Source organism: Inquilinus sp. OTU3971 (assembly GCF_038440215.1).
The window spans coordinates 1-43,424 of record NZ_JASATH010000049.1; the positions used below are offsets into that span (position 1 = coordinate 1).

Sequence of the window (43,424 nt, forward strand, 5' to 3'; positions counted from 1 at the left end):
GGGGGCTGGGGGCGGGGTCTGCGCGCGTCCGCGCGCGAATGGGCAGAGGACTGAACTCCCCCCGCGCTGGTCTGCAGCAGTCCAGACAGGGTCGAGCCGAAAGAGCCCCCTCCCCCTACCCCCTCCCGCAAGGGGAGGGGGAGAGTGGAAAGCACAGGTCGGTTCAGATGATCGACTCGCAGGGAGGAGAGGCCGCACGACCTAAGCCGCCTAGCGGGCCTTACGCCACCACCCCCGCATGATGCTCCACCGCCGCCAGCACCGTCTCCATCTGCACCTGGTGGCCCAGGGCGAAGCGGTCGCCGTAGATGGTCTCGTCCGGGTATTCGGTGATCAGGGTCAGCGGCGGCACATGGCGCTCGTCGGGGCCGATCAGGCAGGGGATGCCGTTGATCACGGTGAAGGGCCCGGCCCCGGCATGGGCGCCATAGGCGGCAAGCTGTGTCCGATTCAGCTCCAGCAGCGGCTCGATCCGGGCCAGGCGGCGGGAGATCGCCTCGATCAGCGCCCTCCCCGGCTCCTCCCAACCCGGATGGTGGCGCAGGATCAGGAAGAAGCCCTTCGGGATGGTCCACATCTCGAAGCCGCGCGGCAGGTAGCCGGTGAAGGGCCGGGTCCATTCATGCGCCGGATAGCCGTGCAGGTTGACATGCAGCTGCGCCCCGGTGCGCGCGATCGCCTCGCTGCGCGCCGCGCGCTCGTAGAGCCCGTCGCCGGTCCGGTACTCCAGGTCGTCGCCCAGCGCGGTGTAGCGCGCGGCATGGTGCATGTGCCGCGGATTGTCCCGGCACAGCCGCTGGTGCAGGGCGTAGCCGTCCGGGTTCTCCAGCGGGATCAGCGCAAGGTGCGTCTCCGGATCCTGCAGCAGCACCCGCGCGGCGCGCAGGGCGCCGACCACGCCGGTGGTCTCGTTGGCGTGCTGGCCGCCGGTGACCACCACGGCCGGGCGCGCCCCCGGCCGGATCAGCCCCGGTACCGCCCTGCCCTGCCGCGACCGCGCCAGGATCGGCTGGCCGCCGAGTTCCGCCAGCGCGCGATGCACCTGGCCGATCGACAGCGGCGCCTCGGCCGTCTCCAGCGGCTGCTCCGGCCAGTCGCCGGCCTCGTCGGCGAGGTCGACGCCAAGATCGCTGAACGGCACGGTCTCGACCCGCACCCGGGGCGCGCCGGCCCGGATCTCCGGCACGATCTGGCCCGGCTGCAGCCTGCGGTCGCCGAGCGGGCGGGCGGAATGGCGCTGGAACAGCTCGAGCAGCGTGAAGTAGAGGTCCTCGTGCAGCGCCTCGTGCAGGCTGACGGCCTCCTCGTGGAACGGCAGCACCCGCTCGATCGCCGGCGCCTCGACCGCGATCGACAGACGCTCGAAATAGGGCTCGTCGCTGCCCCAGGGATGGGCCTGGACGGTCTCGACCGCGGCGCGGAACAGGCCTTCGACCTCGGTCTCCAGCCGCTCGTCCCGGTCCGGCTGGCCGTCGGGCCGGCCGGTGATACGCAGCCAGCCGGTTGGCGACAGGCTGGCGGCGCCGAGATGATCGAGGCCGAGATGGTTCGGGGCGAACACCTCCGTCATCGCGGTGCGGCCGTCGCGCCAGGTCAGGGCCACGCGGTAGCGCAACGTCTCGTCGCCCGGCTCGAAGCGCAGCTCGACCCCGTCCAGCAGCGCCTTCAGCGGATAGGCTTCGAGCAGGAAGCGGTCGGGCACCGCGGCGGGATGGACCGGGTAGCGGATGACGGCCGAGGCCAGACCCTCGATCTCGATCTCCTCCAGGACGGCGTGCAGCAGCGGCTTGTAGGCGCTGCGCAGCCGGGCCGAGACGCCGGCCGTGGCCAGCGCCGTCTCGGCCTCGCGGCGCGCCGCCTCGTCCTCGAACAGCCAGGCCTCCACCGCCGCGCCCTGGTGGCCGTCGGACAGGTCGCGCAGCAGGGCGTCGAGGGTCCGCGGCGCCTCGCGGTCCAGGAGAAGGGTCATGATCAGAGCTTTCCGGTCGGGTCGAGGACGTCGCGCAGCCAGTCGCCCAGGAGGTTCAGGCCGAGCACGGTGAGCATGATGGCGAGGCCGGGGAAGACGCTGATCCACCAGGCGGTCTGCACATAGGTGCGGCCGTCGGCCAGCATGCCGCCCCAGCTGGGGATCAGCGGGTCGACGCCGAGGCCGAGGAAGGTCAGGCTGCTCTCCAGCAGGATGTTGTTGGCCACGTTCAGCGTCATCAGGATGACGATCGGCCCCAGCACGTTGGGCAGCAGGTGGTCGAGGATGATGCGGTGGTCGCGCACGCCGATCGCCGCGGCGGCCTGCACGAATTCCCGCTCGCGCAGCGACAGCACCGAGCCGCGCACGAGGCGGGCGTACTGCACCCATTGCGAGATCACCATGAAGAAGATCAGCCGGTCGAGACCGCCGCCGAGGATGGCGATGAAGGTCAGCGCGATCAGGATGAAGGGCAGCGCCTGCTGCACGTCGGCGCAGCGCATCAGCACCAGGTCCCAGATCCCGCGATAGTAGCCGGCGATCAGGCCGGCCAGCGTGCCCAGCACCACGGCCCCGGCCACCGAGGCGAAGCCGACGGTCAGCGAGATGCCGCCGCCGGTCACCACCCGGGCCAGCACGTCGCGGCCGACCGGGTCGGTGCCGAGCGGATGCGCCCAGGAGTGGAACGGCGGCAGCAGCCGGGCGGTCAGGTCGAACCCCTCCCCGCCGTCCGGGAACAGCAGGCCGGCGCATAGCACCGCCAGCACCATGATGCCGGTCAGCACAGCGCCGAGGATGAACTCGAGGTTGCGCAGGCGGCGCGACCAGGGCCGGCGGTCTTCGATCACGGCCATCGGCTACTCGGTGCGGATGCGCGGATCGACCAGCCCATAGGCGATGTCGACCGCGAGGTTGATGACGACGATCAGGATCGCCAGCACCGTGATCACCGCCTGCAGCACCGGATAGTCGCGCGCGGCGATGGCGTCGAAGGCCAGCGATCCCATGCCGGGCCAGGCGAAGACCTGCTCGACCACCACGATGCCGCCGACCAGCCCGCCGAACTGCAGCCCGATATAGGTGATCAGCGGGATGGCGCAGTTGCGCAGCGCGTGCTTGTACAGCACCACCCGCTCGCGCAGGCCCTTGCTGCGGGCGACCATGACGTATTGCGCCGACAGCGTCTCCAGCATCGCGGTGCGCACCAGCCGGACATTGGTCGCGGTCAGGATGATCGCCATGGTGGCGGCCGGCATCACCAGGCTGGCGGAGCCCTCCATCCCGCTCGGCGGCAGCCAGCCCAGCGCGATGGAGAACACCAGCACCATCATCATGGCGAGCCAGAAGTTCGGGAAGGACAGCCCGACCAGCGACAGGATGCGGATCCCCTGGTCGACCGCCCGGCCCTTGTGCACGGCGGCATGGATGCCGAGCGGGATCGACAGGGCGATCGAGGCGAAGAGCGAGACGAAGGCCAGCAGCAGCGTCGCCGGCAGCGCCCGGCCGACCAGCAGGGTGACGGGGGTGTTGCCGAGGAAGCTGCGGCCGAGATCCCCGGTCAACAGGCCCTGCAGGAATCCGAGATACTGGACCAGGAACGGCCGGTCGAGGCCGAGGGCGATGCGGATCCGCTGCAAATCCTCCTCGGTCACGCTGCCGGCGCCCTGGGCCAGCATGACCGCCGGATCGCCGGTCAGCCGGATCGCCCAGGAGACCAGCAGCGTCACCACCAGCACCACGAACACCGCGAGCGCCACCCGCCTGGCGACGAAGCCGATCATGGGTGGGCCCGCCGCAGCAGAACTGAGTCCCCCCTCCCCTCGCGGGAGGGGGCTAGGGGGAGGGGGTTGTCGATCGAAGGGAACCGGGGTGCGGTCGTCCAGGCCGGATTGCGCAAGCAACTCGCGGCGACGGCTCTGGCGGAATGAACCCCCTCCCCCTGCCCCCCTCCCGCAGTGGGAGGGGGGACTAAGAGAGAGAGCCGCTCCGTAGAAGCTCCGCCGATCATTCGACGGTCGCGTCGACGAAGCGCATCCGCTCGTCGGAGGGCAACTGCGCGTTCTGCACGCGCTTGCTGACGCCGTAGATGGTGTTCTGGTTGTACAGCGGCAGCTCCATCGCCTTGTCGGCGACGTAGCCGGCGACCTGCTGCAGCGTCTTCTCGCGCTCGGCCGGGTCGTAGGTCTTGCGCTGCGCCTCCAGCATCGCGTCGAGCTCGGGGATGCTGTCGTACGGGTTCCACTTCTCGCCGGTGTGGTACATCAGATAGGCGGTGTTGTCGTAGTCGAAGGTCCAGCCGCCCCAGCCCTCCTGGAACAGCGCGCCGGTCTTGCCGTTCGGCACGATGTCGTTGAGGAAGACATTGCTCTCATAGGGCTTCAGCGTCGCCTTGAAGCCGACCATCTGGAGGTAGCCGGCGACCGCCTGCAGCACCTCGCGCAGGGTGGCATTGTCGCCGCGGAAGTCGAGCTGCAGCGGCGTGCCCGGCCGCACCCCGGCCTGCGCCAGCAGCGCCTTGGCGCCGGCCGGGTCGAAGGGCAGCGGCTTCAGCTCGGGCGGATAGCCGAAGGACAGGCGGCTCTGGAAGCTGACGATCGGCTCGGCCTGGCCGGCCAGCACGGTCTTGACGATGGTGTCGCGGTCGACCGCCATGATGATCGCCTTGCGCACCGCCTCCTTTGCGGTCAGCGGGTCCTTGGTGTTGAAGCGCATGGCGTAGACGGTCGGGCCTGGCAGGCTGACGATCTGCAGCTTCGAATCCTGCTCGATCACCGGCACCTGGGCGACCTCGACCTGGGTCGCGACGTCGACGCGGCCGGCCTGCAGCTCGGCCACCCGGGTCGAGGATTCGGCGATGAAGCGGTAGACCAGCTTGTCGATCTTCGGCGCCCCGCCCCAGTAGTTGGGATTGGCCTCGAGCGTCAGGCTGACCTTCGGCTCGTAGGACACGACCTTGAACGGGCCGGTGCCGATCGGCGCGCTGTTGAAGGCGTCGTCGCCCTTCTCGGCGATGGTTTTCGGCGGCACGATCATGGCGCCGTAGCCGGCCAGCTTGGTCAGCAGCACCGGGTCGGGCCGCTTCATCACGAAATCGACCGTGTGGTCGTCGACCACCGCGACATGGTCGATCGAGTTGTAGTTCGATTGCTGCGGCCCCTTGGCGCCCTCGGCGCCGAGCAGCCGGTCGAAGGTGAACTTCACCGCGGCGGCGTCGAAGGCCTCGCCGTTCTGGAAGGTCACGCCCTCGCGCAGATGGAAGCGGATGCGGTTGGCGTCGTCCAGGAACTCCCAGCTCGTCGCCAGGCCGGGCACCAGCTTGAGATCGGGCCCGCGCATCACCAGCCCGTCGAAGATCTGGCTGCCGACCGAGCCCCAGGCGACCAGGAAGGTGTCGATCGGGTCCCAACTGCCGGGGTCCTGCCGCAGCGCGACGGTCAGCGTCCCCGCCGCCTGGGCCTGGGACGCCGCGGCCGGCAGCAGCGCCGCCGCCAGGGCCAGTCCGAGAGCGTGCTTGCCGATGGTTCCTTTGAGCATCATCGCCTTCCCTGTTCTGTTGTGATGGCGGCTCATGCCTCGACCGCCGCGAAATGGTTGGGCCCGACCGGACGCAGCCGGTGGATCGCCGGCTCGTCGCCGACCGCGCGCACCGGGCTGGGGATCTCGCCCTCCAGCGCCGGGCGGTTGCCCGCGCGCTCCGGATCGGCCACCGGCACCGCCGCCAGCAGCCGCTTCGTGTATGGATGGCGCGGCGTCTCGAACACCGCCCGGCGTGGCCCGATCTCGACGATCTGGCCGAGATACATCACCGCGACCCGATGGCTGATCTTCTCCACCACCGCCATGTCGTGGGTGATGAACAGATAGGACAAGCGCTGCCGCGCCTGCAGCTCCATCAAGAGGTCGACGATCTGGGCCTGGATCGAGACGTCGAGGGCGGAGACGGATTCGTCAGCGATGATCAGCTTCGGGTCGCTGGCCAGGGCCCGGGCGATGCAGATGCGCTGACGCTGGCCGCCGCTGAACTCATGCGGGTAGCGGCCGGCCCGGGCCGCCGGCAGGCCGACGCGCTCCAGCAGCTCATGCACCCGCCGGGTCACTGCCGTGCGGCCTTCCGCCAGCCGGTGGGTGACGATCGGCTCGGCGATCGAGAAACCGACCTTCTTGCGCGGATCGAGCGCGGCGAAGGGGTCCTGGAACACGTACTGGATCTTCTGGCGCAGCCGCCGCCGCTCCACCGCGCCCATCGCCAGCACGTCCTGCCCCTCGAAGCGGATCGAACCGGAGGTCGGCGCCACCAGCTGCTGCAGGGTCTTGCCGATGGTCGACTTGCCGCTGCCGGATTCCCCGACCAGCGCCAGAGTCTCGCCGGGATAGACCTCGAAGCTGACCTCCTCCACCGCATGGACCCGGTGGGTGACGCGGCCGAGCATGGTCTTCTTCACGTCGAAGCGGGTGGTCAGCCGGTCGACCGACAGCAGCGGCGCCGAAGGGTCGGCGGTGTCCTGCACCCGGGTCTCGCCGACGCTGCGCGGCGTGTCGCCGTCCAGCACGATCAGCGGAATCCGCTTTGGCAAATCCTCGCCGGCCAGGCTGCCGAGCCGCGGCACCGCCGACAGCAGCGCCCTTGTGTAGGGGTGCTGCGGCGCCCGGAAGATCTCGCGCACCGGCGCCTGCTCGACCCTGCGGCCGCGCCACATCACCAGCACCTCGTCCGCCATCTCCGCCACCACGCCCATGTCGTGGGTGATGAACAGCACGGCCATGCCGAGGTCGCGCTGCAGCTCGCGGATCAGGGTCAGGATCTGGGCCTGGATGGTGACGTCCAGCGCCGTCGTCGGCTCGTCCGCGATCAGCAGGCGCGGCCGGCAGCACAGCGCCATGGCGATCATCACCCGCTGGCGCATGCCGCCCGACAGCTGGTGCGGGTAGCGGCCCAGCATCGTCCCGGCATCCGGCAGCCGCACCCGGCGCAGCAGCGCCTCCGCCTCCCGCCGTGCCTCACGCAGGCTCAGCCGCTGGTGCAGCACCAGCGCCTCGACGATCTGGTTGCCGATGGTGAAGACCGGGTTCAGCGACGTCATCGGCTCCTGGAAGATCATCGCGATGTCGTTGCCGCGGATCGCGCGCAGCCGGTCCTCCGGCGCCTGCACCAGGTCGATCGGCGCCCCGCTTTCCGGCCGGAACCGGATCGAGCCGCCGGTGATGGCGCCGCCGACATGCCGGACCAGCCGCATCACCGACAGCGCCGTGACCGATTTTCCCGAGCCGGATTCGCCGACGATGGCCAGCGTCCGGCCCGGGGCGAGATCGAAGCCGAGCGACTGCACCGCGGCGAAGGGACCCGTGGGTGTGTCGAAGGTGACCGTGAGGCCGCGGACCGACAGCAGGGCGCCGTCTGCCACCGCGTCGGAATGCGGCGCGTCGAGCGTCTCGACGGCGCCGGTCACAGCGTCGTCGCCGCGCGGGCGGCCTGCTCGTAGGAGCCGGACAAGGCGCGCAGCTGGGCGCCGATCTGCGACAGCACCTCCTCCGCCGGGCCGGTCGAGGTGGTGGCCCGGACCAGGAGGCGCTCGCGGATCTCGGCGTAGCGGTCGCAGGCGGCGCGGCCGGCGTCGGTGATGCGGATCAGCTTCTCCTTGCCGGCCCGGCCGGTGGCGACCAGCCCGGCGGTCGCCAGCTTGCGGATGGCATAGGTGGCGACATGGGTGTCCTGGATGTCGAGGACGAGGCAGAGATCGGCCAGGGTCTTGGCCCGGTCGCGGTGCCGCACCGAATGCAGGATCAGCACCTCCATCGCCGACAGGCCCGGCACCCCGGCCGCGGCCATGCAGCGGACCATCCAGCGCGAGAAGGCGTGGGAGGCGAGGATCAGGCCGAATTCGAGTTCGGACAGGGCCGGCGAGGCGCCGGCGGCGAGATGGGCCGAGGACACGATGGCGCCGACGCCGCGCGGCCTGCGGCCGCCGACGCCGCGCGGCCTGCGGCCATTGCCGGCGGGGGTGCCCCCCGTCGTTCCGTCTCGCACCATGCCACCCTGTCCGGAGCTGATTTGAAGACAAATTGTCGACATATCGTCGACGTCCTGTCAATCGCGGATCGTCGCGAAAACGGGCGGTGTCCGGAGGGTGCGGGAGCCCAGCTTCAGGCAGCCGGGCGCGGCGCTATCAGCACATCCCAGCCGGTCATGGCGCTGTCGACCACGGACTGCAGCGCCGGGCAGCCGGCGCCGTTGCGCGCCTGGATGGTCAGCCCGTTGAGCACGGTGGCGAAATAGGCGGCGATGGCCTGGGTGTCGGCGCCTGCCGGCACATCGCCCTCGGCCACGCCGCGGTCCAGCCGCGCCTTGATCTGCGCCACCGACCGGCGCCCGGCCGCCTGCAGATAGTCGCGCACCTCCGGGCTGGCCGGGATGCCGACGGCCGAGGCCAGCACGATCATGCAGCCGGGCGGCCGGTCCGGCGCGGTGTAGGCCACCGCGTTCTCGCGCAGCATCGCCTCGATCCCCGCCCGCGCCGTCGACCCCTCCTGCAGCGATCGGGAGGCCGAGCCGCCCTCGCCCGACTCGTAGAGCTCGAGCGCCTCGCGGAACAGCGCCTCCTTGCAGCCGAAGGCGGCATAGAGGCTGGGCGAGTTGATGCCCATCGCGGCGGTGAGGTCGGCCATCGACGCGCCGTCATAGCCGCGCGCCCAGAACACCTCCATCGCCCGGTGCAGGGCGGCGGCCCGATCGAAGCTGCGGGGACGGCCCCGTTCGGCCATTGCGGATCCTTTCTGTGTCAAGCAATACATAAATCACTGGACAGCGGCCGGCAAGCTGGATATAGATTTTTGTATCGATCAACACATAAATGGAGATCCCCATGTCCGGACTGTCCGGAAAGGTCGCGCTGGTCACCGGCGGCAGCCGCGGCATCGGCGCCGCGATCGCGGAGCGGCTGGCGCAGGACGGCGCCGATGTGGCGCTGACCTATTCCGCCTCGCCCGACAAGGCGCAGGCCGTGGTCCGGCGGATCGAGGCCATCGGCCGGCGCGGCCTGGCGATCGCCGCCGACGCCACGGACGGCAAGGCGGTGCAGGCGGCGGTGGAGCGGGCGGTGGCCGAGCTCGGGCGGATCGACATCCTGGTCAACAATGCCGGGGTCTTCCCCTACGGCCCGTTCGAGGAGGTCGGCGAGGACGAGCTGGACCGCACCCTGGCGATCCATGTCCGCTCCAGCTTCCTGGCGGCGCAGGCGGCAGCCAAGCATCTGGGCCAGGGCGGGCGGATCATCTCGATCGGGTCCTGCCTCGCCGACTATGCCGGCGCACCGAACATGACGCTCTACGTCATGACCAAGGCGGCGCTGACCGGGCTGACCCGCGGCCTGGCCCGGGATCTCGGCCCGCGCGGCATCACCGCCAACATCATCCATCCCGGCCCGACCGACACCGACATGAACCCGGCGGACGGGCCCGGCGCGGACGGGCAGCGCCAAGGCATCGCCCTCGGCCACTACGGCGAGGCCGCGGATATCGCTGCGATGGTTGCCCATCTGGCCGGCGAAGGCGGTCGCTGGGTGACCGGCGCATCGATCGCCGTGGATGGAGGCGTGAACGCGTAGGTCGGAATCGAAAAGACCCGCTGCCTTGCGGCAGCGGGTCTCAGGGTGACCAGCCCCCACGCATCAGGCGCGGGCTCGCAGGGTGTGATGCCAATCCCACAGCGTACAGGCCGACATGGCCACTGCCAGCGCGCCGAAAACGACACGCGTCCACGCGGCAGCCATCCAGGGAGAGACCAGCACGGAGACCGCCAGGACCAGATCGACCCAGTCCCGCGGCCTCGTGCCTTTCATCGTCGCAGCAGCCACGACCAACCTCCTGTTGTGAAGATCAACCAAGCCACAAAGCTTCGCGCCATTGCGCGGAGTCAGTAATAATTAATGCGTATTCGGCTCAAATTGCAATTAATCCATAAGTTGAGCGACGCCGACTATTCGGCCGGAACCTGGACCGCGGCGGGCGGATCGTCTCGATCGGACCTGCCTCGCCGACTGACCGAGACGGCGCTGATCGGGCTGACCCGCGGCCTGGCGCGGGATCTACGCCCGCGGGGTCGACCATGACCCTCTCCGTCATGGTCGACCATCTGGCCGGCAAGGGCGGGCGCCGGGTGACAGGGGCGTCGATCGCCGTCGACGGCGGCCCCAACGCCTGACGAAAAAGGCCCGCTGTCTCACGGCAGCGGGCCTCACAGGCTATGGCCTCATGCCTCAGGCATGAGCATGCGGGGTGTGACGCCAGTCCCACAGCGCCCAGGCCGACAGGGCCACCGCCAGCACGCCAAGGACCACATGGGTCCACATGGCGTTGATGCTGGCGGCGAAGCCGAGCGCCCAGGGGGCGACGATCAGCCAGACGCCGAGAACCAGGTTCACCCACTCCTCCCATTCGGCGAAGGCCGAGAGCGTCGCGATCGCAACCAGGCCGATCAGCACGGCCACGATCCAGGCGTTCCAGGTGGGCACGGTCTCGCCCACGAAGCCAACCACCCAGGGAGAGATGAACAAGACGACCGCCAAGACCAGATTGGCCCAGTCCTGCGGCTTCCTGTCTTCCGTCGTTGCAGCAGCCATGACCAACCTCCACATGTGAAGATCAACCGAGCCACAACGCTTCGCGCGACTGCGCGGAGTCCCTCATGATCTGGTTTCGTTCGCTCCGGATTTCAAGGAGTCGGCAAGTCACGGATGCCGCCGGCTATTCCGCCGGCACCTCGGCCGGCCGGCGGCGGCCCAGCGTCGCCTGGGCCAGCACGAAGGCGATGGCGGCGCATGCGGTGATGCCCGCCACCATCGGCAGCGAGGTGCCGTCGAAGAACGGTCCGACCACCGCGATCACCACGGCGCCGGTGACGAATTGCAGCGTGCCCATCAGGGCGGAGGCGGTGCCGGCGACGGCGCCGTGCTCCTCCAGCGCCAGCACCGAGGTGGTCGGGATGACGAGGCCGAGGAAGCCGTAGCCGACGAACAGCAGCGCCGCCAGCACCTCCAGCCGGTCGACCCCGGCCAAAGTGACGGCCAGCAGCAGCACCATGGCGGCGGCGTAGCCGGTGACCGCAACCCGGACGATCCGGCCGAAGCCGAAGCGCGCGGCCAGCCAGGCGGTGCATTGCGACACGCCGATGAAGGACACGGCGTTGATCGAGAAGAACACGCTGTAGAGCCGCGGCGACAGGCCGTAATGCTCGATCAGCACGAAGGAGGAATTGGCGAGATAGGCGAAGAAGCTGGCGATGCCGAAGGCGCCGATGAAGGTGAGGCCCAGGAACTTCCGGTCGGTCAGCAGCGACCGGTAGGCCGACAGCGCGCCGGCGATGCTGCTCTCCACCCGGTGGTGCCGCGGCCGGGTCTCGGAGAGGCACAGCGCCAGCAGCAGGATGCCGAGCGCGGCGAGGACCGTCACCACCCAGAACACGCCACGCCAGCCCGCCGCCTCGATCACGAAGCTGCCGGCCAAGGGCGCCAGGATCGGCGAGACGCTGAACACCAGCATCAGGAGCGACATCAGCCGCGCCGCCTCGGTCCCGGTGTGTAGGTCGCGCACCACGGCGCGCGGGATCACCATGCCGGCGCAGGCGCCGAGCCCCTGGACGAAGCGGAAGGCGATTAGCGTCTCGATGTCCGGCGCGAACACGCAGCCGATGCTGCCGGCGAGGAACACGGCCAGGCCGACATAGAGCGGCAGCTTGCGCCCGAACATGTCGGAGAGCGGCCCGAACACCAGCTGGCCGACGCCGAGCGAGATGAAGAACGCCATCAGGCTGGCCTGCACCGCCTCGGTGCCGGCCCCGAGGCTGCGGCCGATCTCCGGCAGCGCCGGCAGGTACATGTCGATCGCGAACGGCCCCATGGCGGTGAGCAGGCCGAGCACGATCGCGTAGCGCAGCAGCGACGAGGACATGAGCGGTCTTCCGGAATCGGAGGCCGGCGGACGGAGGTGGTCCGGGCGGATGATGAAAGCGAGCCGCGCATCGCCTCTGCGGGCGATCGCTGCGACTCCCTGTCCAAAACTTTGGACAGTATTGTCCAAATCGTCAAGCCCCTTTATGGTGAGGGCATGCAGGAGTCGGAACAGATCGGGCGGCCGGTGCCGCCCCGGCGCGGCCAGGTTGCCAAGCACGCCTCGGTGCTGGACGCGGCGGCGGCGGTGTTCTGCCGCGACGGATTCGCCGGCGCCAGCATCGACCTGATCGCGGCCGAGGCCGGCGTGTCGCGCCAGACCATCTACAACCATCACGGCGACAAGGAGGCGCTGTTCGTCGCCGTGGTGCGGGAGATGACGGAGCGCTGCAATGCCGGCCTGTTCTCGACCCTGACCACCTTCCCCGACCGGCCCCTGGACCTGGAGGCGGAGATGACCGCCTTCGCGGGGCGGCTGGTGCGCAACTGCCTGTACAACCGCGACGGCGGGGCGCTGCGCAAGCTGATCCAGTCGGAGGGCGAGCGCTACCCGGCGCTGTTCGCCGCCTGGCGCGAGCACGGGCCGGGCACCGCCTGGGCCGCGATCGCCGCCCGCTTCGCCAGGCTGGCCCATGCCGGATATCTGCGGATCGAGGATCCGGACCTGGCCGCGCGCCAGTTCCTGGCCCTGATCCACGCCGATTTCCACATCTCCCACATGCTCGGCACCAGGCCGGCGGAGGCCGAGATCGATGTCGGGGTCGCGAATGCCGTGCGCACCTTCCTGCGCGCCTTCGGCCCGGCCGCCCCGCCGCCGCCCGCCCTGGCGCAGCGGGCCCGCCCGAACTGACCGCGATCCCGTCGGATCTGCCCTGCGCCGATGGCTGGTGCGGATCGAAAGATCTGACATAACATCTCGTCCGACGCCGTCGAACTTCGCGCCCCGCAACCGATCGAGCGATCCCCCATGTCCGCTCTCTTCTCCCCGCTTGCCCTCGGCCCGGTCTCGCTGCCCAACCGGATCGTGGTGGCCCCGATGTGCCAGTATTCGGCCGATGACGGCAGCGCCACCGACTGGCACCTGCAGCACTGGATGACCCTCGCCATGTCCGGCGCCGCGCTGGTGGTGGTGGAGGCGACCGGCGTCGAGCGCCGCGGCCGCATCACCCATGGCTGCCTGGGCCTCTATTCCGACGCCAATGGGCGGTCGATCGCCCGCGCCTTGGCCGCGGCCCGCGCCGTCGCCCTGCCCGGCACCCGCTTCGGCATCCAGCTGGCCCATGCCGGCCGCAAGGCCTCGGCCCAGCGCCCCTGGGAGGGCGGCCGCGCCCTGGCCCCCGACCAGGATCCCTGGCCGACCGTCGGCCCCTCCGCCCTGCCCTTCGATTCCGGCTGGCACACGCCCGAGGCGCTGGACGAGGCCGGGCTGGAGCGGGTGAAGGCCGCCTTCGTCGCCGCGGCCGAGCGCGCGGTGCGGCTGGGCTTCGACGCCATCGAGCTGCACATGGCCCATGGCTATCTGCTGCACAGCTTCCTGTCGCCGCTGTCGAACCGGCGCGACGACCGCTGGGGCGGCGACGCCGAACGGCGGCGCGCCTTCCCGCTGGCGGTGGCTCGCGCGGTTCGCGACGCGGTGCCGGCCGGCATCGCTCTGGGTGTCCGCGTCAGCGCCTCGGAATGGGTCGACGGCGGCTTCGGCGTCGAGGAGGCCACGGTCCTCGCGACCGAGCTGAAGGCGATCGGCTTCGACTTCATCTGTGCCAGCTCCGGCGGCAACGCCGCGCATGCGCGCATCCCGACCGGCCCCGGCTACCAGGTGCCGCTGGCCCGCGAGATCCGGCAGCAGAGCGGGCTGACCACCCGCGCCGTCGGCCTGATCGTCGACCCGCACCAGGCGGAGGACATCGTCGCCCGCGGCGATGCCGACCAGGTGGCGCTGGCCCGCGCCGTGCTGGACGATCCGCGTTGGGGCTGGCATGCCGCCGAGGTGTTGGGCGCCGAGCTGACCCTGCCGCCGCAATATGCCCGGGCCGGCGTCAAGACCTGGCCGGGCCGCAAGCTGCTGCAGGCCGCGGAATAAGCGAGAGGTCCGGAATGACCGACACCATCGCCGTTCCGGGCCTGACCGCCCCGGCCGAAATCCTGGTCGACCGCTGGGGCATCCCGCATCTGACCGCGGCCAGCCTGGACGACCTTTTCTTCCTGCAGGGCTTCAACGCCGCCCGCGACCGGCTGTGGCAGATCGACCTGTGGCGCAAGCGCGGCCTGGGCCTGCTGGCCGCCGATTTCGGCCCAGGCTACCTGGCCCAGGACATCGCCAGCCGGCACTTCCTCTACCGCGGCGACATGGCGGCGGAATGGACCGCCTATGCCGAGGATGCGGAGGCGATCTGCACCCGCTTCGCCGCCGGCATCAACGCCTATGTCGGGCTGACCGAGCGCGAGCCGGAGCGGCTGCCGCAGGAGTTCCGGCTGTTCGGCACCCGGCCGGCACGCTGGCAGCCGGAGGATGTCGTCCGCATCCGCAGCCACGGCCTGACCCGCAACGCGCTGTCGGAGCTGGCGCGCGCCCATGTGCTGGCCGGGGCCGACGCCGCCACCGACCGGCTGCGCAAGTCGGTCGAGCCGCCGGTCGAGGTCGGGCCGGTGCCGGGCTTCGACCCCGAGGCGGTGCCGCCGGACGCGCTGCTTCTGTTCCGCCTGGCGATGGCGCCGGTGACCTTCCCGCCGGACCGGCTGAAAGCGACGCTGGACGAGGCGCATCTGTGGCGGGTGGCCACCGATCTCGGCGAGGTGCTGCGGGCCGAGGCACATGAGGGATCCAACAACTGGGCGGTGCATGGCAGCCGCACCGAGACCGGCCGGCCGATCCTGGCCACCGACCCGCACCGCACCCATACCGTGCCGTCGCTGCGCTACCTGGTGCACCTGACCGCGCCCGGCTTCGACGCGATCGGCGCCGGCGAGCCGAGCGTCCCCGGCATCATGATGGGCCACAACGGCACCGTCGCCTTCAGCCTGACCATCTTCGGCGCCGACCAGGAGGACGTGTACCTCTACGAGACCAGGCCAAGCGACCCCGACTCCTATCGCTACGGCGAGGGCTGGGAGCGGATGCGGAAAGTCGAGGAACGCTTCGCGGTCAAGGGCGCGCCGGAGCAGACGCGGACCCTGCGCTTCACCCGGCACGGGCCCGTGGTCCATGCCGACCCGGCCCGGTGCAGCGCCGTGGCGGTGCGGTCGGTGTGGTTCGAGCCGGGCTCGGCCGCCTATCTCGCCAGCCTGTCCGGCATGCGCAGCCGCACTCTGGCCGAGTTCCGGGCGGCGATGCGGCGCTGGGGCACGCCCTCGGTGAACCAGGTCTATGCCGACACCTCGGGCATCATCGCCTGGCTGCCGGCTGGCCATGTGCCGCGGCGGCCGAACTGGCGCGGCCTGGCGCCGGTGCCGGGCGACGGCAGCCATGAATGGGACGGCATGATGGATCCGGCGCTGATGCCGGCGCTGGTGAATCCTCCCGGAGGCTTCGTCGCCACCGCCAACGAGTTGAACCTGCCGCCGGACTGGCCGCATGACGAGCGGCCGGTGGGGTTCGAATGGCTGGAGGACAGCCGGGCCGTGCGCATCCGCGAGGTGCTGGCCGGCCAGGACCGCCACAGCCTCGCCGACTCCCGGGCGCTGCAGGCCGACACGGCGTCGGTGCCGGCACGGCGGATGCAGCGGCTGCTGGCGCCGCTCGAGGCACAGGAGGCAGCGCGCGGGCTGGAGTTGCTGCACGGCTGGGACGCCCGGCTCGACGCCGGTTCCCCCGCCGCGGCGCTGTTCGAGCTGTGGTGGACGAAGCACCTGAAGCCGGCGCTGTTCACCAGGCTGGTGCCCGACCCGGCGATCCGCCGGCTGCTGGCGCCGGGCGACGTCGCCGGCATCCTGGCGGCGCTGGAGATGCCGGATGCCCGCTTCGGCGCCGACCCCACCGCCGCGCGCGACGCGCTGCTGATCGAGACTTTGGGCGAAGCCGTGCGCGACGCAACACGCCGCCTGGACGGTGACCCGTCGGTCTGGCGCTGGGGCGATTTGCACCATGGCTATTTCGAGCATCCGGCCAGCGCGGTGGCGCCCGACCGCCGGGCCGAGCTCGATATCGGCCCGCTGCCCAAGGGCGGCAGCGGCTCCACCGTGATGCACGCTGCCTACCGTCCGGACGATTTCCGGGTCACCCACGGCGCCTCGGTCCGCATCGTCATGGATGTCGGCGACTGGGACCGCAGCACCTGCATCAACGCGCCCGGCCAGTCCGGCGACCCGCGCTCTTCGCACTACCGCGATCTGGCCCCGTTGTGGGCCCGCGGCGAGCAGGTGCCGCTGCTCTACAGCCGCGCGGCGGTGGAAGACGCGGCGGAGCAGCGGATCAAGCTGGTGCCGCAGCCGTAGGTTGGGTTCGCGGCAACGTGAACCCAACAGTATCTCGGGCATCGCTGTGTTGGGTTCGCTGCGCGAACCCAACCTACGTCTGACTGTTGTTGGTATAGTCAGGGCGAACCAGGCTGCAGATCCCCAACATCACAAAGGCCATCGGCATCGTCATGAAGAAAGCGATGGAGCATCACGAAGCCGAGACACCCATGCAGACAGCCGACCGCTTGCGCCGGAAGTGCGGTGTTAACCTCAGTGAGACGACACGCCGGCCTCTGCCGAAGGCGGCCTTCGACGAGATGTGGGAGAGCACTGCTCCCGACAACCTATCCGATCTTGTTCGCTAAGAGAGCGATCCGGCCTGGTCCTCCCCCTCGTCGATCCCGCCTTGACAGCCCTGCCGGCGCGGATGAAGATCGTTTGTATACGAACGAAATATCCGCCGGAGAACGGCGGGTTGTCGGAACAGGATCAGGCCAGGGAGTTTCCCTCATGTATCTCCGGCCAGGCACGCTGGATGAGGCGGTGGCAGCGCTTGCGGCGCCGGGCGGCCGCATCCTGGCGGGCGGAACGGACATCTTTCCGGCGGCGGGAGACCGGCCGCTGGCCGGGCCGATCATCGACATCTCGCGGCTGGCGGAACTGGACGGCATCGTCCTCGGCGACGACCGCATCCGCATCGGCGCCCGCACCAGTTGGAGCACCATCATCGCCGCCCCGCTGCCGCGCTGCTTCGACGCGCTGAAGGCGGCGGCCCGTGAGGTCGGATCGGTGCAGATCCAGAATCTGGGCACCATCGCCGGCAATCTGTGCAACGCCTCCCCCGCCGCCGACGGAGTGCCGCCGCTGCTGGCGCTGGACGCCGCGGTGGAGCTGCGGTCCCGCGCCGGCACCCGCACCCTGCCCCTGCCCGACTTCATCTCCGGCAACCGCCGCACCGCCCGGCGCGACGACGAGATCGTCACCGCGGTCACCGTGCCGCGGACGATCGATGCCGGTGCCTCGGCCTTCCTCAAGCTCGGCGCCCGCCGCTATCTCGTGATCTCGATCGCCATGGTGGCGGCGGTGGTCGCGGCCGATGCCGATGGCCGGGTTGTAGAGGCGCGGATCGCCGTCGGCTCCTGCTCCGCCGTCGCGCAACGGCTGACGGCGCTGGAGCGGGATCTGGTCGGCGCCCCGGCGCGGCCCGGCCTCGGCGCGCTGGCCCGGTCGGAGCATCTGGCGCCGCTGTCGCCGATCGGCGATGTCCGCGCCAGCGCCGCCTACCGCCTGGATGCGGCCCTGACCCTGGTGCGCCGCGCGCTCGACGCCTGCGCCCGCGGCGCCGCGGCGGAGATCTGAGATGCTGGATGCCCGCCCCGTGCTCGGCTTCACCCTGAACGGCCGCCCGGTGCAGGTGCCGGCCGACCCCGCCGGCCGGCTGACCCGGCTGCTGCGCGACGATCTGGGGCTGACCGGCACCAAGGTCGGCTGCGACGCCGGCGATTGCGGCGCCTGCACCGTGCTACTGGACGACGCCCCGGTCTGCGGCTGCCTGGTCGCGTCCGGCCAGGTCGAGGGCCGCCGGGTCACCACCATCGAGGGGCTGCCGGCGCAGTCGCCGACGGCGTCGCGGCTGCAATCCGCCTTCCTGCGCCATGGCGCCGCCCAGTGCGGCATCTGCACCCCGGGCATGCTGGTGGCCGCCGCCGCCCTGCTGGACCGGACTCCGGAGCCCAGCGAGGCCGAAGTGATGGACGCGATCGGCGGCGTGCTGTGCCGCTGCACCGGCTATCGCAAGATCGTCGCCGCCATCCTGGACGCTCGGACCGAGCCCGCAGCGGCCGAGGCGCCGGCGGCCGGCCGTGCCGTCGGGGCCCGGATCGACCGGCTGGACGGCCGCCGCAAGGTCGAGGGACGCGACGTGTTCGGCGCCGACGAGACCCCGTCCGGCGCCTTGTCGCTGCGCGCCATTCGCAGCCCGCATCACCGCGCCCGCTTCGCCTTCGGCGACATCGACGGCTTCGTCGCCGCCCATCCCGGCATCGTGCGCGTGTTCACCGCGAGGGACGTGCCGGGTGAGAACCGCTTCGGCGTGATCGGTCCCTTCGCCGACCAGCCGGCCTTCGCCGAAGCCGAGACCCGGTTCCGCGGCGAGGCGGTGGCGGCGGTGGCCGGCGAGAGCTGGGCGATCGAGTCGCTCGACCTGTCGGAGTTCCCGGTGACCTGGGAGCCCCTGCCGGCCCACACCACCATCGACGCCGCGCTGACACCGGGCGCCGACTTGGTCCATGCCGACCGCGCCGGCAACATCCTGGTGCGCGGCCGGGTTGTGCGCGGCGATGCCGAGGCGGCGCTGGAAACGGCGGACGTGGTGGTCGAGGGCGAGTTCGAGACCGGCTTCGTCGAGCACGCCTATATCGAGCCCGAGGCCGGCTTCGCCCGCCGGGTCGGCGACCGGATCGAGATCCAGGCCTGCACCCAGGCGCCCTATATGGACCGCGACGACGTCGCCAGGATCCTCGGCATCCCGCCCGAGGCGGTGCGCATCATCCCGACCGCGGTCGGCGGCGGCTTCGGCTCCAAGCTCGACCTGTCGATCCAGCCCTTCATCGCGATCGCGGCCTGGCATCTGAAGCGGCCGGTGCGGATGGTCTATTCCCGCAGCGAATCGATCATGACCACGACCAAGCGCCACCCCTCGCGAATCCGCGCCCAGGTCGGCGCCACCAGGGACGGCAAGCTCGTGGCGATGGACTTCGCCGGCGACTTCAACACCGGCGCCTATTCCTCCTGGGGCCCGACCGTGGCCAACCGGGTGCCGGTGCACGCCTCCGGCCCCTATTACGTGCCGCATTACCGGGCCCTGACCCGCGCCGTGCACACCCATCTGGTGCCGGCCGGGGCCTTCCGCGGCTTCGGCGTGCCCCAGGCCGGGGTGGCGCAGGAACAGCTTTACGACGAGCTGGCCGACCGGCTGGGGATCGACCGGCTGGAGTTCCGCATCGCCAACGCCCTGCGCCCCGACCAGCCGACCGTGACCGGCCAGGTGCTGGGCGAGGGCACCGGCATTCGCGCCTGCCTGGAATCGCTGCGGCCGCATTGGCGCCGGGCGCAGGACGAGGCCGCCGCCTTCAACAAGTCCGCCACCGGCCCGCTGCGCCGCGGCGCCGGCGTCGCCGGCATGTGGTATGGCTGCGGCAACACCTCGCTGCCCAACCCGTCGACCATCCGCATCGGGCTGAAGCCGGACGGGCGGATCGCGCTGCACCAGGGCGCGGTCGATATCGGCCAGGGCTCCAACACCGTCGTCACCCAGATCTGCGCCGACGCGCTGGGCGCGCCGATCGACCGCTTCGACCTGGTCTCGGCCGACACCGACCTGACGCCGGACTGCGGCAAGACCTCGGCCTCGCGCCAGACCTTCGTCACCGGCAAGGCGGCGGAGCTGGCGGGCCGCGACCTGCGCCGCGCATTGCTGCGCCTGGCCAATGCCGGCGAGGGTGCCGCCATCGCCTTCGCCGATGGCCGGGTGACCGTGACCGAGGGCGAGCACGCCCGCAGCCTGGATCTCGCCGCGCTGCCGCAGGACGAGCGTGGCTATGTGCTTGCGGCGGAGGCCACCTTCGACCCGCCGACCAGCCCGCTGGACGCGGACGGCCAGGGCGTGCCCTACGCCGTCTACGGCTTCGGCGCGCATATGGCGGAGATCGAAGTCGACACCGAGCTCGGCACCGTCCGCGTGCTGAAGATCACCGCTGCGCACGACGTCGGCCGCGCGATCAACCCGACCCTGGTCGAGGGCCAGATCGAGGGCGGCGCCGCCCAGGGGCTGGGCCTGGCGCTGATGGAGGAGTTCCATCCCGGCCGCGGCGAGAACCTGCACGACTACCTGATCCCCTCGGCCGGCGACATGCCGCCGGTGGAATCGATCCTGATCGAGGATGCCGCCCCGGTCGGCCCCTTCGGCGCCAAGGGCATCGGCGAGCAGGCGCTGATCCCGACCGCGCCCGCCATCCTGAACGCCATCCACGACGCCACCGGCGCGCGCATCCGCCGGGTGCCGGCGACGCCGGACCGCATCCGCGCCGCGATCCTGGCGGCCGGGCAGAAAGACTGACATGTCCCAGCCCACGGAAAAGACCGAGGACGGCCGCATCCGCTGCGATGCCTGCCCGGTGATGTGCTACATCAAGCCCGGCGCCGCCGGAGCCTGCGACCGCTATGCCAACCATGACGGCATACTGGTCCGGGTCGACCCGCATGTGGTGCTGGACCGCACCCTGGCGCAGGGCGGCAGCGTGGTGCCGTTCAGCCGGACCGCGGATTGGGACGGCAAGCTGGTGCGCGGGCCGGAGACCTTCGTCACCGCGATCGGCGCCGGCACCACCTATCCGGACTACAAGCCCGCGCCCTTCATCGTCTCGGCCGAGGTCGACGGGGTCGACATGGTCACGGTGGTGACCGAAGGCATCTTCAGCTATTGCGGCGTCAAGGTGAAGGTCGACACCGACCGCCATCTCGGGCCGGAGCGCAGCCTGGTGCGGGCCCAGGGCGAGCCGGTCGGCCATGTCACCACCGGCGAGTACGGGTCGCAGATGCTGTCGCTGGGCGGCGTGCACCACCTGACCGGCGGCAGCAAGAAGGAGGGCCGCGTCACCTGCGACACCCTCTTGGAGCTGAGCAACGGCCGCGCCGTCGAGCTGACCATCGACGACGGCGCCACCGTGATCGTGCAGGCCGGCCGGCCGCCGATCGTCAACGGCGCGGCCGAGGAGCGGATGCGGGTCGGCTGCGGCTCGGCCACCATCGGCATGTTCGCCAAGCAGTGGCACGGCAAGGTCGACGAGGTGGTGGTGGTCGACGACCACATTACCGGCGTGCTGTCGGAGCATCAGGCCGGCAAGCTGCTGGGCATCCCCGAGACCGGCATCCACATGAAGGGCCGCCGCTCCACCCCCGGGCGCTACTTCCAGGTGGCGCAGCCCGGCACCGGCTGGGGCGGCACCGACATCTCCGACCCGCTGTCGATCCTAGGCCCGTTTAACCCCAAGGCGGCCCGGCCCGGCCTGACCATGCTGATGGTCAGCACCACCGGCGAGCATTTCGCCTATTACGAGCTGGACGACGAGCTGAAGCCCGTGCAGCAGGAGCTGCCGGCGGCGCTGCAGCAGTCGATCGCGCGGATCGAGGAGAATTGCGAGCCGGCGCTGTGCACCGTGCTGTTCATGGGCGGGGCCGGCGGCTCGCTGCGCTCCGGCGTCACCGAGAACCCGGTGCGGCTGACCCGCTCGGTGAAGCAGGCGCTGACCTACGTCACCTGCGGCGGCGCCCCGGTCTATGTCTGGCCCGGCGGGGGGATCACCTTCATGGTCGACGTCACCCGGGTGCCGGAGAACGCCTTCGGCTATGTTCCCACCCCGGCCCTGGTGGCGCCGATCGAGTTCACCCTGCGCCTGTCCGACTACGAGGCGCTGGAGGGGCATATGGACCATGTCCGCCCGATCTCCTCGCTCGGCGTCGACATGGCGCGGCGGCAGGTGCCGGGACACCGCGACAACCCCTGGCCCTTCGCGCCCGAAGGCGCGAAGCGGTCGCACGGCTGAGGCCCCGATGGCCCGCCTGCCGCAGATCGCGCTGTTGCCCGACAGGCGGCGCCTGCATCTGCAGGACGGGCCGATCGACCTGATCGTCGAGGCGAGCGGGACGGCGGAAGCGGTGCGGGCGGCCTACGCGGCGGCGGCGCGGCGTTTCACCGGCCTGCTGGACGAGTTGTGCGACGAGCTCGCTCTGCTGCGCTCGCCGGCCCGGCCGGACCGCTGCTCGCTGCAGGGCCCGGTCGCCCGCCGCATGCATGACGCGGTGGCGCCCTACGCCGCCGAGACCTTCATCACCCCGATGGCGGCGGTGGCCGGGGCCGTGGCCGAGGCGGTGCTGGCGGCGATGACCGCGGCGGCGCCCTTGGCCCGCGCCTATGTCAACAATGGCGGCGACATCGCCCTGCACCTGGCGCCGGGGCAGAGCTTCACCATCGGCCTGGTCGACCGGCCGGATTGCCTTGACCGAGGCCGGCCGGGCCTGTTCGGCACCACGGTGCTGGCGGCCGGGGACGGGATCCGCGGCATCGCCACCAGCGGCTGGCGCGGCCGCAGCTTCTCGCTCGGCATCGCCGATGCCGTCACTATCCTGGCCGTCGGCGCCGCCGATGCCGATGCCGCCGCCACGATGGTGGCCAATGCCGTCGACCTGCCCGGCCATCCCGCCATCGCCCGCGTCCCGGCAAGCGAGCTGCTGCCCGACAGCGACCTGGGCGACCGCCCGGTAACCCGCGGCGTCGGCCCGCTGGCCCTGGCCGAGATCGCCGCCGCCCTGGCCGCCGGCGCGGCCGCAGCTGAGACCCTGATCGCCCGCGGCCTGATCCGCGCCGCCGCCTTGCATCTGGCCGGCGAGACGCGGACCGTGGGGTTGGACGCAAACGAGTCCCCCCTCCCCTCGCGGGAGGGGGCTAGGGGGAGGGGGTTGTCGATCGAAGAGATCCGGCAGGACGACATAGAGGCAACTCCCGCACCCGCCCTGGTAGACCGTTCCACCGTCACGAACCCCCTCCCCCCCTCCCGCAAGGGGAGGGGGGACAATGAAAACAAGCAAAGAGCCTGATCCATGCCTGAGGTCGAGATCCGCAAGCGCCTGGTCACCGTCGAGGAGATCTTCCACGAGGGCGGGCCGCCGGCCGCGACGCCGCTGCGGCGGGGCGCCATCATCGCCGTGATCCGCAACCCCTTCGCCGGCCGCTATGTCGAGGAGATCGCGGGCTTCATGGACGATCTGAAGCCGCTGGGCCTGGCCATGGCGCAGCAGCTGATCGCAGCGCTGGGCAGCGACCCGAAGGCCATCCAAGGCTATGGCAAGGGCGCCATCGTCGGCGCCGCCGGCGAGCTGGAGCATGGCGCGCTGTGGCATGTCCCCGGCGGCTACGCCATGCGCGAGGCGCTGGGCGGCGCCAAGGCGATCGTGCCCTCGGCCAAGAAGGTCGGCGGGCCCGGCGCGCGCCTGGATGTGCCGGTCACCCATATCGACGCCTCCTATGTCCGCAGCCATTTCGACGCGATGGAGGTCGGCGTGCCGGACGGCCCGAAGGCGGACGAGATCGCGCTGGTGCTGGTGATGACCACCGGCGCCCGCATCCACGCCCGAATCGGCGGGCTGAAGGCCAGCGAGATCAAGGGCGAGGACGGCCTGCGATGAGCGCGAAGATCCGCAAGATCGTCACCTTGGTCGAGGAGACCGTGACCGAGATGGGCCGGCCGGTCACCCCGCCGACCCGCCGCGCCGCCGCCGTGGCGGTGATCGAGAACCCCTTCGCCGGCCGTTATGTCGACGACCTGACCGAGCTGTTCGAAATCGGCGAGGAGCTGGGCGCGCTGCTGGCCGCGAAGGCGGTGGCAGCATTGGGCATCGAGGGGCCGGCGGCGGAGAGCTACGGCAAGGCCGCGGCGGTGGGCGAGAACGGCGAGCTGGAGCATGCCGCCGCCATCCTGCACCCGAAGCTGGGCACGCCGGTGCGCAAGGTGCTGGGCAAGGGCACGGCGCTGATCCCGTCCTCGAAGAAGCGCGGCGGCCCGGGCGTGACGCTGGACATCCCGCTGGGCCACAAGGACGCGGCCTATGTCCGCAGCCATTTCGACGGCATGGAGGTGCGCATCGCCGACGCGCCGCGGGCCGGCGAGATCGTGGTCGCGGTGGCGGTGACCGACAGCGGCCGCCCCCTGCCCCGGGTCGGCGGGCTGACCAAGGACCAGATCAAGGGGGAGGACGGCCTCCGCTGAATCGAGCAAACCACAAGGCAGCCCGACCGACAGGGACACGAAGGAGACAGGGATGAAAGCAGGGTTTCACGTCGCGGCGGTCCTGGCGTTCGCCGCCGCCCTCTGCGGGCCGGCAGCCGCCGGGGCGCAGGAGATCAAGATCGGGGAGATCAACAGCTATTCCGGCCTGCCGGCCTTCACCGAGCCCTACCGCAAGGGCTGGCAGCTGGCGATCGAGGAGATCAACGCCGCCGGCGGGGTCAACGGCCAGAAGCTGGTCGTCGTCTCCAAGGATGACGGCGGCAAGCCGGCCGACGCCGTGACCGCCGCCAACGAGCTGGTCTCGTCCGAGGGCGTCACCATCCTGGCCGGCACCTTCTTCTCCAATATCGGCCTCGCTGTGTCGGACTTCGCCAAGCAGAAGAAGGTGTTCTTCATGGCGGCGGAGCCCCTGACCGACGCCGTCACCTGGGCCAACGGCAACCGCTACACCTTCCGGCTGCGCCCGTCGAACTACATGCAGGCGGCGATGCTGGCCGAGGAGGCGGCGAAGCTGCCGGCCAAGCGCTGGGCCACGGTGGCGCCGAACTACGAATACGGACAGTCGGCGGTGGCGGTGTTCAAGCAGCTCTTGTCCGCCAAGCGGCCGGACATCGAATGGGTCGATGCGCAGTGGCCGCCGCAGGGGAAGATCGACGCCGGTTCGGTGGTGCAGGCGCTGGCCGCGTCGAAGCCGGAGGCGATCCTGAACGTCACCTTCGGCGCCGACCTGGTGAAGTTCGTGCGCGAGGGCAACACCCGCGGCCTGTTCGAGGACCGCTCGGTGGTCAGCTTCCTGACCGGCGAGCCGGAATATCTCGACCCGCTGAAGGACGAGACGCCGGAAGGCTGGATCGTCACCGGCTATCCCTGGTACGCGATCAAGTCGCCCGAGCATGACGCGTTCCTGAAGGCCTACCAGGCCAAGTACAGCGACTATCCGCGGCTGGGCTCGATCGTCGGCTACACCACGATGAAGTCGATCGCGGCGATCCTGGCCAAGGCTGGATCGGCCGACCCCGACAAGATGATCGCGGCGGCCGAGGGCATCGGCGTCGACAGCCCGTTCGGCCCCATCACCTTCCGCAAGATCGACCACCAGTCGACCCTCGGCGCCTTCGTCGGCAAGACCACGGTCGAGGACGGCAAGGGCGTGATGACCGACTTCCACTACCGCGACGGCGCCCAGTACCTGCCCAGCGACGCCGAGGTCGCCAAGCTGCGGCCGGCGGAGTGACCTCCTAGTCCCCCCTCCCCTCGCGGGAGGGGGCTAGGGGGAGGGGGGACTAGAATAATGGGAGAGACCTGTTGGATTTCCTCGTCGCCCAGTTCCTGACCGGACTCGCCAGCGCCGCCTCGCTGTTCCTGGTGGCGTCGGGCCTGTCGATCATCTTCGGCGTGACGCGGATCGTGAACTTCGCGCATGGCGCCTTCTACATGCTGGGCGCGTATCTGGCCTACACCCTGACCGAGCGCTTCTCCGGCACGCTCGGCTTCTGGGGCGGGCTGGTGGCCGCGGCCCTGATCGTGGCGGCGCTCGGCGCTCTCCTGGAGATTGTGTTGCTGCGCCGGATCTACCGGGCGCCGGAGCTGTTCCAGCTGCTGGCCACCTTCGGCGTCACCCTGATGGTCGCGGATCTGGTGGTGCTGATCTGGGGGCCGGAGGACCTGGTCGGCCGCCGCGCGCCGGGCTTTCGCGGCGCGGTCGAGATCCTGGGCCAGAGGCTGCCGCTGTACGATTTGTTCCTGATCGTCCTCGGCCCCGTCGTGCTCGGCCTGCTCTGGCTGCTGTTCCGGCGCACCCGCTGGGGCGTGCTGGTGCGGGCGGCGACCCAGGACCGCGACATGATCGCGGCGCTGGGTGTGAACCAGAAATGGCTGTTCACCAGCGTCTTCGCGCTCGGCGTGTTCCTGGCCGGCCTCGGCGGGGCGCTGCAGATCCCGCGCGACGCGGTCACCCACACCATGGATTTGCGCATCATCGTCGAGGTCTTCGTCGTGGTGGTGATCGGCGGGCTGGGCAGCGTGCCCGGCGCCTTCATCGCCGCGGTGCTGGTGTCGGAGCTGAACGCCTTCGGCATCCTGGTCTTCCCCACCATCTCGCTGGTGCTGGTGTTCCTGGTGATGGCCTGCGTCCTGGTGGTGCGGCCCTGGGGCCTGCTGGGCAAGCCGGAAGGACCGGCGCGGCCGACCATCGGCATCGCCATCCGGCCCTGGCGCCCCTTCGCCCCGGGCGAGCGCATCGCCCTCTTGGCCGCGCTCGTGCTCGCAGCACTGCTGCCGACGGTGGCCGGCGGCTACGCACTGGCGGTGGCGTCAGAGATCGCGATCTTCGCCCTGTTCGCCGCCAGCCTGCAGTTCCTGATGACCACCGGCGGCCTCGCCTCCTTCGGCCATGCCGCCTATTTCGGACTCGGCACCTATGGCGCCGCCTTCGCGGTCAAGGCGATGGGCCTGCCGATGGAGGCGGCGCTGCTGGCCGGCCCGGTCTTCGGCCTGCTCGGCGCGGCGCTGTTCGGCGCCTTCTGCGTGCGCCTGTCCGGCGTCTACTTCGCCATGCTGACCCTGGCCTTCGCCCAGATCACCTGGTCGGTGGCGACGCAATGGGTCGAGCTGACCGGCGGCGACAACGGCATGCTGGGGATCTGGCCGTCGTCCTGGGCGGCGAACCCGGCCGGCTTCTACTGGCTGGCCCTGGCGGTGGCCGCGGCCGGCATCGCGCTGTTGCGGGTGCTGACCTTCTCGCCCTTCGGCTTCGCCCTGCGCGGGGTGCGGGATTCGACCCAGCGGGCCGAGGCGATCGGCATCGGCCGGGCCAAGGTGCAATGGGTCGCCTTCCTGGTCGCCGGCACCATGGCCGGGCTGGCCGGAGCGCTGTTCGCTTTCCTCAAGGGCAGCGTGTTCCCGGACAATCTCGGCATCCCGCTGTCGATCGACGGGTTGGTCATGGTGCTGCTGGGCGGCATCGAGACCGCGTCCGGCGCCGTGGTCGGCGCCATCGTCTACAAGGCGCTGGCGATCTGGCTGGTCAGCCAGACCGACCTGTCGAAGCTGGTGCTGGGCGGCATCATCGTGCTGCTGGTGGTGGCCTTCCCCAAGGGCATGGTCGGTTTCGTCGAGGAGTGGCGTGCCCGCCGAAAGAAACCCCCGGCCTCGATCTCGGCTGCCGCCGCGCCTGCGGAGGCCGCGGAATGAGTGCGCCCCTGCTGCAGGTCGAGGGCCTGGCCAAATCCTATGCCGGGGTGCAGGCGGTGCGCGGCGTCGACTTCACGCTCGAGGCCGGCGGCATCCTGGCCCTGATCGGCCCGAACGGCGCCGGCAAGAGCACCTGCTTCAACATGCTGAACGGCCAGATCCGCCCCGATGCCGGCCGCGTCCGGCTGCAGGGGCGCGACATCACCGGCCTGGCGCCACGCCGGGTCTGGCGCCTGGGTGTCGGCCGCACCTTCCAGATCGCCGCCACCTTCGCCTCGATGACGGTGCGCGAGAACGTGCAGGTGGCGCTGCTGTCGCATCACCGCCGGTTCGGCCTCGGCTTCGCCGGCCGCGCCTATCGGGCAGAGGCCGACGCGCTGCTCGGCCTCGTCGGGCTCGGCGATGCGGCGGAGCGGGCCTGCGGCGAGCTGGCCTATGGCGACGTCAAGCGGCTGGAGCTGTCGATCGCGCTGGCCAATGCGCCAAAGCTGCTGCTGATGGACGAGCCGACCGCCGGCATGGCGCCGCGGGAGCGGGTGGCGCTGATGCGGCTGACCGCGGAGGTGGCGCGGCAACGGCGGATCGGCGTGCTGTTCACCGAGCACGACATGGACGTGGTGTTCGAGCATGCGGACCGGATCATGGTGCTGAACCGCGGCGCGCTGATCGCCGAGGGATCGCCCGAGGCGGTGCGCCGCGACCCGCAGGTGCGCGCGGTCTATCTCGGCGACGGCCTGGTCTACGACGCCCGGCATCGGGAAGGGGTTCCGGCATGACGCTCTCGGTCTCCGGCCTCAACGCCCATTACGGCCCGGCCCATATCCTGTTCGATGTCGGCTTCGAGGTCGGCGACGGCGAGGTCGTCGCCTTCCTCGGCCGCAACGGCGCCGGCAAGTCGACCACCTTCCGGTCCCTGGTCGGGCTGGTGCCGCGTCGGGAAGGGAAGATCCTGTTCCACGGCGCCGACATCGCCGCGAAGCCGACGCATGAGATCGCCCGCGCCGGCCTCGGCTATGTGCCGGAGGACCGGCGGATCTTCACCGATCTGACGGTGGAGGAGAACCTGGCGGTCGGCCTGCAGCCGCCGCGGCCCGGCGCGCCGACATGGACGCCGGAGCGGCTCTACGCTCTGTTCCCCAACCTGGCCGAGATGCGCCGCCGCCCCGGCGGCCGGATGAGCGGCGGCGAGCAGCAGATGCTGACCATCGCCCGCACGTTGGCGGGCAACCCGTCCCTGGTGCTGCTGGATGAGCCGTCCGAGGGGCTGGCGCCGAAGATCGTCGAGCAGATGGCCGACGCCATCCTGGCGATGAAGCGCGAAGGCTTGAGCGTGCTGCTGTCCGAGCAGAACCTGCATTTCGCGCGGCTGATCAGCGACCGCGCCTACATCATCGAGACCGGCCGCATCCGCTTCGGCGGCACGATGGCCGAATTGGAGGCGCAGCCGGAGATCCGCGACGCCTATCTCGCGGTGTGATAGGAAGCCGCCATGACCATCACCATTTCCGCGACACGCGGGCAAGGCCCATACATCCTCGACGACCAGATCGGCTTCATCCTGCGCCAGGTCAGCCAGCGCCACGCCGCGATCTTCGCCTCCGGCATCGGCGAGCAGGACCTGACGGCAACGCAATGGGCGGTGCTGGCCAAGCTCTTGGAGCGCGGCCCCTGCTCGCAGAACCGTCTCGGTCGCCGCACCGCCATGGATGCGGCGACGATCAAGGGCGTGGTCGACCGGCTGGGCAAGCGCGGCCTGATCGAGACGCGGCCGGACCCGGAGGACGGCCGCCGGCTGGAGGTCGCGCTGAGCCCTTCCGGCCGCGCCCTGGCCGAGCGTATCGTGCCGAATGCCCACCGCATCACCGAGGAGACGCTGGCGCCGCTGGACGAGGCCGAGCAGGCGACGCTGGTCGAATTGCTGCGCAAGCTGACCTAGGCGCTACAGCACGAAGTCTGTGGCGACCAGGGCGACGGCGCCGGTCAGGGTGATGTGGAAATCCGAGACCTTGTCGCCGTTGAGGTCGCCGGCGATGGTGGTGACGCCGCCGACCACCGAGGTCCGGAGCTGACCGGCGACGCCGGTGTAGAGGGCGGTGCCGATGAAGCTGAAGGCCTGGTTGCCGGCAGCCGCGATGTTGGCGTCGATCGCCGACAGGTCGATGCGGTCCGCCTAGGCCCGGCTGAAATCCGTGATCCGGTCCGCCCCGGCTCCGACCGGGCTCTGGCCGATGCTGCCATAGACGAAGCGGTCGGCTCCGGCACCGCCAGCGAGCACGTCACTGCCGCCGGCCCCGGCGAGGATGTCGTTGCCGTTCCAGCCTTGCAGGGTGTTGGCGCCGGTGTTCCCGACGAGGCTGTCATTGCCCTGGCTGCCGGACAGAGTCTCGATCTCGGCCAGCGTATCGCCCTGCGCCTCGCCGCCGCTGCCGGCGCCGGTGGCCAGGTTGACCACCACCCCGATCGAGCCGGTGAAGTAGCTGGCTGTGTCGATGCCGGCCCCGCCGGAGAGCCGGTCGGCTCCGGCGCCGCCGCAGAGCAGGTCGTTACCGGCGGCGCCGGACAGGCTGTTCGCCCCGGCATCGCCGATCAACCCATCGGCATGGGACGATCCCAGCATGTGCTCGACATCCGGGCCGACCAGGTCGCCCTCGGCGTCGCCGCCGGTTCCGTAGTCGCCGATCGTCACGCTCACGCCGGTGGCGCTGGTCGAGTAGTCGGCGGTATCGGAACCGGCACCGCCCAGCAGGATGTCGGCCCCGGCCCCACCTTCCAGCGCATCAGCGCCGTCGCCGCCACGCAGGACGTCCTCGCCCGCCTCGCCGCGCAGCCTGTCAGCGCCGGCATCGCCGGAGAGCCGGTCGTCCTCGGTGCCGCCATGGAGCCTGTCGCTGCCAGCCCCGCCATAGAGCTTGTCGTCCCCGTAGCACCCGAAGAGCAGGTCATTGCCGTCGAGACCGGACAGCTCGTCCCCCGCGCCCAGGGTGTCGTCGGTGTATTCGCCCATCAGGAGATTGTCCGCAGCGGATCCCCACAGGTGATCGGCAAACATCGTTCCGGTCAGGTTCTCGACGTCCGTTCCAATCGTGTCGCCGGCGGCTGCCCCGGCGCCGGATACGCGCATGCCGATCGCGGCATAGGCCGCACCTTCGAGGGGGTCGGCACGGCTGTAGTCGACGGAGTCGTCGCCGACCCCGCCGGACAGCTCGTTGTTCGAGCCGCCGCTGAACAGGATGTCGTTTCCCGTTTCACCGTAAAGCTCGTCGTAACCCTTGACCGCAACCAGCGTATCGTTGCCGCCCCGGCCGTAGACGAAATCGGCCGCGGCAGTGCCGTAGAGGGTGTTGGAATTGTCGTCGCCGAAGATGTTGCCCACGGCACGGCCCCCGCGATCGTCGACGCCTCCCGGCGTCCCAGGCGCGAATCCTGTCCCGCAACATCCTCCGCCGCATCAGCCGAACATACGATGCCGTCGACGTCGCACCAGCACCCAATCACAAGATTTCACACGACAGCCATGGATTTCGCCAGACCGAAATCTATAAACTTCTCGTCGAAATAAGATTTCATGCACCGGAGCGCAAAGCGACCGGCATAGTCCAGCGCATTGGGAGGCGGAGATGACGATCCTGATCGACACCGAAGGCGACGACCGGCTGTTCGGCGGCGATGGCGACGACAGCCTGTCTGGCCTGGGTGGAGACGACGTGCTGCGCGGCCGGAACGGCAACGACCGGCTTGAGGGCGGCGACGGCGACGACAATCTCTATGGCGGCTATGGCGCGGACGTGCTGAGCGGCGGGGCCGGGATCGACATCCTCAACTATGGCGACAGCTCCGACGGCGTCTCGGTCGACCTGACCACCGGCACCGGCCGCGGCGGCCACGCCGAGGCCGACGTGCTGCTGGACAGCTTCGAGATCGTCCGCGGCAGCCAGTTCGACGACGCCCTCACCGGCGACGCGGCCGGCAATGCGCTGCGCGGCCTGGCCGGGGAGGACGTCCTGCTCGGCTTGGCGGGGCGCGACGTTCTCAATGGCGGCGACGGCGACGATCTGCTCGATGGTGGCGCCGGGCCCGACCACCTTCTCGGCGGCGCCGGCATCGACACGGTCAGCTATGCCGATAGTCCGGTCGGCCCGACGATCAACCTAACCACCGGCGTCAGCACGGACGGCGACGCCGAGGGCGACGTCCTGTCCGGGATCGAGATCATCGAGGGCAGCCGGGAACGCGGGATCCACGTCATCGGCGACGACAACGTCAACATCCTGCGCGGCCTGGGCGCGATCAACGTCTTGGAGGGCATGGGCGGCGACGACGTCGCGACAGGCGCCGACTATTTCGACGCCTTCTACGGCGGCGACGGCAACGACCTGCTCGTCGGTGCAGGATACAACGATCAGCTGATGGGCGATGCCGGCGACGACACGATCGTCGGCGGCACCGGCAACGACAACCTCTACGGCGACGATCTCTACGACGCGACCGGGGCTGATCGCTTCGTCTATACGTCGTTGGCCGACACCACCGTCACCACCGACGCCAATCTCCGGGAGAAGATCCTCGACTTCTCCCACGCCGAGGGCGACGTCGTCGATCTCGGCGCCATCGATGCCGACGGCGATGCCGCCAACGGCGACACCGCCTTCACCATCGTCGCCGGCACCACCTACACCGGCGCCGGCGCCGAGCTACTGCTCACGCCGGTCGGGACCGGGCGCAGCTTCCTGGTCCGCGCGGATGTGGACGGCGACCGGCGCACCGACTTCCTGGTGCAGATCGTTACCGACGCCCCGCTGACCGCCGCCGATTTCGTGCTGTAGGCCCCTACCCCCTCACCACCGCCGGCACCCGGGTCGCCGGCGGCGTGTTGCGGCTGCGCTGGCTGCGCACCACGCCGTCGATCACGGTCATGCCGACGCCCGGCAGGTCGCCGAGCTGCACGCTCTCCAGGAGCGAGGTGCCGGCGGAGTGCTGGGCGGTGTCGAGGAAGACGAAATCGGCCGACCAGCCGGGCTCGATGATGCCGGCGTCGAGCTTGCGCATCCGCGCGGTGTTGCCGGTGGCGAAGCAGAAGGCGGTCTCGGCCGGCACCTCGCCGAGCGAGGACAGCATCGCCACCATGCGCAGGATGCCGAGCGGCTGCACGCCGGAGCCGGCCGGCGCGTCGGTGCCCAGGATCACGCGTTCCAGCTGCCCCATCTCCCGGGCCGTGCACAGGGTGAACAGCGCCGCCCGCTCATTGCCGTTGTGCACCAGCTCCAGCCCGCGCTTGCAGCCCTCGCAGATGCAGCGGATCTGGCCGTCCGGCAGGGCGGTGTGGCCGCCATTGATGTGGCCGACCACATCGGCGTCGGTCTCCAGCACCACATCCTTGTCGATCAGGCCGGAGCCGGGGATCGACGGACCGCCGGTGTGGATCGTGCTCTGGATCCCGTATTTCCGGGCCCATTGCACCATACGGTTGGCGGTCGGCCCGTCCTTGACGCCGCCGAGGCCGATCTCGCCGAGCAGGGTGACGCCGGCCGCGGCCAAGTCCTTGAAGTCCTGCTCCTCCATCTCCTTCTCGATCACCGGCGCGCCGGCGTGGATCTTCACGCCGGAGGGGCGGAAGGCGGAGAAGCTGCGCTGCGCCGTGACCGCCAGGGCCTTCAGCCCGATGACGTCGCGCGGCCGGCCGGGCAGATGCACCTCGCCGGCCGAGATCATGGTGGTGACGCCGCCATGCAGGCTGGAATCGATCCAGCCGATCTGGTTCTGCCGGGGCGTCCAGTCGCCGATCACCGGGTGGACATGGCTGTCGATCAGCCCGGGCGCCAGCGTCGTGCCATGGGCGTCGATCAGGGTGGTGGCGCCTTCGGTGTCGACATCCTTCTCGCGCCCGACCGCGGTGATGCGGCCATCGACCGCGACCACGGTGTCGGCGTCGAGGATAGGCGCCTCCAGCTTGCCGCTGAGCAGCAGCCCGATGTTGCGGATCACCAGCTTGGCCGGGCCGGCCGGCTTCTGCGGCTCGTCATGCGCCATGAGACGTTCCTTTGTCGCTGCCCCGTAGCCGGGGCGCCTCACCTGTCGCGGGCGGTTGACAGCGCAGCCGTCCGCATTTATTGTTAGTATACAAACAAATTATGCCGCAGCAAGGCCGGCTTGCAAATTTCGCCGGAAGAATCTACATGCATCGGCTCGACAGCGGCGAGGCTATTTCCCACATTCTGCGCGTAGTCGCGAGCGAAGGGTGACGAGGCATGAGCAACTTCAATGAGGAGCGCGTTCTCAGCGTCCATCACTGGACCGACACGCTCTTCAGCTTCAAGACGACCCGCAACCCGACGTTCCGCTTCAAGAACGGCCAGTTCACGATGATCGGGATCCCGGTCGACGGCAAGCCGCTCCTGCGCGCCTACAGCGTCGTCAGCCCGAACTACGAGGACGGGCTCGAGTTCTTCTCGATCAAGGTGCAGAACGGGCCGCTGACCTCGCGCCTGCAGCATCTGAAGGAAGGCGACCCCGTCATCGTCGGCCGCAAGGCCACGGGCACCCTGGTGCTCGACAACCTCAAGCCCGGCCGCAACCTGTATCTGCTCGGCACCGGCACCGGCCTGGCGCCGTTCCTGAGCCTGATCCGCGACCCCGAGACCTATGAGCGGTTCGAGAAGGTGGTGCTGCTGCATGGCTGCCGCCAGATCGCCGAGCTGGCCTATGGCGAGCTGATCACGCAGGAGCTGCCGCAGGACGAGTTCCTGGGCGAGGAGATCCGCGGCAAGCTGATCTACTACCCGACGGTGACGCGCGAGCCGTTCCGCAACCGCGGCCGCATCACCGACCTGATCACCTCGAACAAGCTGTTCGAGGATATCGGCCTGCCGCCGCTGGCGGTCGAGCACGACCGCGTCATGCTGTGCGGCAGCCCGCTGATGCTGGCCGACCTCAAGGTGATCCTGGAGGAGCGCGGCTTCGTCGAGGGCAACCACGGCGAGCCGGGCGACTACGTGATCGAGAAGGCCTTCGTCGAGAAGTAAGCGCGGCCCCGCCGCTGCGCGATCCAAAGGCCGCCGGAGCGATCCGGCGGCCTTTCTTTTTGGTCCGTAGGTTGGGTTCGCCGTCGCGAACCCAACATGGTGCCGTCGGAACGGTGTTGGGTTCGCATCCGCGAACCCAACCTACTCTGTACGCTGATTTATCGCGGCCAAAGCGCCACCTACGCGCGAAACACGCATCAACCACTTTGGTCGCCCCTCCTTTCGCACGGAACGTCCACGCCCCTGCTGCTATCATTCCTCTCGGACCGCCACGCCAGGAGAGCAGCATGGGCCCCTATCCGCACGACGCCCCGCCGGCCGAGATCACCGAATCCAACCCGATGGGCACGGACGGGTTCGAGTTCGTCGAATACGCCTCGTCCGAGCCGGAGAAGCTGGGTGCCCTGTTCGAGACCATGGGCTTCGTGCCGGTGGCGCGGCACAAGTCGAAGCGGGTGACGCTGTACCGCCAGGGCGACATCAACTTCGTGGTCAATGCCGAGCCGGACAGCTTCGCCAGCGACTTCGCCCGCAAGCACGGCCCCTGCGCCTGCGCCATGGCCTTCCGCGTCGCCGATGCCGATCATGCGTTCAAGCGCGCCGTGTCGCTGGGTGCCAAGCCGGTCGAGACCCGGGTCAATGCCGGCGAGCTGCAGATCCCGGCGATCGAGGGCATCGGCGGCTCGTTGCTCTACCTCGTCGACCGCTACGGCGCCAAGGGCTCGATCTACGACGTCGATTTCGACTGGATCGGCGCGGCCGAGCCACATCCCGAGCCTGCCGGCCTCTATTATGTCGACCACCTGACCCACAATGTGCATCGCGGCCAGATGGATGTCTGGGTCGGCTTCTACAGCCGGCTCTTCAACTTCCGCCAGATCCGCTACTTCGACATCAGCGGCAAGCTGACCGGCCTCTTCTCCCGCGCCCTGACCAGCCCGGACGGCAAGATCCGCATCCCGATCAACGAGAGCGCCGACGAGAAGAGCCAGATCGAGGAATACCTACGCGCCTACAAGGGCGAGGGCATCCAGCACGTGGCGCTGGGCAGCCGCGACATCTATGCCTCGGTCAGCCGGCTGGAGCAGAACGGCTTGGCCTTCATGCCCGCCCCGCCCGACACCTATTACGAGAAGATCGACGGCCGCCTGCCGAAGCATGGCGAGCCGGTCGACAGGCTGCGCGAGCTCGGCCTGCTGATCGACGGCGAGGGCGTGGTCGAGGGCGCCCACACCAAGGTGCTGCTGCAGATCTTCTCGCAGACCGTCATCGGCCCGATCTTCTTCGAGTTCATCCAGCGCAAGGGCGATGACGGCTTCGGCGAGGGCAATTTCCGCGCCCTGTTCGAGAGCATCGAGGAGGACCAGATCCGGCGCGGCGTTCTCTCCGCCGACAGCGACGCGGCGTGACGAGCAATCCTTTCGCGCCGGACGACGGGCCGGCCTGGCGCCGGCATCCGTACGTACCGGCGCCAGAGACGGTGCTGGGGCGCCTGGACGAGATCGAGGATCCGGGCGTTCGCGTCCTCGCCTTCGGCGCCGGCCGCCGCGTCTTCTCGATGTTGCTGGTCCGCCGCGGCGGCACCGTCAGCGCGTTCCTCGACGCCTGCCCGCACGCCTTCCTGCCGCTGACCTGGCGCGGCGGCAGCGTGCTGAGCGCCGATGGCCGGCGCCTGGTCTGCTCCAACCACTTCGCCGAGTTCGACGCCGGCGACGGCAGCCCGGTCTCCGGTCCGGCCGATTGCGGGCTCGATCCGATCCCGGTGCTGCTGGAGGCCGACGGCGCGATCGTCATGGGCTAGGATCGCCTCCTGAGTCCGCGCGACCGAGAGGCCATCGATGAGCAGCCCGTTTCCCGAATTGTATCTCGTCCGGCATGGCGAGACGGAATGGAGCCGGTCCGGCAGGCACACCGGCCGGACCGACATCCCGCTGACCGAGGCGGGCGAGGCGGCGGCGCGCGGCGTCGCCGGCCGGCTGCAGGGCCTGTCCTTCGCGGCGGTCTGGTCGAGCCCGTCGCTGCGGGCCCGGACCACCTGCGCGCTGGCCGGATTCGGGGCCGGCGCCGTGATCAAGGACGAGCTGGCGGAGTGGGATTACGGCGCCTATGAGGGCATCACCACCAGGCAGATCCTGGCCGAGCGCCCGGGCTGGCAGCTGTTCCGGGACGGCTGCCCGCAGGGCGAGGATGCGGCGCAGGTCGGCGCCCGGGCCGATGCCGTGATCGGCCAGTTCCGGCAGGCGGCCGCAACGGTCCTGGTGTTCTCCAGCTCCCATTTGCTCCGGGTCCTCGCGGCGCGCTGGATCGGCCTGCCGCCACAGGGGGGCTCGCGCTTCGTGCTGGACACCGCCAGCCTCAGCGTCCTGGGCTACGAGCACGACCTCACCGAGCCCGTCATCCGGCGCTGGAACCAGAGGTAGTCCCGCTCTAGCCGCGCTGCACCGCCAGGGCCACGGCCCGCGCGGCCTCCTGCAGCGCCGGCAGGAAGCGCTCGCGCATTTCCTCCGCCCCGACCCGCCCGGCCGGGGCGCTCAGATTGATCGCCAGGTTGCCGGCGGAGATGCCGCCCGGCACCGCGACCGCGATCGAGTTCAGCCCGGTCTCCAACTCCTCCGACACCAGTGCGTAGCCGCGGCCGCGCACCTCGGCCAGCCGCGCCGCCAGGGCCGGGCGCGTGGTCAGCGTGTGCCCGGTGAGCCGCTCCAGCACCGCGGCCTCGAAATAACGCTCGAGCTCGCGGGGATGCAGCACCGCCAGCAGCGCCTGGCCCATCGAGGTGGCATGTGCCGGCAGCCGGGTGCCGACCCCGAGCCCGACGGTCATGATCCGGTGCGCCGCCGGCGACCGGGCGACATAGGTGATCATGGTGCCGTCCAGCATGGCGGCCGAGGCCGATTCGCCCAAGGTCCGCGTCAGCCCCAGCAGCGCGTCACGCACCCGCTCGATCTCGCCCATCCCGGACAGGAAGCTGTGGCCGAGCGACAGGATCGCCGGTGTCAGCTCGAAATGCTTGCCGTCGCTGCGGGCATAGCCGGCCTCGCACAGGGTCAGCAGGAAGCGCCGCGCCGCGGCCCGGGTCATGCCGGTGCGCGACGCCGCCTCGGTGATGGTCTGCCGCCGATGCCCCGCGCCGAAGCTGCGGATGATGTCGAGCCCCTTGCGGAACGAGACGACCTGCTCGTCGCGCAGAATTTTCCTCCCGGCCTGTTCGTATAGCGAACAAGACTTCTGCTATGCGCACAAATTCTTGACCGCATTCGAGGCCCGGCACAAGAGATCAATGGGACAAGAAGATCAGGGATCGAGGATGATCGGTCCAACGGCGAAAAAGCCGCCAGCCATCGACAACAGGGGAGGACCAAGATGAATCGACGCCACATCACCGCAGCGGCCCTGGCCGCCGCCCTGCTGGCGGCTTGGCCTGTGGCGGCGCAGGACACGGTCAAGATCGGCCTGATCCTGCCGATGACCGGCCCCTCCGCCTCCACCGGGCGGGAGATCGAGGCCGCGGCCAAGCTGTACCTGCAACAGAACGGCAGCACCGTCGCCGGCAAGACCGTCGAGCTGATCGTCCGGGACGACACCGGCACCGCCGACGTCACCAAGCGCCTGGCGCAGGAGCTGGTGGTGAAGGACAAGGTGTCGGTGCTGGCCGGCTTCGGCCTGACCCCGCTGGCCGCCGCGGCGGCGCCGATTTCGACCCAGGCCAAGGTGCCGCAGGTGATCATGGCCGCCGCCACCGCGGTGACCACCGAGGCCTCGCCCTTCATCGTCCGCACCAGCTTCACCCTGCCCCAGGCGACCGTGCCGCTGGCCGACTGGGCCGCCCAGAACGGCATCAAGACCGTGGTCACGCTGGTCAGCGACTACGCCCCCGGCCTGGATGCGCAGAAGGCCTTCGCCGAGCGCTTCGGCAAGGCCGGCGGCCAGGTGACCGAGCAGTTGCAGGTGCCGCTGAAGAGCCCGGATTTCGCGCCCTTCCTGCAACGGGTGGCCGACGCCAAGCCGGATGCGCTGTTCGTCTTCGTGCCCTCGGGCCAGGGCGCCATCTTCATGAAGCAGTTCGTCGAGCGCGGCCTGGACAAGTCCGGCATCCGGCTGATCGCCACCGGCGACCTGACCGATGACGAGCTGTTGGACAAGATCGGCGATGTGGCGCTGGGCACCATCACCACGCACCACTATTCCGCGGCCCATGACAGCGCGGAGAACAAGGCCTTCGTCCAGGCCTTCCAGGCGGCCAATGGCGGGATGCGGCCGAACTTCATGGCGGTCGGCGGCTATGACGGCATGCATCTGATCTTCGAGGCGCTGAAGAAGACCGGTGGCGCCACCGACGGCCAGGGCCTGGTCGACGCCATGAAGGGCATGAGCTGGACCAGCGTGCGCGGCCCGGTCTCGATTGACCCGGACACCCGCGACATCATCCAGAACATCTATGTCCGCAAGGTCGAGAAGCGCGACGGCGCGCTGTACAATGTCGAGTTCGCGACCATCGAGGCGGTGAAGGACCCGGTCAAGGCGGCGAAGTAACGCCATGACGACGATCCTGTTCGACGGCATCGCCTACGGCATGCTGCTGTTCGTGCTGGCCTGCGGCCTGTCGGTGACGCTGGGGCTGATGAACTTCATCAACCTGGCGCATGGCGCCTTCGCCATGCTCGGCGGCTATGTCACCGCCATCCTGATGAGCCGCTGGCAGGTGCCGTTCTTCCTGTGCCTGCCCGCCGCCTTCCTGGCCGCGGCCGCGGTCGGGCTGGTGCTGGAGCGGACGCTGTACCGGCAGCTCTATCGCCGCAGCCATCTCGACCAGGTGCTGTTCTCGATCGGGATCGTCTTCATGGCCATGGCCGCCGCCGACTACCTGATGGGGTCGGAGCAGCAGATCATCCAGTTGCCCGACTATCTCCGCGGCCGGGTCGAGGTGCTGGGCGTCGGCATCGGCATCTACCGCGCCCTGATCATTGTCATCTGCGGCGCGCTGGTGCTGACGCTGCAAGGGGTGCTGGCCTACACCCGCTTCGGTAGCCGGCTGCGAGCCGCGGTCGATGATCCGCGCGCGGCGAGGGGTCTGGGCATCCGGGTCGACACCGTCTTCGCCGCCACCTTCGCCGTCGGCAGCGGCCTCGCCGGCCTCGGCGGCGCGCTGGGGGCGGAGATCCTCGGCGTCGACCCGACCTTTCCGCTGAAATACATGATCTATTTCCTGATCGTCGTGACGGTCGGCGGCACCTCCAGCCTGACCGGCCCGTTCCTGGCCGCGCTGCTGCTCGGCATCGCCGACGTCGCCGGCAAGTACTATGTCCCGGCCCTCGGCTCCTTCGTCATCTACACGGTGATGATCGTGGTGCTGCTGCTGCGGCCGCAGGGTCTGTTCGCCCGCGGAGGCAACCGGTGACGGCCGCCCCGCTCTCCGCCTCGGCCGCACAGATCTCCCCGGCCGCATCGCGCGCCCGCTGGCGGCTGCCGGAGTTCCTGTTCTGGCTGGCCGCCCTGGCCGCGCTCTTCCTGCTGCCGGACCAGCATCTGATCCTGAACGAGATCGCGATCCTGGCCCTGTTCGCGCTCTCGCTCGACCTGATCCTCGGCTATGCCGGCATCGTCTCGCTCGGCCACGCCGCCTTCTTCGGCCTCGGCGCCTATGTCGCCGGCCTGCTGACCATCCATGTCGCCGGCGAGCCGCTGCTGGGCCTCGCGGCCGCCGCAGTCGCCGGGGCCGTGCTGGGCTTCGCCACCGGCTTCCTGGTGCTGCGCGGCTCCGACCTCACCCGGTTGATGGTGACACTCGGCGTCTCGCTGCTCTTGTTCGAGATCGCCAACCGGGCGGCCGGGCTGACCGGCGGGGCCGACGGGCTGAACGGCATGGCGGTCGGCCCGATCCTCAGCCGGTTCGAGTTCGACCTGTTCGGCACCACCGCCTATGCCTACAGCCTGGCGGTGCTGTTCGTGCTGTTCCTGTTCGCCCGGCGGGTGGTGCATTCGCCCTTCGGCCTGTCGCTGAAGGCGATCCGCGACAACCGGCTGCGCGCCGCCGCGGTCGGGGTGCCGGTGGCTAGGCGGCTGGTCGGCGTCTACACGCTGTCCGCCGCCTATGCCGCGGTCGCCGGGGCCCTCTTGGCCCAGACCACGCAGTTCGTCTCGCTCGACGTGTTCGACTTCCATCGCTCGGCCGATGTGCTGCTGGTGCTGGTGATCGGCGGCGCCGGCTACCTCTATGGCGGGCCGATCGGCGCCGTGCTGTTCCGCTTCCTGCAGGACTGGATCTCCGGCCTGACGCCGCAATACTGGTCGTTCTGGCTGGGCGCCTTCCTGGTGCTGCTGGTGCTGGTCGGCCGCGACCGGCTGGTGCAGGGCGTGCGCCGGCCGATCGCCGCCCTGCTCTCCCGCTTCGGAGGCGGGCGATGACCGTGGCGCTGGAGACCATCGGCCTGATGAAGCGCTTCGGCGGCCTGGTCGCCACCAACGACGTGTCGCTGCGCATCGAGGTCGGGGCGCGGCACGCGCTGATCGGCCCGAACGGCGCCGGCAAGACCACCTTCGTCAACCTGCTGACCGGCGTGCTCACGCCCAGCGGCGGCCGGGTGCTGCTGGGCGGCGAGGACATCACCGGGCTGAAGCCGCACCTCCGGGTCCGCCGCGGCCTGGCCCGCACCTTCCAGATCAACCAGCTGTTCCCGGAGATCACGCCGCTCGACACCATCGGCCTCGCCGTGGCCGAGCGCCTGGGCCGCGGCGGCGACTGGTGGCGCGTGGCCGGCGGCAAGGCCGAGGTGCTGGACGAGATCCTGGCCGTCGCCGAGCGCTTCCGCCTGACCGACGTGCTGCAGGAACGCACCGCCACCCTGGCCTATGGCAAGCAACGCCTGCTGGAGATCGCCACGGCCTTCGCCTGCCGGCCGCGTGTCCTGCTGCTGGATGAGCCTGCGGCCGGCGTGCCGGAGGCGGAGCGGCAGGAATTGCTGGCCACCATCGCCGAGCTGCCGCAGGACGTCTCGGTGCTGCTGATCGAGCACGACATGGACCTGGTGTTCAGCTTCGCCGACCGGATCTCGGTGCTGGTCAACGGCGCGCTGCTGACCGAGGGCCCGCCCGACGCCATCGCCGCCGACCCGCAGGTGCGCGCCGTCTATCTCGGGGAGGCGGTCGATGGCTGAGCTGCTGGCCCTGCGCGACCTCGTCGCCGGCTATGGCGAGGCCGTCGTCGTCTCCGGCGTGTCGCTGAGCCTGGCCGAGGGCGAGGCCTTGGCCCTGCTCGGCCGCAACGGCACCGGCAAGACCACGCTCCTGAACAGCATCATCGGCGTCACCCGCCGCTTCGGCGGCACCGTCGCCCTGGACGGGCGCGACCTGACCCGGGCGCGGCCGGAGGACCGGGCGCTGGCCGGGATCGGCTGGGTGCCGCAGGAGCGCAACATCTTCAAGTCGCTGACGGTCGAGGAGAACATGACCGCAGTGGCCCGCCCCGGCCCGTGGACGCCGGAGCGCGCCTACGCTCTGTTCCCGCGGCTGAAGGAGCGGCGCGGCAACCTGGGCAGCCAGCTGTCGGGCGGCGAGCAGCAGATGCTGGCCATCGCCCGCGCTTTGATGCTGAATCCGAAGCTGCTGCTGCTGGACGAGCCGACCGAGGGGCTGGCGCCGATCATCGTCGAGGAGCTGCTGGCGGCGCTGAAGCGCATCCTGCGCGACGAGGGCGTCGCGGCTGTCGTGGTCGAGCAGCACGCCCAGAAGATCCTGTCCGTCACCGACCAGGCGGTGATCCTGGAGCGCGGCGCCATCGTCCATGCCGCGCCCAGCGCCGCCCTGAAGGCCGACGAGGCCGCCCTGACCCGCCATCTCGGCGTGACCCGCAAGGGTCCGCACGCCTGACCCAAGGAGGAACCCCGATGCCGCGCCAGACCCCGCCCTTCCGCGCCGACATGGTCGGCAGCCTGCTGCGCACCGCCCCCTTGAAGGCCGCCCGCGCCCAGCACGAGCAGGGCGCCATTTCGGCCGGCGAGCTGCGCGCGGTCGAGGACCAGGAGATCCGAAAGATCATCCGCCGGCAGGAGGAGATCGGGCTGCAGGCCGTCACCGACGGCGAGTTCCGCCGCGCCTTTTGGCATTTCGATTTCCTCGAGCATCTCGACGGCGTCGAGGGCTACTGGGCCGATCACGGCATCCAGTTCCAGGGCGCCCAGGTGAAGCCCAAGGGCATCCGCGTGACGGGCAAGCTCGGCTTCTCCGGCCACCCTATGCTGGAGCATTTCCGCTTCCTGAAGGCGAACACCGCCCGGGTGCCGAAGATGACGATCCCGTCGCCCAGCATGCTGCACTATCGCGGCGGACGGCAGGTGATCGACGCGGCGGCCTATCCCGAGATGGAGGAATTCTACGCCGATCTCGGCCGGGCCTATGCCGGCGCCGTGGCCGCCTTTGCCGCCGAGGGCTGCCGCTACCTGCAGCTCGACGATGTCAGCTTCGCCTATCTTTGCGACCCGGATCAGCGGCGGATGCTGGCCGAGCGCGGCGACGACCCGGTGAAGCAGCCGGGGATCTATGCCGGCATGCTGAACGCCGCCATCGCCGGCCGGCCGAAGGACATGACCATCACCATGCATCTCTGCCGCGGCAATTTCCGCTCCACCTTCATCGCCTCGGGCGGCTATGAGCCGGTGGCCGAGCGGCTGTTCAACGAGATCGCCGCCGACGGCTATTTCATGGAATGGGACACCGAGCGCGCCGGCGGGTTCGAGCCGCTGCGCTTCCTGCCCAAGGGCAAGACCGTGGTGCTGGGCCTCGTCACCTCCAAGACCGGCACGCTGGAGAAGAAGGACGACATCAAGCGCCGGATCGACGAGGCGGCGAAGTTCGTCGACCTCGACCAGTTGTGCCTCAGCCCGCAATGCGGCTTCGCCAGCACCGAGGAGGGCAACATCCTGGCCGAGGACGAGCAATGGGCGAAGCTGGCGATGATCGTGGAGATCGCCCGGGAGGTGTGGGGGTAGTCCTCCTTCGTCATGGCGAGGCGCGCAGCGCCGTGGCCATCCAGGGCCGCTCGCACCGGCATCGGGTAGGAGGGGGCCTT

At 70.2% G+C, this 43,424-nt stretch carries 39 protein-coding genes; 26 read left to right on the plus strand and 13 right to left on the minus strand.

The features are described 5' to 3' along the window. Window positions 1-220: 220 nt before the first annotated feature. From AAHM41_RS14595 to AAHM41_RS14625, 7 genes are all read right to left on the minus strand, one after another. Window positions 221-1,969, minus strand: coding sequence for a M14 family zinc carboxypeptidase (locus AAHM41_RS14595; RefSeq protein WP_342237279.1), 1,749 nt, complete (start codon window positions 1,967-1,969; stop codon window positions 221-223). Window positions 1,970-1,971: 2 nt separating this feature from the next. Further along, window positions 1,972-2,823 carry an ABC transporter permease gene (locus AAHM41_RS14600; protein ID WP_342237280.1) on the minus strand — a complete coding sequence of 284 codons (852 nt, stop codon included), beginning with the start codon at window positions 2,821-2,823 and terminating at the stop codon, window positions 1,972-1,974. A gap of 3 nt (window positions 2,824-2,826) precedes the next feature. Then, window positions 2,827-3,750 carry an ABC transporter permease gene (locus tag AAHM41_RS14605; protein ID WP_342237281.1) on the minus strand — a complete coding sequence of 308 codons (924 nt, stop codon included), beginning with the start codon at window positions 3,748-3,750 and terminating at the stop codon, window positions 2,827-2,829. Window positions 3,751-3,973: 223 nt separating this feature from the next. Then, a complete protein-coding gene (locus AAHM41_RS14610) occupies window positions 3,974-5,503 on the minus strand; it encodes an ABC transporter substrate-binding protein (RefSeq protein ID WP_342237282.1) in 1,530 nt (509 codons plus the stop codon). Between the two features lie 32 nt (window positions 5,504-5,535). Then, window positions 5,536-7,416: an ABC transporter ATP-binding protein gene (locus AAHM41_RS14615; RefSeq protein WP_342237283.1), complete on the minus strand. Its 1,881-nt coding sequence runs from the start codon at window positions 7,414-7,416 to the stop codon at window positions 5,536-5,538. Further along, complete coding sequence (locus AAHM41_RS14620) at window positions 7,413-7,997, minus strand: winged helix DNA-binding protein (RefSeq protein ID WP_342237284.1); 585 nt, start codon at window positions 7,995-7,997, stop codon at window positions 7,413-7,415. Before AAHM41_RS14620 ends, AAHM41_RS14615 begins: the two co-directional genes overlap by 4 nt. Window positions 7,998-8,110: 113 nt before the next feature. Next, window positions 8,111-8,728 (minus strand): TetR/AcrR family transcriptional regulator, encoded by a 618-nt coding sequence (locus tag AAHM41_RS14625; RefSeq protein WP_342237285.1) that lies wholly within the window; start codon window positions 8,726-8,728, stop codon window positions 8,111-8,113. A gap of 101 nt (window positions 8,729-8,829) precedes the next feature. Between AAHM41_RS14625 and AAHM41_RS14630 the strand changes: the two genes are divergently transcribed. Next, window positions 8,830-9,570, plus strand: coding sequence for an SDR family NAD(P)-dependent oxidoreductase (locus tag AAHM41_RS14630; RefSeq protein WP_342237286.1), 741 nt, complete (start codon window positions 8,830-8,832; stop codon window positions 9,568-9,570). A gap of 63 nt (window positions 9,571-9,633) precedes the next feature. Here the strand turns inward: AAHM41_RS14630 and AAHM41_RS14635 are convergent, their stop codons facing one another. From AAHM41_RS14635 to AAHM41_RS14645, 3 genes are all read right to left on the minus strand, one after another. Beyond that, entirely contained in the window at window positions 9,634-9,819 is a 186-nt protein-coding gene (locus tag AAHM41_RS14635) for a hypothetical protein (protein ID WP_342237287.1), read from the minus strand. A 402-nt stretch (window positions 9,820-10,221) separates the two neighbouring features. Then, complete coding sequence (locus AAHM41_RS14640) at window positions 10,222-10,584, minus strand: SPW repeat protein (RefSeq protein WP_342237288.1); 363 nt, start codon at window positions 10,582-10,584, stop codon at window positions 10,222-10,224. A 124-nt stretch (window positions 10,585-10,708) separates the two neighbouring features. Beyond that, window positions 10,709-11,911, minus strand: a complete 1,203-nt coding sequence (locus tag AAHM41_RS14645) for a multidrug effflux MFS transporter (RefSeq protein ID WP_342237289.1) — start codon at window positions 11,909-11,911, stop codon at window positions 10,709-10,711. Window positions 11,912-12,067: 156 nt separating this feature from the next. On the opposite strand from AAHM41_RS14645, the gene AAHM41_RS14650 reads away from it, so the two are divergent. From AAHM41_RS14650 to AAHM41_RS14715, 14 genes are all read left to right on the plus strand, one after another. Next, window positions 12,068-12,760: a TetR/AcrR family transcriptional regulator gene (locus tag AAHM41_RS14650; protein WP_342237290.1), complete on the plus strand. Its 693-nt coding sequence runs from the start codon at window positions 12,068-12,070 to the stop codon at window positions 12,758-12,760. 117 nt (window positions 12,761-12,877) lie between these two features. Further along, window positions 12,878-13,990 (plus strand): NADH:flavin oxidoreductase/NADH oxidase, encoded by a 1,113-nt coding sequence (locus AAHM41_RS14655; protein WP_342237291.1) that lies wholly within the window; start codon window positions 12,878-12,880, stop codon window positions 13,988-13,990. Between the two features lie 14 nt (window positions 13,991-14,004). Continuing rightward, window positions 14,005-16,341: a penicillin acylase family protein gene (locus AAHM41_RS14660; protein ID WP_342237292.1), complete on the plus strand. Its 2,337-nt coding sequence runs from the start codon at window positions 14,005-14,007 to the stop codon at window positions 16,339-16,341. Between the two features lie 474 nt (window positions 16,342-16,815). Then, on the plus strand, window positions 16,816-17,664 hold the full coding sequence (locus AAHM41_RS14665) for an FAD binding domain-containing protein (RefSeq protein WP_342237293.1): 849 nt from the start codon (window positions 16,816-16,818) through the stop codon (window positions 17,662-17,664). A gap of 1 nt (window position 17,665) precedes the next feature. Next, the gene (locus AAHM41_RS14670) at window positions 17,666-20,422 is read left to right on the plus strand and encodes a molybdopterin-dependent oxidoreductase (protein ID WP_342237294.1); all 2,757 of its coding nucleotides are present in this window, start codon (window positions 17,666-17,668) and stop codon (window positions 20,420-20,422) included. 1 nt (window position 20,423) lies between these two features. Beyond that, window positions 20,424-21,908 carry a 6-hydroxynicotinate reductase gene (locus tag AAHM41_RS14675; protein WP_342237295.1) on the plus strand — a complete coding sequence of 495 codons (1,485 nt, stop codon included), beginning with the start codon at window positions 20,424-20,426 and terminating at the stop codon, window positions 21,906-21,908. Between the two features lie 7 nt (window positions 21,909-21,915). Beyond that, on the plus strand, window positions 21,916-22,959 hold the full coding sequence (locus tag AAHM41_RS14680; RefSeq protein WP_342237296.1) for a UPF0280 family protein: 1,044 nt from the start codon (window positions 21,916-21,918) through the stop codon (window positions 22,957-22,959). Between the two features lie 3 nt (window positions 22,960-22,962). Continuing rightward, a complete protein-coding gene (locus AAHM41_RS14685) occupies window positions 22,963-23,547 on the plus strand; it encodes an amino acid synthesis family protein (protein ID WP_342237297.1) in 585 nt (194 codons plus the stop codon). Continuing rightward, window positions 23,544-24,128: an amino acid synthesis family protein gene (locus AAHM41_RS14690; RefSeq protein WP_342237298.1), complete on the plus strand. Its 585-nt coding sequence runs from the start codon at window positions 23,544-23,546 to the stop codon at window positions 24,126-24,128. Before AAHM41_RS14685 ends, AAHM41_RS14690 begins: the two co-directional genes overlap by 4 nt. A 52-nt stretch (window positions 24,129-24,180) precedes the next feature. Next, window positions 24,181-25,383 carry an ABC transporter substrate-binding protein gene (locus tag AAHM41_RS14695; RefSeq protein WP_342237299.1) on the plus strand — a complete coding sequence of 401 codons (1,203 nt, stop codon included), beginning with the start codon at window positions 24,181-24,183 and terminating at the stop codon, window positions 25,381-25,383. Between the two features lie 71 nt (window positions 25,384-25,454). Beyond that, complete coding sequence (locus AAHM41_RS14700) at window positions 25,455-27,341, plus strand: ABC transporter permease (protein ID WP_342237300.1); 1,887 nt, start codon at window positions 25,455-25,457, stop codon at window positions 27,339-27,341. Beyond that, window positions 27,338-28,117, plus strand: a complete 780-nt coding sequence (locus AAHM41_RS14705; protein ID WP_342237301.1) for an ABC transporter ATP-binding protein — start codon at window positions 27,338-27,340, stop codon at window positions 28,115-28,117. The genes AAHM41_RS14700 and AAHM41_RS14705 overlap by 4 nt, the downstream gene beginning before the upstream one ends. Next, the gene (locus AAHM41_RS14710; protein WP_342237302.1) at window positions 28,114-28,818 is read left to right on the plus strand and encodes an ABC transporter ATP-binding protein; all 705 of its coding nucleotides are present in this window, start codon (window positions 28,114-28,116) and stop codon (window positions 28,816-28,818) included. The genes AAHM41_RS14705 and AAHM41_RS14710 overlap by 4 nt, the downstream gene beginning before the upstream one ends. 12 nt (window positions 28,819-28,830) lie before the next feature. Further along, the gene (locus AAHM41_RS14715; protein WP_342237303.1) at window positions 28,831-29,277 is read left to right on the plus strand and encodes a MarR family winged helix-turn-helix transcriptional regulator; all 447 of its coding nucleotides are present in this window, start codon (window positions 28,831-28,833) and stop codon (window positions 29,275-29,277) included. Window positions 29,278-29,511: 234 nt separating this feature from the next. On the opposite strand, the gene AAHM41_RS14720 is transcribed toward AAHM41_RS14715, so the two are convergent. After that, the gene (locus tag AAHM41_RS14720; RefSeq protein WP_342237304.1) at window positions 29,512-30,714 is read right to left on the minus strand and encodes a calcium-binding protein; all 1,203 of its coding nucleotides are present in this window, start codon (window positions 30,712-30,714) and stop codon (window positions 29,512-29,514) included. Window positions 30,715-30,958: 244 nt separating this feature from the next. On the opposite strand from AAHM41_RS14720, the gene AAHM41_RS14725 reads away from it, so the two are divergent. Further along, on the plus strand, window positions 30,959-32,164 hold the full coding sequence (locus AAHM41_RS14725) for a calcium-binding protein (RefSeq protein ID WP_342237305.1): 1,206 nt from the start codon (window positions 30,959-30,961) through the stop codon (window positions 32,162-32,164). 4 nt (window positions 32,165-32,168) lie between these two features. Here the strand turns inward: AAHM41_RS14725 and AAHM41_RS14730 are convergent, their stop codons facing one another. Then, on the minus strand, window positions 32,169-33,368 hold the full coding sequence (locus AAHM41_RS14730) for an amidohydrolase family protein (protein ID WP_342237306.1): 1,200 nt from the start codon (window positions 33,366-33,368) through the stop codon (window positions 32,169-32,171). Window positions 33,369-33,586: 218 nt separating this feature from the next. On the opposite strand from AAHM41_RS14730, the gene AAHM41_RS14735 reads away from it, so the two are divergent. The 4 genes from AAHM41_RS14735 (at window position 33,587) to AAHM41_RS14750 (ending at window position 36,780) form a co-directional block, all read left to right on the plus strand. Further along, window positions 33,587-34,360, plus strand: coding sequence for a ferredoxin--NADP reductase (locus AAHM41_RS14735; protein WP_342237307.1), 774 nt, complete (start codon window positions 33,587-33,589; stop codon window positions 34,358-34,360). A gap of 287 nt (window positions 34,361-34,647) precedes the next feature. Further along, window positions 34,648-35,769, plus strand: coding sequence for a 4-hydroxyphenylpyruvate dioxygenase (hppD, locus tag AAHM41_RS14740; RefSeq protein ID WP_342237308.1), 1,122 nt, complete (start codon window positions 34,648-34,650; stop codon window positions 35,767-35,769). Beyond that, on the plus strand, window positions 35,766-36,161 hold the full coding sequence (locus AAHM41_RS14745) for a Rieske (2Fe-2S) protein (RefSeq protein WP_342237309.1): 396 nt from the start codon (window positions 35,766-35,768) through the stop codon (window positions 36,159-36,161). The genes hppD and AAHM41_RS14745 overlap by 4 nt, the downstream gene beginning before the upstream one ends. A gap of 37 nt (window positions 36,162-36,198) precedes the next feature. Next, entirely contained in the window at window positions 36,199-36,780 is a 582-nt protein-coding gene (locus tag AAHM41_RS14750) for a histidine phosphatase family protein (RefSeq protein ID WP_342237310.1), read from the plus strand. A gap of 7 nt (window positions 36,781-36,787) precedes the next feature. On the opposite strand, the gene AAHM41_RS14755 is transcribed toward AAHM41_RS14750, so the two are convergent. After that, entirely contained in the window at window positions 36,788-37,552 is a 765-nt protein-coding gene (locus AAHM41_RS14755; RefSeq protein WP_342237317.1) for an IclR family transcriptional regulator domain-containing protein, read from the minus strand. Between the two features lie 171 nt (window positions 37,553-37,723). On the opposite strand from AAHM41_RS14755, the gene AAHM41_RS14760 reads away from it, so the two are divergent. The 6 genes from AAHM41_RS14760 to AAHM41_RS14785 are packed head-to-tail and all read left to right on the plus strand — an operon-like array spanning window position 37,724 to window position 43,344. After that, a complete protein-coding gene (locus tag AAHM41_RS14760) occupies window positions 37,724-38,893 on the plus strand; it encodes an ABC transporter substrate-binding protein (protein WP_342237311.1) in 1,170 nt (389 codons plus the stop codon). Between the two features lie 4 nt (window positions 38,894-38,897). Further along, the gene (locus tag AAHM41_RS14765; RefSeq protein WP_342237312.1) at window positions 38,898-39,758 is read left to right on the plus strand and encodes a branched-chain amino acid ABC transporter permease; all 861 of its coding nucleotides are present in this window, start codon (window positions 38,898-38,900) and stop codon (window positions 39,756-39,758) included. After that, complete coding sequence (locus AAHM41_RS14770) at window positions 39,755-40,765, plus strand: branched-chain amino acid ABC transporter permease (RefSeq protein WP_342237313.1); 1,011 nt, start codon at window positions 39,755-39,757, stop codon at window positions 40,763-40,765. The genes AAHM41_RS14765 and AAHM41_RS14770 overlap by 4 nt, the downstream gene beginning before the upstream one ends. Beyond that, window positions 40,762-41,514, plus strand: a complete 753-nt coding sequence (locus AAHM41_RS14775; RefSeq protein WP_342237314.1) for an ABC transporter ATP-binding protein — start codon at window positions 40,762-40,764, stop codon at window positions 41,512-41,514. The genes AAHM41_RS14770 and AAHM41_RS14775 overlap by 4 nt, the downstream gene beginning before the upstream one ends. Continuing rightward, entirely contained in the window at window positions 41,507-42,226 is a 720-nt protein-coding gene (locus AAHM41_RS14780; RefSeq protein WP_342237315.1) for an ABC transporter ATP-binding protein, read from the plus strand. Before AAHM41_RS14775 ends, AAHM41_RS14780 begins: the two co-directional genes overlap by 8 nt. A 17-nt stretch (window positions 42,227-42,243) precedes the next feature. Continuing rightward, window positions 42,244-43,344 carry a 5-methyltetrahydropteroyltriglutamate--homocysteine S-methyltransferase gene (locus AAHM41_RS14785; RefSeq protein WP_342237316.1) on the plus strand — a complete coding sequence of 367 codons (1,101 nt, stop codon included), beginning with the start codon at window positions 42,244-42,246 and terminating at the stop codon, window positions 43,342-43,344. Window positions 43,345-43,424: the final 80 nt, after the last annotated feature.

Excerpts from the sequence above, each read along its gene's own strand:
- AAHM41_RS14595 (WP_342237279.1), bottom strand. The coding sequence starts at position 1,969 with ATGACCCTTCTCCTGGACCGCGAGGCGCCGCGGACCCTCGACGCCCTG.
- AAHM41_RS14600 (WP_342237280.1), bottom strand. The coding sequence starts at position 2,823 with ATGGCCGTGATCGAAGACCGCCGGCCCTGGTCGCGCCGCCTGCGCAAC.
- AAHM41_RS14605 (WP_342237281.1), bottom strand. The coding sequence starts at position 3,750 with ATGATCGGCTTCGTCGCCAGGCGGGTGGCGCTCGCGGTGTTCGTGGTG.
- AAHM41_RS14610 (WP_342237282.1), bottom strand. The coding sequence starts at position 5,503 with ATGCTCAAAGGAACCATCGGCAAGCACGCTCTCGGACTGGCCCTGGCG.
- AAHM41_RS14620 (WP_342237284.1), bottom strand. The coding sequence starts at position 7,997 with ATGGTGCGAGACGGAACGACGGGGGGCACCCCCGCCGGCAATGGCCGC.
- AAHM41_RS14625 (WP_342237285.1), bottom strand. The coding sequence starts at position 8,728 with ATGGCCGAACGGGGCCGTCCCCGCAGCTTCGATCGGGCCGCCGCCCTG.
- AAHM41_RS14630 (WP_342237286.1), top strand. The coding sequence starts at position 8,830 with ATGTCCGGACTGTCCGGAAAGGTCGCGCTGGTCACCGGCGGCAGCCGC.
- AAHM41_RS14640 (WP_342237288.1), bottom strand. The coding sequence starts at position 10,584 with ATGGCTGCTGCAACGACGGAAGACAGGAAGCCGCAGGACTGGGCCAAT.
- AAHM41_RS14645 (WP_342237289.1), bottom strand. The coding sequence starts at position 11,911 with ATGTCCTCGTCGCTGCTGCGCTACGCGATCGTGCTCGGCCTGCTCACC.
- AAHM41_RS14650 (WP_342237290.1), top strand. The coding sequence starts at position 12,068 with ATGCAGGAGTCGGAACAGATCGGGCGGCCGGTGCCGCCCCGGCGCGGC.
- AAHM41_RS14655 (WP_342237291.1), top strand. The coding sequence starts at position 12,878 with ATGTCCGCTCTCTTCTCCCCGCTTGCCCTCGGCCCGGTCTCGCTGCCC.
- AAHM41_RS14660 (WP_342237292.1), top strand. The coding sequence starts at position 14,005 with ATGACCGACACCATCGCCGTTCCGGGCCTGACCGCCCCGGCCGAAATC.
- AAHM41_RS14665 (WP_342237293.1), top strand. The coding sequence starts at position 16,816 with ATGTATCTCCGGCCAGGCACGCTGGATGAGGCGGTGGCAGCGCTTGCG.
- AAHM41_RS14670 (WP_342237294.1), top strand. The coding sequence starts at position 17,666 with ATGCTGGATGCCCGCCCCGTGCTCGGCTTCACCCTGAACGGCCGCCCG.
- AAHM41_RS14675 (WP_342237295.1), top strand. The coding sequence starts at position 20,424 with ATGTCCCAGCCCACGGAAAAGACCGAGGACGGCCGCATCCGCTGCGAT.
- AAHM41_RS14680 (WP_342237296.1), top strand. The coding sequence starts at position 21,916 with ATGGCCCGCCTGCCGCAGATCGCGCTGTTGCCCGACAGGCGGCGCCTG.
- AAHM41_RS14685 (WP_342237297.1), top strand. The coding sequence starts at position 22,963 with ATGCCTGAGGTCGAGATCCGCAAGCGCCTGGTCACCGTCGAGGAGATC.
- AAHM41_RS14690 (WP_342237298.1), top strand. The coding sequence starts at position 23,544 with ATGAGCGCGAAGATCCGCAAGATCGTCACCTTGGTCGAGGAGACCGTG.
- AAHM41_RS14695 (WP_342237299.1), top strand. The coding sequence starts at position 24,181 with ATGAAAGCAGGGTTTCACGTCGCGGCGGTCCTGGCGTTCGCCGCCGCC.
- AAHM41_RS14705 (WP_342237301.1), top strand. The coding sequence starts at position 27,338 with ATGAGTGCGCCCCTGCTGCAGGTCGAGGGCCTGGCCAAATCCTATGCC.
- AAHM41_RS14710 (WP_342237302.1), top strand. The coding sequence starts at position 28,114 with ATGACGCTCTCGGTCTCCGGCCTCAACGCCCATTACGGCCCGGCCCAT.
- AAHM41_RS14715 (WP_342237303.1), top strand. The coding sequence starts at position 28,831 with ATGACCATCACCATTTCCGCGACACGCGGGCAAGGCCCATACATCCTC.
- AAHM41_RS14725 (WP_342237305.1), top strand. The coding sequence starts at position 30,959 with ATGACGATCCTGATCGACACCGAAGGCGACGACCGGCTGTTCGGCGGC.
- AAHM41_RS14730 (WP_342237306.1), bottom strand. The coding sequence starts at position 33,368 with ATGGCGCATGACGAGCCGCAGAAGCCGGCCGGCCCGGCCAAGCTGGTG.
- AAHM41_RS14735 (WP_342237307.1), top strand. The coding sequence starts at position 33,587 with ATGAGCAACTTCAATGAGGAGCGCGTTCTCAGCGTCCATCACTGGACC.
- hppD (WP_342237308.1), top strand. The coding sequence starts at position 34,648 with ATGGGCCCCTATCCGCACGACGCCCCGCCGGCCGAGATCACCGAATCC.
- AAHM41_RS14750 (WP_342237310.1), top strand. The coding sequence starts at position 36,199 with ATGAGCAGCCCGTTTCCCGAATTGTATCTCGTCCGGCATGGCGAGACG.
- AAHM41_RS14760 (WP_342237311.1), top strand. The coding sequence starts at position 37,724 with ATGAATCGACGCCACATCACCGCAGCGGCCCTGGCCGCCGCCCTGCTG.
- AAHM41_RS14765 (WP_342237312.1), top strand. The coding sequence starts at position 38,898 with ATGACGACGATCCTGTTCGACGGCATCGCCTACGGCATGCTGCTGTTC.
- AAHM41_RS14775 (WP_342237314.1), top strand. The coding sequence starts at position 40,762 with ATGACCGTGGCGCTGGAGACCATCGGCCTGATGAAGCGCTTCGGCGGC.
- AAHM41_RS14780 (WP_342237315.1), top strand. The coding sequence starts at position 41,507 with ATGGCTGAGCTGCTGGCCCTGCGCGACCTCGTCGCCGGCTATGGCGAG.
- AAHM41_RS14785 (WP_342237316.1), top strand. The coding sequence starts at position 42,244 with ATGCCGCGCCAGACCCCGCCCTTCCGCGCCGACATGGTCGGCAGCCTG.